We start from the raw sequence: 55,585 nt of genomic DNA, 5'->3' as shown, positions 1-55,585 counted from the left end.
ATACCGACGAGGACGTCGCCGATTTCATCGAACGCGGCCGGCGCTTCTTCGACCGCGACAAGGATCTCGACATCGCCTTCACGGCCGAACCGAAGATCGACGGCCTGTCGGCCTCGCTACGTTACGAGAACGGCGTGTTCGTGCAGGGCGCAACGCGCGGCGATGGCGCTGTCGGCGAAGACATCACCGCCAATCTGAGGACCATCGCCGATATTCCCGGCAGGCTGAAAGGCTCGGGCTGGCCCGAAATCATCGAGATACGCGGCGAGGTCTACATGACCTATGCCGAATTCGAGGCGCTGAAGCAGCGCTCAGCGGCCGCCGGCGGCCAGGACTATGTCAATCCGCGCAATACGGCGGCTGGGTCGCTGCGCCAGAAGGATCCATCGGTCACCGCCAGCCGGAACCTCAAATTCTTTGCCTATGCCTGGGGCTACACGACAGCCGACCCCGCTCCGACACAATACGATTCGGTGCAGAAATTCGCGGAATGGGGCTTCAAAGTCAGCCCGCTGATGGTGCGGGCGAGGTCGGTCGGCGAACTGATCGCGCATTATCACCGCATCGAGGAACAGCGTTCTTCCTTGGGCTACGACATCGACGGCGTCGTCTACAAGGTCGACCAGCTGGAGTTGCAGCGCCGGTGGGGCTTTGTCACCGGCGAACCGCGCTGGGCCATCGCGCACAAATTTCCGGCCGAACAGGCGATGACGACCGTGCAGAAGATCGATATCCAGGTCGGGCGCACCGGCACGCTGGCGCCGGTGGCGAGGCTTGCGCCCGTGACAGTCGGGGGCGTCGTGGTCGAGAACGTCACGCTGCACAACGAAGACTATATCAAGGGTTTCGACAGCAACGGCCAGCCGATCCGCGACGGCATCGACGTGCGCATCGGCGACACCGTGGTGATCCAGCGGGCAGGGGACGTCATCCCGCAGATCGTCAGTGTCGTCGTCGACAAGCGTCCGCCGGATGCCGTGCCTTACGAATTCCCACATACTTGCCCGATCTGCGGCTCGCCGGCGACGCGCGAAATCAACGAGAAGACCGGCAAGGAGGATTCCCGCAGGCGTTGCACGGGCGAACTGATCTGCCCCGCGCAAGCCGTGGAAGGGCTGCGCCACTTCGTGTCGCGCGGGGCCATGGATATCGAGGGACTAGGCGCGGAAAACATCGACCTGTTCTTCAATGCGGGCCTGGTCAAGACGGCCGCCGACATCTTCACGCTCAGGGATCGGCGTCCCGCCGTCACCAAGGCGCTGGCCGAGCGGCGCGAGGAGCAGGCGAGGCAGCGCGAGGCGGCGTCGGGCAAGACGCGCAAGAACGTGCGCAGCGTCGAGGACCGCAACTATGAAGGGTTGGACAAGCTCTTTGCGGCGATCGATTCGCGCCGCGAACCCGAGCTCGACCGCTTCATCTTTGCGCTTGGGATCCGCCATATCGGCGAAACGACGGCGGCCGTGCTTGCCCGGACGTTTTCGACAATCGAGGAACTGATCCGCGTCGGCAAGGAGACCGCGGCGGCTGACGATCCGCATAGTGTCTTCCCGTCGATCAACGGCATCGGCGATACGGTGATCAACGCGCTGGCCGATTTCTTCGGCAATGAGCGCAATGACGACGTGCTTGAGGCGCTGCTTAAGCAGGTCAGGCCGAAGCCGTATGTCGTCACCGTCTCGGCCGACAGCGTGGTCGCCGGCAAGACCATCGTGTTCACGGGCTCGCTGGAAAAGATGACGCGCTCCGAAGCCAAGGCGATGGCCGAACGGCTGGGCGCGAAGGTGGCGGGCTCGGTTTCGGCCAAGACCGATCTGGTGGTGGCGGGGCCCGGCGCCGGCTCGAAACTCAAGCTTGCCAGTGAACTCGGCATCGAGGTCATAGACGAGGACGCGTGGCTGCAGCGGATCGGCAAGGCATGATGTCAGGCGAATTCAAGGGGTTCGGCCAGAAGGCTATTCCGTTCCTGAAGGCACTTGATTTCCACCAGAGCCGCGAGTGGTTCGTAGAGAATCGCGACCTGTTCGAACAGGAATTGCGCGATCCGCTGGGCGATCTGGTGGAGACGCTCACACGCCGTTTCGGCGAGGCCGGGCTCGGCCTCAAGGGCGACCGCAAGAAATCACTGTTCCGGATCAACCGGGACGTGCGCTTCGCCAAGGACAAGCGGCCTTACAACCGGCATCTGTCGGCGATCCTGTCGCCCGACGGCACCAAGATGGAGCAGGGCGTGTTCTATGTCCATGTCGGGCTGGAACGCTGCTTCGCCGACATTGCCTGGTGGCAGCCCGCCCCGGAACTGTTGCTCGCCATGCGCAAGGCCATCGCGGCAAGGCCGGACAGGTTCCGCGCCCTGGTGGGCGCCTTGAAGAAGAACGGTCTGGAATTCGAGACGGAAGGCCGCATGAAGCGCACGCCGCGAGGCTTCGAGCATGTCGGCGATTCCGATTTGGCCGAGGCCATCCGCAACCGTCATTTCTACGTCCAGCATGTCATCGATCCGACGGGGATCCACACGGCGGCGCTGGTCGACGAGCTGGTCGATTTCACCATGCGCGCCAAGCCGCTGCTCGATTGGGGGAGGGCGATCGAGGGCAAGGTGGCGCAGGGCTAGGATTGGTCCTGGCAATCATTTCCGCTGATTGTTGGGCTCAACCGAATTCGTGTGACAAGGCGGGCCACGCTATCTAGATCAGGCCATTCTCCTGGGAGTTATCCATGGTGTCGGATGCAATTTCCGAGAACGGCGCAAAGAGCGATTTCTGGCAAGGCGTGCGGCTTTCCATGCCGGTCGTTGTGGCGTCGGCGCCGTTCGGGGTGCTGTTCGGGGCGCTGGCCGTCGACAATGGCTTCTCGGTGTTCGAAGCCTTCCTGATGAGTGCGATGATCTTCGGCGGCGCCAGCCAGATGGTCGGCATCGAGCTGTTCGGCCAGCATGTCGCGCCGTGGCTGATCGTGCTGTCAATCTTCGCCGTCAATTTTCGCCACGTGCTCTATTCGGCCGGTATCGGCCGGCGCATAGCGCACTGGCCCGTGGTCAGCCAAGCGCTCGGCTTCTTCATCCTCACCGATCCGCAGTTCGCCGTCGCCGAGGCGAGGGCGCAGTCCGGCGAGACGGTCGGCTTCGCCTGGTATCTCGGGCTCGGCCTGCCGGTCTATGTATTCTGGGTGATCGAAAGCGCGCTCGGCGCGGTGTTCGGCAAGCTCATCCCCGACACGCATGCGCTGGGCATCGATTTCCTGCTGCCGATCTATTTCCTTGGCCTGGTGATGGGCTTCCGCAAGCGGCCGTTGTGGCTGCCGGTGGTCGTCGCCAGTGCTTGCGCCTCGATCGTCGCCTACAAGATGGTAGGTTCACCCTGGCACGTTTCGATCGGCGCCATCGCCGGCGTGCTGCTGGCCGTCATCCTGCCGCCCCACCACTCAGGCGTGAAGGCACGGCCATGAGCACGACGTTCTGGATCATCATCGCCGGCGCGATCGCCACTTATCTTACGCGGATCGGCGGGCATCTGGTCATCTCGCGCTTCGACAATATCCATCCGCGCGTCGAGGCCGGCCTCAACGCGGTGCCGGCGGCGGTGCTGACGACATTGGTGGCGCCGGAACTGTTGAATGCCGGACCGGCGGAATGGGCGGCATTGGTTGTCACCGCCATGGTTTCGCTGCGCGGCGGGCTGATGGCGATGTTTTTGGCTGGTGCGGCGATGCTGATCCTGGCGCGGCAGTTTGTGGGGTAGAGTTCCGGGCGCGATCGTTCGAACGCTGGCGCCGCCTTAGACGCACTCAAATCTTAGCGCCATGCGGTAACGGCGCCGTTGCCTTTTCCAGCCAGGCCAGCGTCTCGCCGTCGAGCATCGGGCCGATCTCGGCCAGCACGCGGGCGTGGTAGGTGTCGAGCCAATGCAGCTCGTCGCGGGTCAACAAATCCGAGCGCACCAGCCTGACATCGATCGGCGCCAGGGTCAGCGTCTCGAAACCGTGCATGGCGATGTCGCCGCCGTCGATCTGCTCGGCCGGCGTCACCAGGATGAGGTTCTCGATGCGGATGCCGTAAGAACCTTCCTTGTAATAGCCCGGCTCGTTGGACAGCATCATGCCTTCGAGCAGCTTTTCGGTGCCCGTGCGGGCGATGCGTTGCGGGCCTTCGTGCACCGCCAGATAAGAGCCGACGCCATGGCCGGTGCCGTGGGCGAAGTCGCAGCCGTGCTTCCACAGCGCCATGCGGGCGACGGCGTCGATTTCCGAGCCGCGCGTGCCGGCGGGGAAACGCAGCGTGGAAATGCCGATCATGCCTTTCAGCACGAGCGTGAAGCGTTCGCGCATTTCCTCGGTCGGCTGGCCGATCGGCACGGTGCGGGTGATGTCGGTGGTGCCGTCCTGATATTGGGCGCCGGAATCGAGCAGGAACAGCTCGCCGGCCTGGAGCTTGCGGCTGGTGGCGCGTGAGACGCGGTAGTGCATGATGGCGCCATTCGGGCCGGCGCCCGAAATGGTGTCGAAGGAGACGTCGCGCAGCGGCATTTGCGTTTCCTCGCCGGTCTGCCGGCGCGTCTCTTCCAGCCGGGTGACGACCGCGATCTCGTCGAGCGAGCCGGGCTTCTGGCGGTCGAGCCAGCACAAAAGCTTCGCCACCGCCGCGCCATCGCGCCGATGCGCGGCGCGCGAGCCGTTGATCTCGGCCTGGTTCTTGGTGGCGCGCGGGATGCGGGCCGGGTCGGGAGCGGCAATCACCTCGCCGCCATTGTCCTCGACCAGCATGCGCAGCCTGTAGGCGGCCAAAACGGGGTCTAGCGCGATTTTCGCGCCGCTCTTGGCCAGCGCCACGACCGCGGCCTCGAATTCACCGGGCTCATGGGGCTCGGCAAGCTGGGTGAGATACGCCGCAACCTGGCGCGAGAATTTTCGGCTGTCCATGAATAGCCGGTGCCGTCCGTCGGCAGCGAGGACAGCGAAGCCGAGCGCCAGCGGCGTGTGCGGTACGTCGCCGCCACGGATGTTGAAGGCCCAGGCAATCGAGGAGGGATCCGTCAGCACCGCATGGGTGGCGCCCTCCTGGCCGATCGCCGCCGCCAGCCGCGCCAGCTTGTCCTTGGCGAGCTCGCCGGCAAAACCGATGGGATGGAGTTCGACAGGAGCGACCGGTGCATCCGGCTGATCCTTCCAGATTATGTCGATCGGGTTCGCCTCGAGCGGCACCAGCACGGCGCCGGTCTTTTCGGCCGAGGCCCGCAGCGCCTTGACCTCGCCGATCGTGTGCAGCCAGGGGTCGAAGCCGAGCCGCGCGCCCTTGCCGAGGTTATCCTTGAGCCAATTTGCAGGCGGATTGTCGACCAGGCTCTCGATCGAGAAGATACTGAGATCAACCTCGCCGCGCACCTGCAGCGTGTAGCGTCCGTCGACGAAGATGAAGGCGCGGTCGCGCAGGATGATGGCAACGCCGGCGGAGCCGCTGAAGCCGGTCAGCCATTTTAGCCGCGCCGAGCGGTCGGCGACATATTCGCCCTGATGCTCGTCGGCGCGGGGAACGACAAATCCATCCAGGCCGTTTTCCGCCAGCCATTGGCGCAGCAGCGCCACGCGCGGTCTGCCGACGGCCGGATTGCCAGCGGAATCAAAGGTCTGGAACATGGTGGCGTCTCCCTCGGATAGTGCCCGACCGTAGCGCATGGAGCTGGAAACCGGAATCGATTTCAGCAGGGCCAGACGGGGCTGCGTCACCGTTTGAGATGGATCGTCACCCAGCCTTCGCGGTGCAGCGTTCTGACATGGCGAAAGCTCTGGCCGACATAGGCGGAGATCACCGCGTCGCGCTGCCGGTCGAGGATGCCTGACAGCACCAGCGAGCCGCCGAGGCTGATGTGTCGCGCCATTTCCGGCGCAAGCCGCATCAGCGGCCGCGCCAATATGTTGGCGACGATCAGGTCGAAAGGCGCACGCCTGGCAAAGATCGGATGGTGGAATCCGGGTGCGGTCACTGTTTCCACCAGCGCCTTGACGTGGTTGAGCCGCGCATTGGCGGCGGCAACGCTTACCGCCACCGGATCGATGTCGGTCGCCAGCACGGGAATATGGAAGAGCTTGGCCACAGCGATGGCCAGCACCGCGCTGCCGGTGCCGAGATCGAGCGCGTTGCGCGGCCGCTCGCGCCGCGTCACCTTTTCCAGCATTTCCAGGCATCCGGCGGTGGTGCCGTGGTGGCCGGTGCCGAAGGCCAGCCCCGCTTCGATCTCGATGGCAAGCTCGCCACTGTGGCGTTTGCGGCGATCATGCGCGCCATGCACGAAGAAACGGCCGGCACGCACCGGTTTCAGCCCTTCCAGCGAGCGCGCCACCCAGTCGATATCGGGCAAGGTCTCGCGCTCGACCGGCCTGGACAGGGCTAGCCCTGCCAGAATGTCCTTCACCCGCGCCTCGACCGCATCCACATCGCCGTCGGCATAGAGAGAGACTTCATGAATGTCCGCGTCCTCATCGACCTCCAGCACGGCTATCGGCAAGCCTTCGTCCTCAAAGGCGGCATCGAGGGCGGCGAAAATTCTGGTGGATTCGATCTTGCCGGCGGTGAAATGGAGCCGCGTCTGGGTCATGGATTCGCATCAGCCCTTGGCCGCGAGGCGTTTGAGCTTTTCCACCGCGGTGTCGGCGCTTTCGCCATAGGCGATCGTGCCGGCGAAATCGCCCTTGCCGTTGAGCAGCAGCACCGAGGCGGTATGGTCCATCGTGTAGTCGCCGTCGCCGGTGTCGACCTTCTTCCAGTAGATGCCGAAGGACTTCGCCATGGCGTGGACCTTGTCCGGGTCGCCCGATATGCCGGTGATGCGGTCAGAGAAATTGCTGACATAGGCGTTCATGACCGCGGGGGTGTCGCGCTCCGGATCGACCGAGACGAAATAGGCATGCAGGTTCTTGCCATCGTCACCAAGCGTCTTCAGCCAGCCGGACAGTTCGAATAGCGTGGTCGGGCAGACCTCTGGGCAATGGGTGAAGCCGAAGAAGACGACGCTGGGGTGGCCCCGGAAGGCGGCCTCGGTGATCGGCGCGCCTTTCTGGTCGACCAGCGTAAAGGCGGCACCGAAAGGCTCGCCGCCATAGTGGCCGCGATACCAGTCGAAGGTCAGCCAGCCTATGCCGGCCGCCATCAGGACGAGAATGCCGACCAGTATTGAGCGCATCATCCGCAGGATTCCGTCTTGTAATTTCATCGGCATGCCGGCCATGGCCAGGCAGCCCTTGGTTCGGCGAACAGTCTTAGCGGTTCGACCGGGTACACGCAAAGGTGCCGCGTTGACGCAACCGGCCGTGACCTATGCCGGCGTTTTGATCGGGGCCGCCGGCTTGCAATGCAACGTCCTTCGCCCCACCTGAGACCGGCAAACTTGAACCTCGGAGGCTATCTTGCAACGACTGATTGGGCGAAATCTGATCGGCGGCGCCCTGGCCGCGTGCCTTGTCCTTGGCGCCGGTGCCGCAGTCGCCGATGAAGTCGGCAAGGTCGGCGTCGACTGGCTCGGCAACGACATCATCGTCGAAGCGATCAAGGACCCGAAGGTGGACGGCGTCACCTGCCACGTGTCCTATTTCGACCGCGGCATCATCGACCGCCTGCACAAGGGCAACTGGTTCGAGGATCCTTCCGATTCCTCGATTTCGTGCCGCCAGACCGGTCCGATCACCATCGGCGACATCGACATGAGCGAAGGCGGCGAGGAGGTGTTCAAGCAAGGCATCAGCCTGATCTGGAAGAAGCAGGTGGTGAACCGCATCTACGACAAGGCCAACGAGACGCTGATCTACCTCTCGCATTCGCGCCAGGTGCAGAACGGCTCGGCCAAGATGTCGGTCACCACCGTGCCGCTCTACGGCCAGAACGTGGTGTGGACGAAGGGCAAGCCGAAATAGATGTTCTTTCGTGCAATTGACCTGACCGACAATTGCTCCCGGCTTGCGGGAGCTATTGCCCTGACGTAAAGCCGCCCGCATGGACCGTTCCGAAAATCTCGTGCTGAAAGATCCTGAGCCGCGTATCCATCCGACGGCGGAGCTGAAAGCATGCAAGCTCGGTCGCTACGCCTCGATCGGCGAGCGGGTGGTGCTGCGCGAAGTGAGCGTCGGCGATTTTTCCTATTTCGAGCGGCACGCCGAGGCGATCTACACGAACATCGGCAAATTCTGCTCGATTGCCGCCAACAGCCGCATCAATGCGCTGGATCATCCGATCGAGCGACTGACCCAGCACAAGGTCAGCTACCGGCCCAACGAATATTTCCGCTGGCTGGGCGTCGATGCCGTCTTCCGCGAACGGCGCCAGGCGAAGGCGGTGAGCATCGGCCATGACGTGTGGATCGGCCACGGGGCCGTGATCATGCCCGGCCTCACCATCGGCAATGGCGCCGTCGTCGGCGCCAATGCCGTCGTCACGCATGACGTGCCGCCCTATACGATCGTCGCCGGTGTGCCGGCCAAGCCGCTTCGGCCGCGCTTCGCAGCCGATATCGCGGCGCGGATCGAGGCTCTCGCCTGGTGGGACTGGCCGGTCGAAAAGCTCGCCAGCGCCGTTCCCGACATGCAGGCCATGACCATCGAGACCTTCCTGGACCGCTGGGAAAATCACGCCGCGTGAGTGACGCCGGCGCGGCTGAAGAGCACGCGCATTTGCGCCAAAGGCGCGCTTCAGGGAACCACTATGCGAGCGCTCCGGACTGAACCCCTTCCGTCATGCGGGGGTGGCGCAACGGAAGGGGCTGGAGGTAAACCGCTGTGAAGCGGAAGGAACAGGCCTGTTTTGCCTGCACCGTTACTGTGACACCAAACCGATAAAGTGTGTTGTCCTTCCGATTCCCTTGATGCGTGCATTCGATTGCGGCGGTTGTATTTCTTTCCGATGGGAACCCGATATGGCCGCCGGTTGTTCCTTCCGGCGTACCGCACGGCGCGGCGCTGTTTGAGGGACCCCATGATCGAGAAGCTCTTCACCAAAATCGCCAACCGGGTAGCCCACCTTGCGGGGCTGTCGCCGACATTCGCACTCTGCTGCCTGATCGTCATCATCTGGGCAGTAAGCGGCCCACTCTTCGCCTTCTCGGACACTTGGCAACTGGTGATCAACACCGGGACGACGATCATCACCTTCCTGATGGTGTTTCTCATCCAAAACACCCAGAATCGAGACGGCGCGGCAATCCAGGCCAAACTGGACGAGTTGATCCGGGTCAGCGAAGCCAAGAACACCTTCATCGGTATCGAGCATCTGACCGAAGCCGAGGTCCAGGAGATCCGTGCCAAATGCGAGCGGGCAGCGAAGCGGCATGACGAGAAAATCGCGGCCGTAGCTGCCAAGAAAGCCGTGGCGTCAAAGAGCAAACCGAAAAAGCAGGTGGCTCGAAGCACCGGCTGAAACCGGTTAACCCCCAAGGGTTCCGTCGTTGCTCGAATGCGACCCGATCCGAACACCGGCTCTCATTTTTCGGACATGCTCATTGCTTCATGAATGCCGCGAAGGCATCCTTGTGGTCGGGGTGCCAGCGCGACAGAGCAGGGCGGTTTTCGATGATGTCGCCGATCGCCCAGGCCATGCGTTTCTCATCCAGCGGACGCGTCACCTCGTTGTCAGGGCACAGGATGTAGAAGTCGCGCTTTGTCAGGGATTCCAGCATGAAATCAATGACCTGTTCGCCGGTCCAGGCGCCGGCCGGCTTCTCGGTCGCACCCTCGGTCAGGCCGGTATAGGTGAAGCCCGGGATCAGCAGATGCGCCGACAGATGGGCACCCGGTTCGTTGCGCAGGGCATGCGCCAGTCCCTCGGTAAAGGTCTTCACGCCGGCCTTGGAGACGTTGTAGGCAAGGTTTCCAGGCGGCGTGGTGATGCCTTGCTTGGAGCCGGTGTTGACGATCAGACCCGGCTGGCGGGCTCCCAGCATGCGGGGCACGAAGGCTTCGACGCCATGCACGACACCCCAGAAATTGATGTCCAGCAGCTGCTTCCAAGTGTCGCGGTTCTCCCACGGCTTGCCCGGGTTGTTGCCGACACCAGCATTGTTCATCAGCAGCGACACATTGCCGAAGGCGCCAAAGGCTCTTTCGGCGAGACGATCCACGTCTTGTGCCTTCGAAACGTCGGCGGCGACGGCCAGCACGGCATCGTCGCCGGCGATCGCGGAAACAACACGGGCCGCATCCTCAAGACGCGGGCCGGCGATATCGGCGAGCACGATCTTCATGCCCATGAGAGCCAGCCGCTTCGCGGCCGCAAGACCAATGCCGCTGGCAGCACCGGTAATGACGGCGGCATTGCCCGAACCAAGCGCGGGCAAAGCGGTCTGGAGTTCTGCGTCGGTCAGCATGGGCGGCGGATTCCTTCTTGCGATGGCGCCGAACTTAGCGCCGGAGCGGGCTGGCGCAAGCCTCCACGCGCCTGGCTGCGCTTCAGCAGCCTGCTGGGCCGGGTTGACCGGTCCAGCCGAGACTGCGCATGGTGCCTCGCAAAAAGGAGATTTCCCGATTGACGGACTGGATCGAAATCCTGAAGCAGCAGACCACCATTGGCGATCAGATGAGCCGCGAAGTGCCGCAGATGCTGGCAAACCCCGAGATCAACGAAGCACAGGTGAAGACGCTGTTTTCCGCCTTGGAAAAACAGGCGGATTTCGTCGAGAAGCTGCGCATGGCGCTGGAAAAGTTCGGCCATGACTTTGCGGTCATCAAGGCGGCGGAACGGCTGGAAGAGCGCTACGCCGATCTTGCCGCGTCGGTGGCCGAGAAGCTGAAAGCGATGCGCCAATAGATCCCTATTTTTCGATCACGCGTGCGAAACGCCGGTCCGGCACAAGCCAGACCAGGGCAACCAGTACATAGATCGCGACGCCGATCCACTGGCTGATGAAGGTCAGCGGGATGGCGCAGAGATAGGCGACAAGCGAGATCTTGCCCTTGCGGTCGTTGCCGATCGCCCTGGCAAAGGCCGTATCGTTGCCGTGCAATCGGTGAAGCGTCACGACGAGAATGAAGTAGGCGATGGCGCACAGCGCAAGATCGGCGCCGTAGACGGCGACCGGCACCGGCGCGAAATGGTTTTCGCCCATGAAGGCCGTCGTCACCGGCATCAGCGACAGCCAGAACAGGAGATTGAGGTTCGCCCACAACACGCGGCCGTCGACCCGCTGCACGGTGTGGAACATATTGTGCAAATTGTTCCAGTAAAGGCCGACGTTGATGAAGGACAGCACGTAGCTGAAGAAGATCGGCCATAGCGGCAGCAAGGCCGAGAGATCCTCGCCGTGCGGCACCTTCAGTTCAAGCACCATGATGGTGATGATGATGGCCACGACGCCGTCGGTGAATGCCTCGACCCTGCCTTTGCCCATGATTTGCGCCCTATGTCCGGTGTCGATCGTTGAAGATGCTAAATCGTTAGCTGATGTTGTCAGGCCGATAAACGCCATCCGGGAAATTTCTCAACTATATCAGGGGAAACTCTCCCGCCAGGCCGGCTCGCGGCAATGGTTTGCTGTGGCAAATTGTTGACTTTTCTTGCCACAGTCCTCCATCGAAGACAGGCTCGGCTGAATCACATAAGGCCGAGCGATCGAATGGGGTGACGGATGAGATTTCGATTTCTGCTCTGCCTCGCGACCATTCTGGCCGCCATCCTCGGCACGTCGGCCGCCGCGTTCGCCTACAGCGCCCACACCACCACCAACCTCAACGTGCGCTCCGGGCCCGGGTCGGGATATGCCAAGGTGGGGACGCTGCCAGCCGGCTACAGGGTGAACGTCACCGGCTGCCAACCGGGTTGGTGCAGAATCCATGGCGGCGGCTTCAGCGGCTGGGCCAGTTCCGGCTATCTCTCGCGGGCCCATGTCGTTCGCCCGCCGGTGATCATCGTGCGCCCGCCGCATGGTCCGCCGCACTGGCAGCATCGGCCGCACCGTCCTCCGCACCATCGCCCACCGCACAAACCGCGTCCCGGGAAGTGCAAGATCGCACCAGGTTTCTCCTGCAAATAACGGATTGCAGCGGGGTCACACGACAGGATGTCGTGACGGATCGGAACCATCGGCTCCGACACGAGCCTGTTCAGCCAACGGGTTTCCCGGTCCAGACAACGTCCGTCATGCTGTCAGGAGCCCGCCGGCCGGCCGGAACGTCGGGAGTAAGGGCGCGTTAAGGTCGCGATCCCTGAAACTGATGAAGAGGTTTGGCCATGGCCATTCGTGACTTGGCGCATACGCGCAACGAAGCAGGCGGCGAGGCTCTCGCAATCCCGGTGGTCGCCACAATGATCGCCGTTCTGTTTGCCGGCAGCACGGTGCTGACGCCGCTGTACATCATCTACAAGCAGCAATTCGGCTTTTCACAGATCACGCTAACGCTGGTCTACGCGGTCTATGTCGTCGGCAATCTCGGCGCCCTGCTGATGTTGGGCGGCGCGTCGGATGTCGTTGGGCGCCGGCCTGCCGCTCTCGCGGCCATGATCGTCGCCATCGCCAGCGCGCTTGTCTTTCTGTTCGCCAACAATGTCGTTCTGCTCGATGTGGCGCGCGTCCTGAGCGGGCTTGGCATCGGTGTCGGCGCGGGGACCGGAACGGCATGGATCGCCGAGCTTCTCCCCGGCGCTGACAAGGCGCGCGCCAGCGTCATTGCCACCAGCACCAATTTCCTGGGCCTCGGTTTCGGCGCACTCGTCTCGGGATTGTTGGCGCAGTATGAACCGTGGCCCTTGCGCCTGGTCTTCATCGTCTATCTGGCGGCGCTTGTATTCGTCTCCATCCTGGTCTGGCGTACACGCGAAACGGTGGCGGAGCCTGGCGGCCCCGGGCAGATTTCCATGCGGCCGCACTTTGCCGTGCCGGATGAAATCCGCGCGCGCTTCGTCGCGCCGGCGGTGACCGGTTTCGGCGCCATGGCGCTGGTCGGCTTCTATGCCGCGGTGGCGCCAAGCATCCTGGCGCAGCAACTGCACGAGACGAACCATGCTGTCGCCGGTGCGCTGTTCTTCGAATTGGCGATCATCACCGCGCTCAGCATAGTTGCGCTGAAGCAAATGCAGAGCGGCAAGGCCATGCTGGCCGCGCTGACGTTGATGATTCCCAGCATCCTCATGGTGGTGGCGGCGCAGATGCTGGCGTCGATGGCGCTGATGATCGCCGCCACCGCCTGCTGCGGCGTGACGGCCGCACTCGGCTATCGTGGCAGCCTGCAGGTGGTGAACGAGATCGCACCGGAGGATCGCCGCGCGGAAGTGGTATCCAGCTTCTTCATCTGCTGCTTTATCGGCAATGCCTTGCCCGTCATCGGCATTGGCATCATCTCGACCTATGCCAGCCCCATCGCGGCCAGCCTGGCGTTCGCCGCGATGATCATCGTGTTTGCGCTGGTCGCGCTGGGCTTTGGGTTGAAAAACAGGCCTTGAGAGCGGCCAGCTTCAGCCGTTCGGCGTCTCTGGGGAAAAATGCGCGCGTTGGCGCGGCACGCCGAGCCCGGTGTCGGGCGGCTCGCCGGCGGCCGGCCTGTTCTCGATCATGTGCAGGGTGCGCCAGCCGCCGAGACGGTAATAGGCCGCGGCCAGCAGCAGGGAGGTGATCGAGCCGGCGGGGAAACTCCACCACAGCGCCTCCTCGCCGATCACATCTCGCATGAAATAGGCAAAGCCGGTGCGCACGACCAGTACCGAGATCACCAGGATGACCAGCGGCGGCATCACGGCGCCCGTGGCGCGCACGGTGGCGAACAGCACGATGGTGACGCCGAACAGGATGAACGACCAGGACGCGACGTTGTTGATGTGAGCGGCGATGTCTATCGCCGCGCTGTCGCGGCTCAGGAACAGGCTGAGGATCGAGCGATCGAAGACCCATAGAAGTGCCACGAGAGCACCGGTCAGCACCAGGTTGAAGCCGACGCCTGACGCTGCGATGCGGCTGATGCGGTCCCAGCGGCCGGCGCCGACGTTCTGCGCCGCCATCGAGGACACGGCCGCGCCGATGGCGAGCGCGGGCATCTGGATGTAGGTCCATAACTGCGCGGCGATGCCGTAGGCGGCGGCCACCTGCGAACCGTAGGAATTGACGATGCCCATCACCGTCAGGGCCGCGGCCGAAATCACGATCATCTGCAAACCCATCGGCACCCCCTTGAAAACGACGACGCGCAGCAAGGCGGGATCCGGCCGCAGCAGCGCCAGATTGGCGCCGGCCAGACGCAGCGGGTGCTTACGGACATAGAGCACGATCAGGATGGCAATGACGCTCACCGTCTGGCCGACAAGCGTCGAGGTTGCCGAGCCGGCGATGCCGAGCTCTGGAAACGGCCCGATGCCGCGGATGAGCAGTGGGTTCAAGATGATGTCGAGCACGACGGCGAGCGCCATGAAAAAGAACGGCGTTCGCGAATCGCCGGCGCCGCGCAGCACCGTCATCACAAAGGACAGAAGGTTCATCATCGGCACGGCCACGAAGATGATGCGCAAATAGGAGCGCGCCAGCGGCAAGGCGTCGGGCGGTGTGCCGAGCGCGCCCAGAATGGCGTCTACCCAGATCCAGCCGCAGACGGCGAACAGCACCGAGACGAAGAAGAAGAAGGTGGCGCTGGTGCCGACGATGCGGCGCGCCTCGGGTAGGTCGCGGGCGCCGACCGATTGCGCCACCAGTATGGTGGCCGCCATGCCGATGCCGAACACCGTGCCGAGGATGAGGAACAGCACCAGATTGGCATTGGAGGTGGCGGTGAGCGCGGATTCGCCGAGGAAGCGGCCGACCCAGACGGCGTTGACCGAGCCGTTGAGCGATTGCAGCACGTTGGAGCCGAGCACCGGCAGGGCGAACAGCAGGAGCGTGCGCGGAATGGGGCCGCTGGTCAGGTCACCGGTGCGCCGGCGCGCGGGCATCTTTTCATCCATGGCGGCAATCCGGCAAAGCTGGTTCTTTTGAGTCCGGCACGCAGGATACCGCAGGCCCGACCGGGATGCACCCTGGAGAAAGGAGCGATGGCGGGTAAGGCACGCCGTCGTGCATCCGATCATGCTTGTCGGGCCGGAGGCCCGCCTGGCGCCTCCGGCAAGATGCTTACTTCCTGGCGAGGCCGGGAAGCGTGACCTGAAAGACAAGGAACATGGTGTCGACATCGGCGCCGTCCTCGGCCTTGTAGGGCGCGCCGACCTGGAAACCGTCCTGGGCGAGGAAATCGTTGTCGTTGGCGACGAACAGGAAATAGTCGTCGGGCAGCTTCGGATCGAGCACGCTCGCCAGCGACATCGCTTCCCACTTTTCCGAGAGGTTGTCCTTGTCATTGGGCGCGCCATTGTGCAGGCCGAAGCGGGCAAGCTCGGCCTTGTCGTTGATGTCGATGAACGGCGTCAGCCTTGCCGGCGTCCCCGACGGATCGAGCACGCCCTTGGGCGCCACCGGCTTGTCGGCGGCATCGAAGGGACCGCCGGCGATGTCGGTCGCGCCGGAAAGGTCGACAATGTCGATCTTGCGATACAGCGACTCTTCGCCCTTCAGGCCCTGGCCATTGCCGCTGTCGCGCGCCAGCATCAGGAAAGCCGTGTCCGACAGCGCCACGATCTCGCTTTGCGCAGCCACCTTGGTCTTGCCCTTGGCGTCCTTGAACACCGGCAGCGGCACGACATATTCATGTGCCAGCTTGAGATGGGCAAGATCGGAGGCGTCATAGACCAGCGCCCTGGTGTTCTGGCGCGTCGAGGCCGAATCGCCGCCGTCCTGCCGGGTCGCCGACTGCAAAACCGCGATCACGAACTTGCCGTCCGGCGTCATTGCCATGCCTTCGAGGCCCTGATTGTTCTGGCGGCCGGTTTCGGGATCCTTTGGGTCGGGTTCGGCAGCACCTGGGCCCGGATTGTCGGAAGCAAAGTTGGCCGTGCCGTGGCGCATCGGCACGAGCGCGGCCGGAGGCTGGGTCGCCGACATCAGACGGCCGTCGGCGGAGAAGCGGTAGATGTCGGGACCGTATTCGTCGGAGACGAGCATGGTGCCGTCGGGCAGCCGCACGATCGCCTCGTTGTCGAGCGCGAGCTTGCCATTGTCGGCCTGCGGCAGGACAGGCATGTCGCCGGCGGCGGGACGCACGCCGTTCAGCGGGTCGAGACCGCTGGCGTCGGCGCCCTTGTCGTCGGTCAGGAGCATGGTGTCGGCGAGCGTCGCCTTGACGCCGGTCTGCTCCTGGCCGGCCGCGGGCGCGGCACCTGGCGCCACCGGGGCGAACTCGATGTTGATCGTGTTGAGGCGCGGCCGGTAGTCGGTGGTACCGACGACGTTATAACCGCGGTCGGGCAGCAGCCACAGCGAGCCTCTGTAGGTGCCGGCATCATGCGTCCAGCCCGCGGTGTCGATCGACATGCCGGAGCCGGAGCCGAAGGTCTCGCCGAACCTGTCGCGCTGGCCGGCCGGGATGCGGCCAACCCCCACCAGCCCCTTGTTGACGAAACTGGCGCCGCCGACGCTGGCCGAGCTGTCGGCGAAGGCGGGCAGCGAAACGGCCGAGGCCGCCAGCGCGGCGACCAGCAGCCGCAACGAGAATGAGCGTAGATGCGTCATGGATATCCCCTTGATGACAAAGCGCCGGGACGGCGGAATTCTGAGGTTGCCTGGCGGCGGCGAGGCTGCCGCCCTGGAGGGCCGCTTGTGCCCTCGGCAAGCGGTCTAAGGCGCGAACATGATGCTTGCATGACAGTTGGTGACGCATTCGCGTCGGCCCGCCGCGACGCTGCTGGGGAAGTGCGGCCGCGCCAAAAAATCGATCGTTCCGACACAGGTTCGACAGCGTCCAGGAGCTGTTCGTAGTACTAGACACTCATGTACAGTACGTATATGGTTCCGGTTTCGAACAGTCCGTGGAGGAGGGAAGCCTTGAAGTCTCACTACCGCGCAGTCGTCATCGGGGGAGGAGTGGTGGGCGCTTCGGTGCTCTATCACCTGGCGCGGTTCGGCTGGTCGGATGTGGCGCTGATCGAGCGCGCCGAACTGACGGCGGGGTCGACTTGGCATGCGGCGGCGGGGTTCCACGCGCTCAATGCCGACCCCAATGTCGCCGCGCTGCAGGATTACACCATCAACCTTTACCGCGAGATCGAGGCCGAATCCGGCCAGGACGTCGGGCTGCACATGACTGGCGGCGTCAACATAGCCAGCGATCCGGCGCGCTGGGAGTGGCTGAAATCGGCCTGGGCGGTATTCCAGTCGGTCGACATCGAGACCGCCCGGCTGGTGACGCCTGACGAGATCAAGGCAATCTGCCCGATCGTCGACGTCACCGGCGTGCTTGGCGGCCTCTACGATTCCAACGAGGGCCATCTCGACCCTTACGGCACGACGCATGCGTATGTCGGTGCCGCCAAGAAGCGCGGCGCCGACGTGATCCTGCGCAACCGCGTGGTCGAGCTGAAGGCGCGCGCCGACGGCCATTGGGATGTCGTCACAGAGCAACGCACCATCACCGCCGAGCATGTCGTGAATGCCGGCGGGTTGTGGGCCAAGCAACTCGGCCGCATGGCCGGGGTTGAACTGCCGGTGACGCCGATGGAGCACCATTATTTCGTCACCGAGGACATTCCGGAAGTCGCTGCCCTCGACAAGGAGATCGGCCTGGCCGTCGATCTCGACGGCTTTTCCTATCTGCGGCAGGAGCGCAAGGGCGTGCTGCTCGGCGTCTACGAGCAGAACCCGAAGCACTGGAACATGGACGGCGCGCCGTGGGATTACGGCATCGAGCTCATCCCCGAAGACACCGACCGCATCGGCCCGGAACTTGCCAAGGCGCATGAGCGCTTCCCTTGCCTGGCGACGGCAGGCATCCGCAAATGGGTCAACGGCGCCTTCACCTTCACCCCGGACGGCAATCCGATCGTCGGGCCGGTGCGCGGCCTGAAGAATTACTGGGTTGCCTGCGGCGTCATGGCCGGCTTCAGCCAGGGCGGCGGCGTCGGCAAGTCGCTGGCCGAGTGGATGATTTACGGCGAGCCGCAGGCCGACATTTTCGGCATGGACATCGCCCGCTACGGCGCCTTCGCCGCAAACCGGGAATATCTCAGGCAGACGACGCGACAGTTTTATTCTCGTCGTTTCGTCATGACCTTTCCCAACGAACGGCTGCCTGCGGGCCGGCCGCTGAAACGCCCCGGCGCCTATGACGGCATGAGTGCGGCGGGCTGCGAATGGACGGCTTCCTGGGGGCTGGAAATCCCCGCCTATTTCGCGCCGATGGGATTCCGCGAGGAGACGACGCTCAGGCGCTCCAACGCCTTCGACATCGTCGGTGACGAGGCGCTGCAAGTCCGGCGCGCCGCCGGCCTCATCGATATCTCGGCCTATGCGCGCTACGCGATCACGGGACCGGGCGCGGAGGCTTGGCTCGACAGGCTGCTGGCCTGCAGGCTGCCGAAGGCGGGACAGGCGAGGCTGGCGCCGATGCTCGGGCCGGACGGGCGGCTGAAGGGCGATCTCACCGTCTTCAACTGGGGCAATGGCGACTACTGGCTGATGGGCTCCTACTATCTGCGCGAATTCCACATGCGCTGGTTCGAAGCGCATATGGCTGAAGGCGTTTGCGTCACCGATATTTCAGATGCGATGTCGGGCTTTCTGGTCACCGGCCCCAATGCCAGAAAGATCGTCGAGCGCACGACGCAGCAGGACATCTCCCCCAAAGCATTGCCATTCATGGCATGCGGCGAATTCGACATCGGCATGGTGCGGGCAAGGATGGCTCGCCTCTCCATCGCCGGCGAACTCGGCTTCGAGATCAACTGCCCGGCCACCATGCATGCCACATTGCGCGAAACGCTGCTTGCCGCCGGCGAGGATCTCGGCCTCGCCGAGATTGGCTATTACGCACTCAACGCGCTTCGGCTGGAAAAGAGCTTCGGCATCTGGTCGCGTGAATTCACGCAAGGCTACACGCCCGGCCAGACAGGGCTCGACCGCTTCATTGCTTTCGACAAGGGCGATTTCATTGGCCGCGAGGCGGCGCTGAAGGAACGCAAGGCCGGTGTTGCACGACGGATCGTGACGCTGGAAGTCGATGCCATCGACGCGGACGCCAGCGGCTTCGAGCCGGTCTGGCACGGCGCTCGGCGCGTCGGCTTCGTCACCTCCGGCGGCTTTGGCTACACGATCGGCAAGAGCATCGCGCTAGCGTTGGTGGATGGCGATTTTGCCGAGGAAGGAACGGCGCTTTGCGTGCACATTGTCGGCACCGAGCGGCCGGCGCGTGTCATTCCGGCTTCGCCCTACGATCCCTTGGGCAAGGCGATGCGGCAATGAGGAGGTTTCGGGATGATCGATGACGCGGCACGCGAAGGCAGGCGCGAGCGCCGGCGAGGACGCATCGGCGAGGCCGGCAGCGAGAGCAGCCGCCGGCCCAATTACCGCTCTCTGAAGAACCCATTCCTGCCGCAGCCAATCTTTTCGGACGACCACGTCGCCTCGATCCACGACACGGCGCTGCGCGTGCTGGAAGAGCTGGGCATCAAGGTTCTGCTGCCGCAGGCGCGCGACCTGCTCGCTCGCGCCGGCGCCCTGATCGACCCCGAAACCGACATGGTGCGGATCGGCCGCGACATGGTGGCGGCCGCACTGGCCTCGGCGCCAAAATCGATCCAGACCCATGCCGGTGACCGCTCCCGCGATCTGACGCTGGAACTCGGGTCGATGACCTTCCTGGCCGGGTGCGGCGCGCCGAACGTCACTGACCTCGAACGCGGCCGCCGACCAGGCACACTGGCGGCCTTCGAGGAGTTCATCAAGCTGGTGCAGCATTTCGACGTGCTGCACATGCTGGGACCTTGCGTCGAGCCGCAGGACATCGACAACCGTTTTCGCCACTACGCCGTCAACCGGGCGCAACTGACCCTGTCGGACAAGCTTCCCTTCATCTTCGCGCGCGGCACCCCGCAGGTCGACGATAGTTTCGACATGATCAGGTTGGCGCGCGGGCTGTCCGAAGACGAGTTCCGCTCGGGCGCCCATTGCTACACCGTCATCAACACCAATTCGCCGCGCCAGCTCGACATCCCGATGGCGCAAGGCATCATCGACTTCGCCAGGGCGGGCCAGGTCCTGATCATCACGCCCTTCTGCCTGGCGGGTGCGATGGCCCCGATCACGGTGGCCGGCGCGCTGACGCTGCAGCATGCCGAGGCGCTGGCCGGGTTGACGCTGGCGCAGATCGTGCGGCCGGGCGCCCCTGTCGTCTACGGCTCCTTCTCCTCCAATGTCGACATGAAATCGGGCGCGCCGGCCTTCGGCACGCCGGAACATATCAAGGCGACGCTGGGGGCCGGCCAACTGGCGCGCTTCACCGGCCTGCCGTGGCGTTCGGGCGGCGGCAGCGCGGCCAACATCTCCGATGCGCAGGCGGCGCATGAGACGCAGTTTGCGCTGTGGGGCTCGGTGCTGGCGGGCGCCACCGTGTGCATCCATGCCGCCGGCTGGCTGGAGGGGGGGCTGAGCGTTTCCTTCGAAAAGCTGGTGACCGACATCGAGGCGTTGCAGACGGTGGCTGAACTGTGCGCCGCCACGCCCGGCGACGACGATGCCATCGGCTTCGAGGCAATCGCCGAAGTGCAGCCGGGCGGCCATTTCTTCTCGGCCGGCCACACCATGGCGCGCTACCGCACCGCTTTCTACGAGCCGCTGGTGGCCGACTGGTCGAATTTCGGCAACTGGACGCAGGCCGGTTCCAAGACCGCAACCGAACGCGCCACCGGTATCTGGAAGCGCATCCTCGCCGATTTCGAGCCGCCGGCGACGGCCATTGCCACGTCGGCTGTGCTCGATGATTTCATCGCGCGCCGCACCGAACAGGGCGGGGCGGCGCCGGTGTCGTGAGATAGCTTATTCCTCTCATCGTCCTGAATTGTGGGTGCGATCCGGAACCCGCTGCACCTCTCATGCATTCATGGCACGGCCGGTGCCTGCTCGCATTGCGAGCCATTGAGGGAGGACGACCACATGGGTTTCGATCAGTACCACGAACCGCCCGAAGAATTGTCGCAGGAGGTGCGAACCTTCGCCCGCATGATCACCTCGCTGATCGAGGAAGCGGAAGCGATCTCCTGGTATGAACAGCGCATGTCGGTGGAGAAGGACCCGCAGGCCCGCGCCATCATGAAGAACGCGCAAGGCGAGGAGTTCAAGCATTTCGGCATGGACCTCGAATTCCTGCTGCGTCGGAAGCAGGACTGGCGCGCGGAACTGAAGGAAATCCTGTTCACCACCGGCGATATCGTCAAGGCCGGCGAGGCGGGCGAGAAGAAGGTGGATTGAGCGGTCCGGCCCGGGTGGTTACCGAAAGTTCCTTTCACTCCGGACGTCCACGCTATTGGAATTGATTCCAATCAATTTTAGCTGTGAAATCGCAAATATAATTAGCATCAAAATCTACTTCGATTTTCACAAGAAAACCTCAGGATTTTTCGGCCAGCTCCTTACCCGAGCCAGTGTCCATTTTTCTCACACCGCCGCGACAAATCCGTCCAGCACGCGTTTCTGGCCGGCTTTGTCGAAGTCGATGGTCAGCTTGTTGCCCTCGATGGCCGCGATGTTGCCGTTGCCGAATTTCTGGTGGAAGACGCGGTCGCCGACGTTGAACGGAGACGGTGTGTCGGCGACGGATTTGGCGACCAACTCGCCGTCGATGGTGCGGCCCTTGATCGAGGTGCGGCCGGCGCCGTAGCCGCTGTCGGTCTCGCCATAGCCGATGCGCTCGACCTGGTGGCCGGAGCGCGAGCCCCAGTTGCGATCGGTCGCCTCGGTGCGGTTCTGCTGCGCCCGCTGCCAGCCCGGCGTGGCGTAGCTGTTGGAGAAGGCGCCGGATTTTTCGGCGCCGACATTGTCGAAGCGCGAGGCGCCATAGGGGTTCTGTCTTCCTGCCCCCTGGCCGCCTCGGCCGGAAGCGAACGAGCCGCCGCCATAGGAATTGCCGTAGCCGCCATAGGAGTTGCCGCTTTCGGCGACTTCGACATGGGTTTCAGGCAGTTCATCGAGGAAGCGGGAGGGAATCGTCGATTGCCACAGGCCGTGGATGCGGCGGTTGGAGACGAACCAGATGTGCAGGTTCTTCTTGGCACGGGTGACGCCGACATAGGCCAGCCGGCGCTCCTCCTCCAGGCCGGAACGGCCGCCTTCGTCCAGCGCGCGCTGGTGCGGGAACAGGCCTTCCTCCCAGCCCGGGAGAAAAACGGTCTCGAATTCGAGGCCTTTGGCCGAATGCAGCGTCATGATGTTGACGGCGTCGAGTTCGACGTTCTGCTCGGCATCCATGACCAGAGCGACATGTTCGAGGAAGGAGCGCAGCGATTCATACTCCTCCATGGAGCGGATCAGCTCCTTGAGGTTCTCCAGCCGGCCGGGCGCCTCGACCGAACGATCGTTCTTCCACATGTCGGTGTAGCCGCTCTCTTCCAGGATGGTCTCGGCCAGTTCGGTGTGCGGCGTGGTTTCCAGCGCCTTCTGCCAGCGTTCGAAATTGGCCGCGACCTCGCGCAATGCGGCGCGCGGTTTGGGCTTCAATTCATCGCTCTGGGCGAGCTTGGCGGCGGCTTCCAACATCGGTACGCGCAGCGCGCGGGCCGTGTCGTGGATCTGGCGGATGGTGGTTTCGCCGAGGCCGCGCTTGGGCACATTGACGATGCGCTCGAAGGCGAGATCGTCGGCGCCTTGCGCGACGACGCGGAAGAAGGCAAGCGCGTCGCGGATCTCCATGCGCTCATAGAAGCGCGGGCCGCCAATGACGCGGTAGTTGAGACCGAGCGTGACGAAGCGGTCCTCGAACTCGCGCATCTGGAAGGACGCCCGCACCAGGATCGCCATGTCGTTGAGATTGTGCTTCTGGCGCTGATAAGCCTCGATGGTCTCGCCGACAGCGCGCGCTTCCTCCTCGGAATCCCAGGCGGCGTGGACGTTGACCTTGCCGTCCTCGGGATCGTCGCGATCGGTGAACAGCGTCTTGCCGAAGCGGCCTTCATTGTGGGCGATGAGGTGCGAAGCGGCGCCGAGGATATGCGCGGTGGAACGATAATTGCGCTCCAGCCGGATGATGGTGGCGCCGGGAAAATCCTTGTCGAAGCGCAGGATGTTGTCGACCTCCGCGCCGCGCCAGCCATAGATCGACTGGTCGTCGTCGCCGACGCAGCAGATGTTTACTTTGTTTTCGCTCACGGGCTGTTCCGCGCCTGCCGGCGCGGGCCCGACCCCTCTTTTCTGCGCGCCTTCGGCGTCGCGGGAGGGGCTTCGCAAAGGCTCGGACGCCCGGTCAGGCTTGCGGCCTTCGGCCGAATGCAAATCCGTAGACGTCGCGCTACGCCCGCTATTTGGCCGCTGCGCCAGGAGCCGCAGCCACATGTATTGCGCGGTGTTGGTGTCCTGGTACTCGTCGACCAGGATGTATCTGAACCGCTTGTGATACTCCTTCAGCACGTCCGGATTGGCGCGGAAGATGCGGATAGGGTGGCAGAGCAGATCGCCGAAATCGCAGGCGTTCAGCGTCTGCAGGCGCTCCTGATAGGCCTTGTAGAGCTCGCGGCCCTTGCCGTTGGCGAAACTGCGCGCATCGCCCTCGGCGATATCGGCCGGGCCTTGCCCCTTGTTCTTCCAGCCGTCGATCATCTGCGCGAACTGCTTGGCCGGCCAGCGCTTGTCGTCAAGGCCCTCGGCCTGGATCAATTGCTTGATCAGCCGCACGACGTCGTCGGTGTCGAGGATGGTGAAGTCGGATTTCAGCCCGGCAAGCTCGGCGTGCCTGCGCAAGAGCTTGACGCCGATCGAGTGGAAGGTGCCGAGCCAGGGCATGCCCTCGACATTGCCTTCGCCGATCAGGATGCCTATGCGCTGCTTCATCTCGCGCGCGGCCTTGTTGGTGAAGGTCACGGCCAGGATCTGCGAGGGAAAGGCTTTTCCGGTCGCCAGGATGTGGGCGATGCGGGTGGTCAAGACGCGCGTCTTGCCGGTGCCGGCGCCGGCCAGCACCAGAACCGGGCCTTCGGTGGTCTCCACCGCCAGCCGCTGTTCGGGGTTCAGCCCCTTCAGATAGTCGGGCGCGTTGTTGTGGCCGCTGCGGGCAGCCATGGCGCGCGCGGCGATGCCCGACGGGGCGGTGGGCCGCGGATCGGGTTCATCGAAAAAGGGCATGTCTTCGGAAAAGCCGGACATCGCCCCCGAATGTAGTGATTCGGTGGAGAAAGACCAGAACTGTCTACGTTTTGTTCCACTCCTGATTGTTTCCCGCCTGCTTGACAGGCAGGGCGGGTGAGGGAAAGCTGCGCAAAGGGCAGGGAGGGGATCCTGTTGCCCACCGCCGCCTCGAGGCGCGCAACAGTCGAAGGAGTATCATCTTGGCTGTCACCATCACCTCCCTCATCCTCTTCCTCATCGGCCTCGCGCTTGGCGCCGGCGGCATCTGGTTGGCTTCACTGGGAGGTAGCTGGTACTACATCATATCAGGCATCGCCTTCCTCATCGCAGCATGGCTGCTCTACCGGCGCAGATCCACCGCGCTCTGGCTCTACGCCGCGATCGTGCTGGGCACGCTTGCCTGGGCGGTCTGGGAAATCGGCTTCGACTGGTGGGAACTCGGGCCGCGCGGCGGCATCATCGTGCTCGTCGCGTTGTGGCTGCTGACGCCGTGGGCGAGGCGGGGCCTTGTTGGTCCCGATGGCCGCGCGCCGCTCATTCTCGCCGTTTTGGCGTCGCTGGCGGTCGCCGGCTATTCAATGACGACCGATCCCAAGGATATTGCCGGCAATCTCGACACCGACAAGGTGACCCCGGCGGCCGATCTAGGCGGCGACATACCTGCCGGCGAATGGCACTTCTACGGCCGTACACCCTATGGCCAGCGCTATTCGCCGCTCGACCAGATCACGCCGGAGAACGTCGCCAACCTGCAGCCGGCCTGGACTTATCGCACCGGCGACGTGAAAGGTCCCGACGATGTCGGCGAGACCACCTATCAGGTGACGCCGCTGAAGATCGCCGATACGCTCTACATCTGCACGCCGCACAATTTCGCCATCGCCATCGACGCCGCCACGGGCAAGGAGAAGTGGCGCTACGATCCCCAGGTCAAGCTCGACAAGGACCGCCAGCACCAGACCTGCCGCGGCGTCTCCTACTACGCCGACGCCAAGATCGGTGCCGGGCAGCCTTGCGCCGCGCGTGTCTACCTGCCGACTTCGGACGCGCGGCTGATCGCGCTCGACGCCGCCAACGGTCAGGTCTGTCCGTCCTTTGCCGAAGGCGGCACGCTGAACCTTCTGACCGGCATGCCTTATCCCAAGTCCGGCTATTACTATTCGACCTCGGCGCCGCTGATATCGGGCGGCAAGATCATCGTCGGCGGCGCGGTCAACGACAATTATTCGACGCAGGAGCCGTCCGGCGTCATCCGCGCCTTCGATGCCTCCACCGGGGCGCTGATCTGGAACTGGGATTCCGGCAATCCCGACCAGACCACGCCGCTGGCGGCAGGCCAGACCTACACCGCCAATTCGCCCAACATGTGGTCGACGCCGAGTGCCGACGAAAAGCTCGGTCTGCTCTACATACCGCTCGGCAACCAGACGCCGGACCAGCTCGGCGCCGGCCGCAGCGCCAATGTCGAGAAATTCTCCTCCTCGATCACCGCGCTCGACCTCAATACGGGGCAATTGAAATGGGTGCGCCAGACCGTGCATCATGACCTTTGGGACATGGATGTGCCGGCGCAGCCGAGCCTTGTCGACATCACCAAGACCGACGGAACGGTCGTGCCGGCGCTGGTCGGGCCGACCAAGCAGGGCGACCTCTACGTGCTCGACCGGCGCACCGGCGAGCCGGTCATCCCGGTCAAGGAAGTGCCGGCGCCCGGCGGCGCCATCGAAGGCGACTACACATCGCCCACGCAGCCGGTGTCGGACCTTTCCTTCAATCCGCCGCCGCTGACCGATGCCGACATGTGGGGCATCACCATGTTCGACCAGCTGGCGTGCCGGATTGCGTTGCACAGGCTGCGCTATGAGGGCCGCTACACGCCGCCATCGCTGCAGGGCACGCTGGTCTATCCCGGCAATTTCGGCGTCTTCAACTGGGGCGGCGTGGCGGTCGATCCGGTCCGGCAGGTGCTGTTCGGCATGCCGACCTATCTCGCCTTCACCTCCAGGCTTGTGCCCCGCGCGGACGTGCCGCCGCCAGGCGACGCCAAGGGCAGCGAGCAGGGGCTGAACCGAAATGACGGCGCTCCTTATGCGGTGGTGATGGGACCGTTCCTGTCGCCGCTCGGCATTCCGTGCCAGGCGCCGCCATGGGGCTATGTCGCCGGCGCCGACCTCAGGACCGGACAGATCGTTTACAAGCACAGGAACGGCACGGTCTACGACATGACGCCGCTGCCTTTGCCGCTGAAGGTCGGCGTGCCCGGCATTGGCGGGCCGATGATCACCGCCGGCGGGGTGGCTTTCCTCGGCGCCGCGGTCGACGACTACCTGCGCGCCTACGACCTGACCTCAGGCAGGCAGCTCTGGCAGGCGCGCCTGCCAGCCGGCGGGCAATCGACGCCGATGACCTATACGGTGGCTGACGGGCGCCAGTTCGTGGTCATCGTCGCCGGCGGCCATGGCTCGGTCGGCACCAAGCCCGGCGATTACGTGATGGCGTATGCGCTGCCGAAGTAGGAACGGGTGCGGTCTCGCAGGATCGCGCCCTAGCTGATTCCGAGATGGCTCTTCAGGCTTGGCACCGAGCCGAGCACTTCGTTGGTGAGGTCAGGCCCGGCGGCGGCTTCGGCCTGTTGGATCAGCGTGGCGCCAGCCTGCCTGATCTGCGCCATGTCGAGGCCGGAGGCCTTGAGCGCGGCGACGCCGTTGATCAGTGCGCCGGCCTTTTCGCCGAGAACACCGCCCAGCGCGCCTTGCAACGAGGACAGCAGGCCGCCACCGCCGGCCGCGCCGGCGGCCATGACGTCGTATTGGCGGGCGAGATCGTCGGCGCCGGGAATCTTGGCGAAGAAACCCGAGACGTTGGTGCCTTCCGCCTCGTGCTCCAGCACCGAGAAGATGGTGCCGACGACTTTCTCGGTCGTTGCCTGGTCGAGGCCCGCCTTTTGCGAGACGGTGTTGACAATATCCTGGACGTTCATGGTCTCACCTCAAATTTGGAAATTTCGATCATCGACCGCCTGCCTGCGTCCACAAGCCGGAAGCGTAATGCCTGAGCGGCAGCCAGGGCAAGGACGAACGCGCTGGTGAGGATAGGCATGATCATCGGCGGGTGTCCTTCTGGTCGGGACGGGATGGGACGGGCATCGGTAGCACGCAGCTTCCCTTACCATTGGGCAGTGCCGCCAGGATTTATCGGCGATGACCAAAAAGTGATGGGGCGGGCGCCGGCGTTGCCGGCTTCACTGGCTGCGGCCGATGCTTGCCGCTGCGCTCATCCAGGCTGGACCGGGCCAGCCGCGCCCCTATGTAGCTCCGGTGTTGAAGCCTGAAGCCGAGGAATGCGCCATGACCAAAGCAGCCGCCAGACCAGCAAAGCTTGGGATCACCCAGGCGATGATCGACGCCTATGACGAATACACGCATCTGACACTCGATCGCCGCCGCTTCATGGAGCAACTGACCCGGCTTGCGGGATCCGGGGCGGCGGCCGCGGCGATCGCGCCGATGCTGGCTGCCAACTCCGCCCAGGCGGCCATCGTCGCCGAGAACGATCCCCGCGTGAAAGGCCAGGACATCGCCTATCCCGGCGCCGGCGGCGAGATGAAGGGCTATCTGGTCAAGCCGGCGGACCAGGCGGGCAAGCTCGGCACCGTCATCGTCATCCACGAAAACAGGGGGCTCAACCCGCATATACGCGACGTCGCCCGGCGCGTGGCGCTGGAGGGGTTCGTGGCGCTCGCTCCGGATTTCCTATCGCCACTCGGCGGCACGCCCGCCGACGAGGACAAGGCGCGCGACATGTTTACCAAGCTGGATCCGGCGCAGACCGTCGCGAATGGCGTCGCGACGGTGGCTTTCCTCAAGGCCGACAAGGAAGGCAACGGCAAGGTCGGTGTCGTCGGTTTCTGCTGGGGCGGCGGCACGGCCAACATGCTCGCCGTCAACGCGCCTGATCTGGCGGCAAGCGTCGCCTACTACGGCATGCAGCCGAAGGCCGCGGACGTTTCCAAGATAAAGGCGGCGCTGCTGCTGCACTATGCCGGATTGGACAAACGCACCAATGCCGGCATCGCCGCCTTCAAGAAGGAACTCGATGCCGCGCATGTCGAATACACGGTCTATGTCTATGAAGGCGCCAATCACGCCTTCAACAATGACACTTCGGCAGCGCGCTATGACAAGAAGGCGGCTGATCTCGCCTGGGGCCGGACCGTCGCCTTCCTGAAGGAGAAACTGGCTTAGAACAGGATCTACTGCGTGCTCGCCGGCCTGTGCAAGGCGACGCCGGCCACCACCAGCGCAATACCGATGCAGTCGCTGATGCCGGGGATCTGGCGCAGCACGAGAATGCCGATCAGCGTCGCGGTGACTGGCAGCAGCGACAGCATCAGCGCGAAGCTCGACCGCGGCAGCCGCGCCATGGCGAGCTGGTCGCAGATATAGGGGATGACCGAGGAGCAGATGCCGACGCCGATGGCCGCCAGCAGCAGCGGCGCGGAGAAAAAGGCGGGCAACGCGTCGGTGAGGCCGATCGGCAGCACGACCAGGAAGGCCACGGCCATGGCGGCGCCGAGCCCGGCAATGCCGCCGCCGGCGCCTGAAGCGGCGACGCGGTGGCCAAGCACGATATAGCCCACAAACAGCGCGCCGTTGAGGAAGGCCCAGAACAGGCCGAGGGGATCGCTGGACCATTTGACGTCGATCAGCAGCAAGGTGCCGGCCACGGCGACGGCAAGGGCAGCGAGATTGCGCGCGCTTCGGAGACCGACCAGCGCGACGCCGATGGTGCCGACGAATTCGATCGCGGCCACCAGCGAAATCGGCAGGCGGTCGAGCGCCAGATAGAAGGAGCAGTTCATTACTGCGAGACAGGCGCCGAAGGCGAGCAGCAGCAGCCGTGTCGACCGATCGGCCTGGGCGAAGGTCCGCCACGGACGCGTCAGCGGCGCGAAGATCAAGGCGGCGGTGGCGATGCGCAGCCAGGCCATGCCAAGCACGCCGATCTGCGCAAACAAAAGCACGGCGAAGGCAGGGCCGAGATAGTGGAACACGGCGCTGACACAGAACCAGACATGCGGCGGCAGCGACGTCGGCAGGCTGGTAAAGGCCGCACCTGTGGGCGTGGTTTGGACTTGCGTCCGATCGTTCATCGGATCAGTATCGCAGGTATTTTTTCCGTCTGATATGGGTCGTGGTCGTTCAGGGACCTCGGTCGCTTTCCGGATGCAAGGAGTTTTTGATGAAGCGCCTTCGAAACGAAAATCTCGACCTCGACGCGGTCGATCTGAAGATACTGCGCCTGCTGGAAAAAGATGCGCGCGCCAGCACGGCCGAGCTGGCGCGCGCCGTCGGCCTGTCGGCGCCGAGCGTGTCCGAGCGTGTCAAGCAGCTTCAGGAGAGCGGCGTCATCGAAGCCTATTGCGTGCGGATCAATCCGGCGGCGCTTGGCCTGAACCTGTCGGCATGGCTGCGCATCAGGCCGGTGCCGGGGCAGCTCGCCGTCGTGGCCGAGATCATCCGCGACCTACCCGAGATCGCGCAATGCGACCGGGTAACCGGCGAGGACTGTTTCATCGCGCTGGCGCATGTCGGCTCGGTGGCCGAACTCGAACGGGTGATCGACCGTATCATTCCCTACGCGATGACCAACACGGCGATCATCCAGTCTTCGCCGGTGGCGGCGCGCTCGCCGCTGGCGGCGATCAGGCGGCAGGGTTGAGGTCAAACGCCCGGAATGTCGTCAATGGAAGTGGCCGCTCTACCCGCAGCGTCAGGCGTGGCCGCGCTTCATGCGGGCCTGCTTAAGGATGACGCGCCAGCGGATCATGTCGAAGGGGATCGGCTCATTGTTGTTGGCGATGTGGAAGATCTCGTTGTTGACGTTCTTCAGCGAGCGCCAGAAATCATAGTCGGTAATGCGCGGATCGGCGGCGAGCCTGTCCACCTCGACTTTGATATCGGTTTTCATGCACGTCCCCCGAATCGGCTATGCCCCGCCGCCCGTGTCGCTACTTCGATGCGGATCGTTTTCGAACGGCCCGCTGAGTCGCGCAACGGTCCAATCGGCTTGTTCCCGTTAAAACCTCGGTAAGGTTAACGCGGGCCCTGGGCGGGTTCAAGCCGTCTTGCGTTTGATGCCGATCGAGCGGCCTGCGCGTTCGGGCATCGGCAAGGCTGCGTGAGCGGCGCGCATCGCTTCGATCTTGGCCAGCACGTCGGCGGGGAAGGGGGCTACCTTGGGCCCGGACATGTCGACATGCAGTGCAAGCTGCTCGGACGTGGCGGCGAGCCAGCCGTCGGCATGGCGGATTTCCTGGTAGAACCGCAGCCGCTTCTCGTCATGGTCGATGAGCTGGAAGGAGACCGTGACCTTGTGGTCGAGATGCAGTTCCTGCACGTAGCAGACATGGACTTCGGCGGTGTAGATGGTGAGGCGACGGTTCTTGACATAGTCCAGCCCCATGCCCATCGCCTCGAAGGCTTCATCCGAACAGCGGTCGAACAGGACATTGTAGTAGGCCATGTTGAGATGGCCGTTATAATCGATCCAGTCCTTCTCGATAGCCATTGGCTGAGAAACAAAAGGGGCGGGGATCGGCATGGCAACTTCCTTGTTCTGGTGCTGGACAGAGCGTGGTTGTAAGAGCGGTTCATCGTTCCACGGAAACGTCGGACCGCCTCTTTGATACAATTCCCCAGGGAAAGCGCTAGGCGCTTTTCCGGGGAAAACCGCTTCACACTTTTCCTGGAATTGCGTTAGGCATCATCCATAAATGCATGACAAGCATGGACACTGGTCCATTCGCGGAGGAATTCATGGCCCTGAGCGACCTCAATCCGGTCGAGCGCAACGAAGAAGGCATCGCCGCCGTGCTCGGCATCCTCAAGCAGCGGTTTGGCGAGCGCTTTCAGACCGGCCAGGCGGTTCGCTTCCAGCATGCGCATACGACAACCTACATCCCGACGCAGGCACCGGACGGCGTCGTCTTCCCGGAAACGACCGCCGAGGTACAGGAGATCGTGCGCGCCTGCGCCGCGCACCGCGTGCCGGTGATCGCCTTCGGCGTCGGCTCCTCGCTCGAAGGCCACACCAACGCGCCGGGCGGCGGCATCTCGGTCGACACTTCGCGGATGAACCGGATCCTATCGGTCAATCCTCAGGATCTCGACTGCACGGTCGAGCCCGGGGTGACTCGCGAGGATCTCAACCGGCATCTGCGCGACACCGGCCTGTTTTTTCCAATCGATCCCGGCGCCAATGCCTCGCTGGGCGGCATGGCTGCGACACGGGCCTCAGGCACTAACGCGGTGCGCTACGGTACGATGCGCGAGAACGTGCTGTCGCTGACGGCCGTCATGGCCGATGGCGAGGCGGTGACCACTGGCAAGCGGGCAAAAAAAAGCTCGGCCGGCTACGACCTGACACGGCTGCTGGTCGGCTCGGAAGGCACGCTCGGCATCATCACCTCGCTGACCTTGAGGCTGCAAGGGATTCCGCAGGCGATTTCCGGCGGTGTCTGCCCGTTTCCGAGCGTCGAAGCGGCCTGCAACGCCGTCATCGCGACGATCCAGATGGGCATTCCGGTGGCGCGCATCGAACTGGTCAACGCGCTGCAGATGCGGGCGATGAAAGCTTATTCCAAGCTCGACTATCCCGAAAGCCCGTGCCTGTTCGTCGAATTCCATGGCAGCGATGCCGGCGTTGCCGAGCAGGCCGAGACCTTCGGCATGATCGCCGAGGAGAATGGCGGCGGACCGTTCCTGTGGACCAGTGTCGCCGAGGAGCGCACCAAACTTTGGAAGGCCAGACATGACGCCTATTGGTCGTCGCTGACGCTGCGGCCAGGCGCCAAGGGCCTGTCGACCGACGTCTGCGTTCCGATCTCGCGTTTTGCCGAATGCGTCACCGAAACCGAGGCCGACATCGCCGAAATGGGGCTTGTCGCGCCGATCGTCGGCCATGCCGGCGACGGCAATTTCCACGTGCTGGTGCTGATGGACGTGGACGACCCGAAGGAAATCGCGCTGTCGGAGAAATTCGTGGCGCGGCTCAACATGCGGGCCATCGCCATGGAGGGCACCTGCACCGGCGAGCACGGCATCGGCCAGGGCAAGATCGGCTTCCTGCGCCATGAGCTCGGCCACGGCGTCGACATCATGCGCACGATCAAGCAGGCGCTCGATCCGCTCGATATCATGAACCCGGGCAAGATCCTGCCGGCTGCCGAGCAGGCACCGTCATAGGCTCGTCTTGACCCCACCTCCAATCGGGCCGAGACTCCGCGTGCTGAAGGCCCAGAAGATGGGCGACCCAAGCGGAGGAGTGGTGTCATGGCGATTTCACGCAAGGAAGAAGCGCGCGCGCTGAGTGCCGACGAACACGAGCTGGTGGAGAAATCGCACCATCCGGCGGTCCAGGACCTTTCTGACGCCGATCTGTCCGGCCTCGTCAAACGCCTGCGGGAGCGGCGCGACAAGGCGCAGACCGAGGCGCATCGACGCCGGCGCGAAATCCGGGGCAAGGGCACACCGAAAGGGGCTGTCGCTTCAAAGGCCGATGGCGGCTCTCAGTTGAAGCTTGCGGTGCTGGCGACGGCCATGCGGCGGTTGAATGGCGAGGCCGAACGGCGCCGCCAGTTGACGGCGCGCGTCTCATTGGTCGACAGCGCGCGCAAGGCGCTGGCCCTGAAGCAGAAAGCGCCGACGGATGGTCCAGCGTTCAACGCGCGCACTGCGCACAAGGGCATGCGAGCGGTGGCAAACCAGAGGACGCCGAATCTGGTTCGGCCGGCCGAGCTCGGCCGACAACGCAAAGCGGCCAAGGTGGCGCAGGCAAAGCGCGACGCGCGTTGAATTCGCACTGATGACGCCGATGATCGCGTGCTGATCTCCGCAGCACGCCGAAGCACGACAAACGCTTCTCCGCCGGCACGTGGTCGACAGGCCGCTTTGCTGTGTGCGTCGTTTACCGAGTGGCCAACTTCTCTGGCGCTGCTTCGGCAAGCACCTGCAGCATCGGCCGTGTCGGTGCGAAGAATGTCGTGCCGGTGTGAGGGGTGGAGAAATCAAGCAGCCGGTCGTAGGCGCCGGGCGGATCGCCGACATACATGCGCTGCAGCATCTTCTCGATCACCCAGAGATATCTCGAATAGCCGATGAAGTAGGTGCCGAATTCCCGTTGCCCCGGCCGGCCGAACGGCATGTTGTCGCGCAATATGTCATGTTCGGTGCCGTCGGCATCCTCGATGGTGGCGAGCGACTTGTGCGATTTGCGCGGCGCTTCGTCATCATCGATTTCGATGTTGTCGATCTTGGTTCGGCCGATGATCGCCTCCTGCACGGGCGTGGGGATTCGCGCCCACGCCTGGAGATCGTGCAGGTATTTTTGAACGACGACATAGCTGCCGCCGGCAAAATCGGGATCTTCGTCGCCAACGAGCGCCGAGGCGGGCAGATCGAGGCCGGTGGGGTTGGCTGTGCCGTCGACGAAACCGAGCAGGTCGCGGGCATCGAAATAACGGAAGCCCGAGACTTCGTCGACGACGGTCACGCCGGGACCAAGCCTGTCCAGCAGGATACGCTCGAACTCGAAGCACATGTCGGGCCGCTCGGAGCGGATATGGAAGAGAAGGTCGCCCGGCGTCGTGGGCGCGGCGTGAACCGCACCCTTGATCGGCGCGAACCGCTTCAACTCCGCCGGCCGCCGGCCGGGGTTGAGCCGGTTCCATAGATCGTGGCCGATGCCGGCGATGCAGGACAGGCGGCCGCCGAGGTCGCGGAACCCGACAGTCTTGACCAGGTCGTCAAGGTCGCCGAGTACGGAACAAACCTTTCCGAGAACCGCCTGTTCATCGGCTATGGTGACGACAAGGAAAATCGCTGATTGCGAAAGCGGCGCATCGACGCTCTGCGCATCGATCGGCACACGGTCCCAGTTCTTCCCCGACATCCCCAATTCTCCGCTTTTCCAGGATTGTTTCAGACGATCCCGGATCGGAAAACGCCGCGACCGGAACAGGGCGAGGACGCCCAAAGCAAGGTATCGCGATCAAGAGCGACCGCGCAACATCGAACGCCGTCCATGGTTGTCGCCGACGACGATCGAATTGCCTCTTTATCGACACGCGGATGCAGGTAGAGTGCGGCTGATTTCAACCAAACCGTTCGGAACTGATGCTCGCACGCCTGTTCGTGATCTTTGGTGGCCTGTTCGTGCTGGTGCTGTGCGCGGCGCTGGTGGGGCCGTATTTTGTCGACTGGTCCGGCTATCGGGCGCAGTTCGAGCGCGAAGCGAGCGCCATTCTCGGCCGCAAGGTGACCGTGCAGGGCGACGCCACGGCGCGCTTGTTGCCGTTTCCGTCGGTAACCTTCTCCAATGTCGCCGTTGCCGGCGGCCCCGCCGGCCAGCCGGCGATGACCGTCGAGACGTTTTCGATGGATGCGGAACTGGCGCCGTTCCTGCGTGGCGAGGTGCTGATTTTCGACATGCGGCTGGTGCGGCCGAAAGCGACGATCGACATCGCCGCCAATGGTACCGTCGACTGGGCGATGCGGCCGTCCTCGCCCTTCAACCTCAACCAGATCTCGATCGAGAAGCTGACGGTGACGGAAGGGCAGATCGAGCTGCGTCATGCCGCCGGCGGACGCAGCCACACCATGTCCGAGATCAATTCGACCATTTCGGCCAAATCGCTGGCGGGCCCGTGGCGCATGGATGGCACGTTGAGGTTCGACGGCCTGCGCACGACGGTTGCCGCCACTACCGGCAAGGCCGAAGCCAACGGCCAGATGCGGTTTCGGCTCAAGGCCGATCCCGACGCGTATCCGCTGGTCATCGAAACCGACGGCAATGCCGGCATCGTCAACGGCGCCGCCATCTACTCCGGACAGTTCAAGATTTCCGGCGCCGATAAGAACTCAGCCCAGTTGCGGGGCACCGATGGCGAGACGGTGAAGGTCGGCACCGGCAAGTCCAATCCCGGCTTTCGGGTTAACGGCAAGTTCGCGCTCGATCACCAGAAGCTCGGCATCGATGAATTCCGCTTCGAGACCGGACCCCTCGACAATCCCTATACCGCCGACGGCAAGGCCTCGATCGATCTCGGCCAGAAGCCGAGCTTCGCCATCGAGGCCAATGGCGCGCAGGTGCAGTTCGACGAGGCCGTGGGTGCGGCGGCAGGCGCCGGCCTGACACTGGATCAGCGCATTGCCGGACTGGAACAGGCCTTGCTCGACCTGCCTAAGCCGACCATTCCCGGAACGGTCGAGGTCAGGTTGCCGGCCGTGGTGGCCGGTGACACCACGGTTCGCGACGTTCATCTTTCCGCCGAGCCGGTCGATGGCGGCTGGTCGGTGAAATCGCTCGCCGCGACACTGCCCGGCCGCGCCACGCTGGAGGCCGACGGCCTGCTCAGCGTCGAGAACCATTTCGGCTTCACCGGTTCGCTGCTGCTGGCGGTGGCGCAGCCTTCCGGCTTCGCTGCCTGGTTGTCGAAGGACGTCGACGAGGCGATCCGGCGTCTGCCCGCCGCCGGCTTCCGGGCTAAAGTCGATCTCTCCGAAAAGCGCCAGGCCTTCAGCGATCTCGAACTGGTCCTGGGCAAAGCGACGTTTTCCGGCCGCATCGATTCCAGCCAGCCCGACGACGCCAGGCCCTCGGTGCTGATGCGGCTGGAAGGCGGCGATCTCGATGTCGACGGGCTAGCGGCCTTCGCTTCGATCTTCATCAGCGACAAGGGCGCCAACCGATTTGCCGATCGCGACCTCGATTTCCAGATCAAGGCGGGACCGGTCAGTGCCGGAGGCTTGACCGCCGACACGGTCGACACCGCGCTCAGGCTGCGCGACGGGCTGCTTGAGATCGACCGACTGTCGGTGGGCGGGCTGGCCGGCGCGTCGATCAGCGCCACAGGCCGGATCAAGGATTTTCCGGCGAGCCCGACCGGCAAGCTTGACGCCTCCGTGGTCGCCGTCGACCTGAAGCCGCTGATAGACGTGGCGGCGCAGCATTATGCCGACAATGCCGTGCTCAAGGGACTGGCAAGCCGCGCCGCTGCTTATCCCGACCTGTTCCAGGATTCGCGCGTCGATCTTGTGGTGAGTGCCGCCGACAATGGCGACGGCACAACAGGGCTTGCTGTGAGCGGGCAAGGCAAGGCCGGCGGATCGTCCTTTTCCGCCTCGCTGTCGGGGAAGGGAGCGGTCGACAAGTTTCTTGAAGCGCCTGTGGCGCTGACCTTCAATGCCAGGAACCCCGACGCCACAGCGCTGCTGGCACTTTACGGCTTGCCGGCGCTGCCGCTCGGCATGCTCGGCGAGGCAAGCACCGACATCCAGGCCAAGGGCACGCTGGGCGGCGGCCTTGCGACGAGCTTCAGCCTTGCCGGCAACGACTTCAACGCCGGTTTCGACGGCACCGTAGCCGACACGCCCCAAGGTCCGGTCGCGAAGGGCAAGGTCAGCCTCGATGCGGCCGACATCGAGCCCTGGCTGATGACATCGGGCATAGGCCTGCCGGGCATGGGGACAGGCACGTCGACGTCGCTCACCGCGCAGGCCGATTACGGCAACGGCCTACTGGTGCTCTCCGGCCTCAACGCCGCCATCAACGAAGCTGCGGTGTCGGGTGACGTGAACATCGACGTCAAGGAGGGGATTGACGGCAAGGATGGCGTGCCGCATCTGGCCGGCTCACTGGCGCTCGACGAACTTGATCTGGACCCGATGGCGGTGGCGCTGTTCGGCGATTCCGCGTTCACGGACAAGAGCGGAGACAATAAAGGCGGTGTGTGGCCGTCGGCCCCGTTCAGCCAGAAATCCAGCCTTCCATTCACGGCCGATCTCGACTTGACCACGGCTTCCCTTGCCGCAGGGCCATTCGCGACCGCCTATGACGCGGCCTTGTCGCTGAAGCTCGACCAGGAAGGCATCCGCGTGTCCGATCTCAAGGCGAAATTCCTTGGCGGTGCGCTGACCGGCCTGTTCGAATTGAAAAACAATGACGGCACTGGGCTTTTCACCGGCCAGATGAAGCTCGCGGACGCCGATCTGCCAGCCGTGCTGCCGGATGCCGGCATCGGCGGCAAGGGGGATGTCTCCGCGGCGTTTTCGACAAGCGGCAAATCGGTCGACGCGATGATCGCCGCTCTGTCGGGTTCGGGCACGGCGGCGCTGAAGGGCGTCACGGTCGCCGGCGTCAATCCCAATGCGTTCAGCACCTTCCTCGCCAAGGCCGACGCGATCGGCCGCGATATCGATGCAGCCAAGACCGCCGGCTTCGCGCCCGCTATCGCGGCAGATGGCAGTTTCGCGGCAAAGGATACCGACATCGCCTTCACCATTGCAGGTGGCACGCTGCGAGCGCCGCCGATCAGCCTCGAAAATCCTTCGGCGACCTTGTCCGCCGACATCACGGCGGACCTCAATGCCGATACGGTCTCCGCCAAGGGCGCGGTCACCTACCGGCCCGGCGACGAAGCGCTCGTCGGTTCCGAACCGGCGATGAATTTCAGCGTCGAGGGGCCGTTCGGCGCCGTCAAACGGCAGTTCGACAGCGAACCGCTGGCGCAGTTCCTGACGCAGCGCGCGCTGGAGAAGGAGCAGCAGCGGGTCGAGGCGATGCAGGCCGCGTTGCTGGAGAAGCAGCGGCTGCGGCGCGAAGTGCGCTACTACGCTGCGTTGCAGGACCAGCGCGACAAGGCGGCCGAGGAGCAGCGACAGCGGGAGGAGGCGGCGCGGCTGAAGGCCGAGGCCGACGCCAAGGCGAAAGCCGAGGCGGAAGCTCAGGCGCAGGCCGAAGCAGAGGCCAGGGCCAAGGCGGATGCCGAGGCAAAAGTCAAAGCCGAGGCGGATGCCAAGGCAAAGGCCGAGGAGGCGATGCGGACCTCCTCGCAGGAGAAGGCAAGGCTGGAAGCAGAGCGCAAGGGCGCCGAGCAGGCGCCGAACCCGGAACGGGCGCCGCCGCCGGTGGCCAACGACAATCCGCCTCCGGCCAAACCGCAGTTCAATCCGTCTACGATCGACAATTTGCTGAAGTCTTTGCAGTAGGGCAGTAGGGCAGTAGGGCAGTAGGGCAGTAGGGCAGTAGGGTAGTAGGGTAGTAGGGTAGTAGGGTAGTAGGGTAGTAGGGTAGTAGGCAGGGATTTCCCTCGATCGTTCAAAGAACGAGCAGTTCGGCGCTGTCGGCGACGTAGCGGGCGTGACGAAAATCGCGGATGGCGGCAAGCTTGCCCTCCTGCCAGACCAGCAGGATGAAATAGGCTGGTCGCGCAGCCGGGTCGTTGCCGTCGTGAACGAGGACTACCGGCCTGTCCTCGACGAATCCCGGCACGAAACGCCAATCGCGGAGGCGGGAATAGTTGTGGAAATAGGTAGCCACTTCCTTGGGTCCGGTAAACCGCGTCCTGGCCACCAGCTCCAGGCGAACTTCATCGGCGAGCATGTCGCGCACGGCGTCGAAATCACGGGCGTTGAAGCGATCGATATAGGCTTCGAGCAACAGGCGTTCGGAGACGCCTAGCCTGGGAACCGGCCGATCCTCGGGCTCGGCGGCGAGCTGGCGCAAGCGGCCGCGGCCACGATGCAGCGCCGCCTTGACGGCCGGGACGCTGGTGTCCAGCGCGGCGCTGATCTCTTGCAGCGAATAACCCAGAACGTCCATCATGATGACGCTGCTGCGCTGCGCGACGGGCAGGCGCATGAAGGTGTGCAGGCCGGCGGCAGCGGCCTGACGGTCGAAGGTGGCGTTGGCCGGGTCGACGATCATGTCCGGATCCTCATCGGAAAAGGCCTTTTCGCGGGCTCGCCGGCGCAGAAAATCGAGTGCCGTGTTGTGCGCGATGCGGAACAGCCAGCCCTCCGGATTTGCGATCTGGCCGGCGTTCGGCAAAGCCTCGAACGCCTTGGCCAGCGCTTCCTGCAACACGTCCTCGCCGTCGAAGACGGAACCCGTCATGCGCGCGCAATAGCGGTGCAGCTTTGGGCGCAAGTCCCCAAGCAGGCGTTCGATGAGCGCGCGGTGCCCGCCAGGAATGAGGATGTTCATACGCCCGCCGTTCTCCACATCGCTTGACCGCGCCTAGTGGTCCAGCATCCGGTAACTGCCCACTACCCTCATCGCCTCGCGATGCGGAGGCTCGATGCAGCGATCCCTGATGCCGTTCTGAAAAGTCGCGAATGCCGCTAGCCCCGGAAGGGTGCCGGCCTGCTCCTCGGTTGCCGCCTCGACCAGATGGAAGAAGGTACCGTCGCCGGACCGCCATGTCATGTAGCGAAACCCTTCGGGCGATTTATCCCGCAATTCCTGGAACACGGCCTTGACCAGCCGCTCGTTCTCGTCGACCAGCTCCGGTTTGGTCCTGTAACGTATCAAATGGTGTTTCATCTTGTCTGTTCCTTTGCCGGCCCTGCACCTTGCAGGTCGCTCATGTCCGAGACGAAGCGGCGGAGCCAAAGGATTCGGGGTTTCCGGAATTTTTTTATGCGGCCCCTTATGTCCCATCTTCCCGATGGTAGCCGGGCTTCGCAAAAGTTGAATGGACGACGGCGCGTTGCTGACGGCTGTCGCGATCTCATCGTGCGCTCACCGTCGATCGAGGACGGTATGTCGGGCCTGTGGTTGGGCCAACAACGCCCAGGACATGCGCGGCAGTTATTCGACCAGAATGCGCGCTTCCCTCGCGGCTTCGACAAAAGCATCCCTGGCGGTATCGGCCGATACGCCGCCGTTCATGGCCTGTCGGCACGCCCGCAGCGCAGCCTTATGCTTGATGCTTCCCGCATCGCGCCAGTGATTGGTAAGAAGGTCGAGAGCTTGTTCGGCATTGGACAGATTTCGAACGTCGCCAGTAACGCCTGTGGAAACCGGGACTGCCTTGGAAAACCAGATGTTGTACATGGCATAGCCTCCATTCAGCTAGGTTGCGAAACTTGTCTCTGGAGCGTGTCGCGGTCCTTTCGGGCGAGCACGCTCCTCAGCATGGGTTCGATGCGCGAAAGCTCGTCGAGATGCACGGCCGACAAGTCGGCGAGGCAGGCATCGGCCCGCTCGGTCAGTTGCAGCAGCACCTTGCGCTGGTCGTCCTTGTCCTGATCCCTGACGATCAGCCCGGCCTCGCACAGGCGGTTGACCAGTTCGACGGCGCTATGATGACGGATGCGCAAGCGTTCGGCGAGGTCGCCGATGGCTACCGGGCCTCCGCCCGGAAAACCCTTGATGGCGAGCAGTGCCTGATGCTGGCGCGATGTCAGACCGGCGTCTTCGGCCTGTAGCTGGCTGAATTCCAGGAAGCGGCGGATCAGATAGCGGAACTCCGACAGCCGCTGGTAGTCGGCCTGGCTGATGGCGGGGCGGGGTTTTTGCGGATGCGACATATCAGACATGTGTTGTCATTCCAGCCAAAGCTCAAACGATTTCGGGCCAAGTCCGCTTGAATATTTATATCGTATTACGATACATAGCCGCCGGCAAAGCCGTTTTGACGGTTTGCCGATCCTCCAACAGCGACACGCCACGGAAAGCAGGCAGGCAATGAAGACCGAACAGGGCAGTCCCGGACATCTGCGCGATTTCACCACCGACGCCAGGGTGTTGCTGATCGCTGGCATCGCGGTGGTGGTGGCGACGGCCGCGCTGTTTGCCGGCATCATCCTGCTGAAATTGATCCGGCTCGCCACCAACGTCGCCTATTTCGGTCAATTCACGCTCGCCGATCTGAGGCTGGAGGACACGCCGCTTGGCTATGCCGCCGTCGCCGTGCCGGTGATCGGCGCACTCATTATCGGCCTGATGGCGCGCTACGGCAGCGAGAAAATCCGTGGCCACGGCATTCCAGAAGCGATCGAAGCGATCCTGCTCGGGCGCTCGCGGCTGGACGCCAAGGTCGCAGTGCTGAAGCCGCTGTCGTCGGCGATCTCGATCGGCTCCGGTGGACCGTTCGGCGCCGAGGGCCCAATTATCATGACCGGCGGCGCCATCGGCTCGCTGATCGCGCAGATGCTGCCGGTCAGCGACAATGAGCGCAAGACGCTGCTGGTGGCGGGCGCCGCCGCGGGCATGACCACCGTGTTCGGAACGCCGATCGCCGCCATCATGCTGGCGGTGGAACTGCTTCTGTTCGAGTGGACGCCGCGCAGCTTCATTCCGGTGGCGGTGGCTGCCATCGTGGCGGAGGTCGAGCGCACCATGCTGCACATGCCGGGACCGATCTTTCCGTTTCAGGGCGGCATGGCGATTTCCTTTGCCGGTCTTGGCGGCTGGGTCCTGATCGGCGTTGCCGCCGGCCTCCTGTCTGCCTTGCTGACGCAGATGGTCTATGCCTGCGAGGACGGTTTCCAGAAGCTGCCGATCCACTGGATGTGGTGGCCGATGCTCGGCGGCCTCGTCGTCGGCATTGGCGGCCTGATCGAGCCGCAGGCGCTCGGCGTCGGCTACGACAACATATCCAGCATGCTGGACGGCCGTACGATCGCGACGGCGGCACTCCTGTTGTTGGTGGTGAAAGCCGTCATCTGGTCCGTGGCGTTGGGCTCGGGAACGTCGGGCGGCGTGCTGGCGCCACTGCTGATCATGGGCGGCGCGATGGGCGCGGTGCTCGCCGGCTTCCTGCCGGCGGCCGATCCCGGCTTCTGGGCGCTGCTGGCGATGGCGGCGACCATGGGTGGCACGATGCGCGCGCCGCTGACGGCGACCTTCTTCGCGGTCGAATTGACCGGCAACACGCATGTGCTGGTGCCGCTGATCGCGGCCTGCGCCGCCGCCCATGCGGTGACGGTGCTTTTGATGAAACGTTCCATCCTGACCGAGAAGATCGCCAGGCGAGGGCATCATCTGGTGCGCGAATACCGGGTCGATCCGTTCGCGCTGACCAGGGTGCATGAAGTGATGACCACGCAGGTCCAGAGCGTGCCGGCGACGATGACGCTGCATGGCGCAGCGGCATTCCTGACCGCGCCGGAGACGCGTCATCCGAGCTTCCCGGTCATTGACGGCAACAGGCAGGTGCTCGGCCTCATCGATCCACCGGCGATCCTGCGCTGGCGGCGTGCCGGCAAGCACCGGACGACGACGCTCGGCGAATTACTGGCCGGCAGCAAGGTGACGCTTGCCTATCCCGATGAATATCTGGAAGGCCTGTCGGACAAGCTCCTGATGGCCAACGTGTCGCATCTGCCGGTCGTGGCACGCGACGATGGAACGCTGGTCGGTTACGTCGGCTGGAAGGACCTGATGCGCGTCAGATCCAGGAAACAGGCGGAAGAGCGCGATCGCACGGCCCTGCTGGGGTTCGGCACCCGCCGCGGGAAACAGGAAGGCGCTGCCTGACGGCGTCCGGCATCAGGCGCGGCCGCGCTTCGCCCAGGCCAGTACATGGATCCGGAGCGCCGAGGACAGATTGGTGTCGCGCGGCCGGTTTTCGTCGACTTCCGCGACCAGCGCGGCAAGGGGCAGATTGCGCGCGACGGCGATGGCGACAAGGTCGTCAAAAAACGGCTTTTCGAGCGAATAGCTGGTGCGGTGGCCACGGATCGTCACCGAGCGTTTTTCGACCGGGCTCACCTGGAGCTCATTTGGGGTCCGGATCGGGCGACGGTTGACGCCGATGGCCCGCGACGAAGAACTCGGCCTTTTCGGCAACCAGGCGGTCGCGTTCCTTCTCTGCCCCGGAGCGGCCGTACAGGGCGCGGTTCTGGCTGGCAGTGCGTTCCTTCTCCAGCCTTGCCTTCTGCTTGCGAGCCTGGCGCAGATTGACGATGTCGGCCATGACGCGCGACCCGAAGGCTTATTTCTTGCGGAAGGCGTCGAGCGAGACGACTTCGGCGCCCTTGGCGGCATCGGCATCGGCCGCCTTCTTCTCGGGTTCGGCGGCCTTCTTCTCCGCCTTCGGCTTTTTCTCGGAGACGATGGCGAGCGGTTCGGACGCCGGCTGGGAAGCTGGTTCGTCATCTGACTGGCCTTCGGTCTTGACGTCGAATTCGAGTTCGAAGTTAACCGACGGATCGTAGAAGCCGCGCACCGCCGAGAACGGGATTTCGAGTTTTTCCGGCACGTCCGAGAAGGAGAGCCCGACCTCGAAACCGGTCTCGGTGACCTTCAGGTCCCAATACTGGAACTGGATGACGATGGTCATCTGCTCCGGATAGCGCTCGCGCAGCCGCGAAGACACGCGCACGCCCGGCGCGCCGGTCAGGAAGGTGATGAAGAAATGATGGTTGCCGGGGAGGCCGGTGCGCGCGACCTCGGCCAGGACCTTGCGCATGACGCCGCGCAACGCCTCCTGGGCCAGAATGTCATAGCGGATGTGGTCGTCGGCCATGTGGCGGTCGGGTTCCGTTGAATCGTCCGCATAGCTGTAATCAAGCTTGAGCGCGGCGTAAACCGCATATAGACCGCCGCCGCGAGGAAGCGAGGACGATTGCCGAGATTTGATCGCGGAAGCCGGCTTGCGTCACCCGCAAATGTCACGCATTGGCAAGCGCGGCGTGTTTCTTGACGCTGGTCGGGGAGGGGCGCTTGCCGAAAGCGCGCAGGAAGGTGCGCACGCCATTTGTCGCCGATTGCACGACCTCGTCCTCGGCCGGGGTGCCGCCGAGCATGAAGGTCGTCTGCAATTCAGCATTGACGAGGCCGAGGAACTGCCGCGCCGCGACGTCGGGGTCGTCGATCGCGAGGTAACCGCCATAGGCAAGGCGGGCGAAGCGGGCGGCGATTGCCGGCCAGGTCCGCCCCGGGCCCTGTTCGCGCCATTCGGCGAACAGTTCGGGGTAGCGCTCGCCTTCGGTCTGGATCAGCTTGCGCAGGAATTTTCCGTCGCGGTTGCAGATGCAGTTCTGGTTCAGGCGCACGGCAAAGCCGATCAGATCCGCTTCCAGATCTCTCGGCTGGTCCGGGAACGTGGCGATGGTGGCGAAGATGCCGGCATTGCAGCGCTCGGTGAGATCGCGGACTACGGCGATGAAGAGCTTTTCCTTGTCGCCATGGTGGTTGTAGACGGTCTGGCGCGAGACACCCGCCTCGGCGGCGATCAGGTCGATATTGGCGCCGGCAAAGCCCTCGCGGCAGAACACGGAAGCGGCTGCGTCGACCACCGAGATGCGCTTGGCCTCGTGGCTGCGTGGCGGGAAACTGTCAGGAGAAACATCCGGTCTCATGAAAATCTATATAGAGGTGATTGACGATTTAGACAAGACTGTCTAAATTTGTGGACACGCTATAAGGGGTTCACCTCTGGACAGGCGAACAATTCGCTCTCGGAGAGTCGGAATCCCACGGGATCGAACGTCCTGGGGTCAGACGTCGCCTTGCGGCGGCAACCAGATTCGAAAGAAGCCAACATCATGAGTCCCAAATTCCTCCGCATCGCGGTCGTGCTCGGCCTGTTGTCCGCCATCGGGCCCTTCGCCATCGATATGTATCTGCCCGCATTGCCCTCGATCGGCGCGGATCTCAACGCCGGCACCGCAGCCGTGCAGATGAGCCTTTTGATCTTCTTCCTGTCGATGGGCTTCGGCCAGATCGTCGTCGGGCCGATCTCCGATATGGTCGGACGCAAGCTGCCGCTCTATGGCGGTCTTGCGCTGTTCATGGTCGGCGGCGTCGGTTCGGCATTGGCGCCGACCATCGAATGGCTGATCGCCTTCCGTTTCCTGCAGGGCCTTGGCGCCAGCGCCGGCATGGCCATTCCGCGCGCGATCGTGCGCGACCTGCACACTGGCAACGAAGCCGCCAAGCTGATGTCGTTGCTGATGCTGGTGTTCTCGGTATCGCCGATCCTGGCGCCGCTGACCGGCAGCCAGATCATCGAGAGTTTCGGCTGGCGCGCCGTGTTCTGGACCGTCACGGCCGCAGCGGTGCTGGCAACCATCCTGCTCGCGACCTCGCTCAAGGAGACGCGGCCGGCTGAAGAACGCGCCGGTTCTTCCTTTGGCACCGCCCTTTCAGGCTACCGTTTCCTGATGGGGGACCGCAATTTCCTCGGCCTGGTGGCGATCGCGGGCTTCGGCATTGCGAGCTTCTTCGTCTATCTGTCGAGCTCGTCCTTCATCCTGATCGACCATTACGGCCTGTCGCCTTCGGTCTATAGCGTGTTCTTCTCGATCAATGCCGTCGCCTTCATCGGCATGTCGCAGCTCACCGGCCTGCTTTCCGAGCGTTTCGGGCTCAAGCGGGTGGTGTGGGTGGCGGTGACCGGCTACGCCACGACGATGGTGGCACTGTTCGCTGTCATGGCTTCCGGTGTGGACCGGCTGGATGTGATGGCGGCGCTGCTGTTCGTCGGCTATGGCTTTCTCGGCCTGGTCATTCCGACCACCTCGGTATTGGCCATGGAGGAGCATGGCGAGATCGCGGGCACGGCTTCGGCGCTGATGGGCACGCTGCACTTCGCCATCGGTGCGCTCGCCATGGGTGTCGCGGGCATCTTTTTCGACGGCACGCCGTTGCCGATGGTCGCCGGCATCACGCTCTGCGCGGTGATCTCCTTCACCCTGGCCAAGATCACGCTCGGCCGTTCGCGCGAGGCCGTCGAAGCGCCGGCGGAGTAGGCAATCGCCAATAAATTGAAAGAGGCCGGGAAATTGAAAGAGGCCGGGGCGATCCCGGCCTTTTTCATGCCAATCCCGTTTCGTCCAGCATGAAGCGCAGCCGTGTCTCGACAGGCGCCAGGGGCAGCCGTACCAGTTCATAACCGAGTTCGGCATAGACGCCGACCAGCGCGTGACAGGTACGCTCGGCTTCGTCGAGCGTTTGCTTGCGTTCTTCATCCTGCGTGAAGATTTCGGGCCAAGGCGGGGCAACGAAGACACGAGGGTTGTAGCGGCAACGCTTCGCTGCGATGCCGACGTGATCGGGCACCGGCAGACCGCTGAGGCGGAGATAGCCCAGCGTGTCGGGCACGCCACGATCGAGGAAGACCGGTCCTTCCTGTTCGATCGCGGCTTGGTACGAGCGCATCTCCCAGGACAGCATCAATTCGGCAAACAATGCGCGATCGCTCCACGGCAAAGCGGAGCCGCCAATGGCGGACTGGTCGCGAATGATGCCGCGTCCGGCCTCGACCGAGGTGGCGAACCCTGCACGGCGCAAGGCTTCGATCAGTGTGGTCTTGCCGGAGCCCGGACCGCCGGTCAGCACGAAGAATCGGTCGGAATTGTTTTGCATTTTTTACCCATGTCGAAGGAGGCACGCGGCTCCACTGCGTCGCCTCCCATGGGCCGAACGAAGTCTGGCCGGCGCGAGCGTGCCGTTGCGCGTGATGCCGATGAAAAAGGGGAGAAGTGGAGGTTTCTGTTGCCAGGTACCTCCGAACCCCGCCTAGAAGTGCGAACCCCTAGGGCTTGATTTGAAGCTATCGCACTGCATTAAGCAGCGAGACGTGCTTCCGCATAGTTGTCGTTGGCAACTATAAGTTTAGCCCGATGACGGTGGTACAATGCCGGGCAAAAGTACGATCTTTACACCTTCGTCGATCCTATTTCGCCCCCAGCAAAAGCCGCTCCGTCTTCCAGAGCGGTTTTTGGTGGAGGCGCCGGGTACCGCCCCCGGGTCCGAACGGCTTATTTCATCGCCAGTTTATCGCCATAGTCGGTCAAGCCGACGAAGCGAATATAGGGGTCCATCGCCAGAAATGAAAGACCGCAATGTGCTTTGTCCCTGTGTCAAAATGCGACGCGGCAGGGTTGACTTGGGAACGGTCTCAACCGAAGCTTTGCCGCGGTGAGGAGTTACCGACCGAGCGCACGAGTTGCGGAGCGCGCCACAGCCCTCATCGACCGGATCCGTGGCGCCGACGAGGGGAATTTTGATGGCCGACTATCTTGCAGACGTGAAGAAATACGACGCCGCGGCGAGTGCGGAAATTGTTGAGAAGATCGTCAAGCATCTGGGCATCGCGCTCAGGAACCGCGACTCCTCGCTGGTGTCCTGCACCGATCCCAAAGAACTCGAGCGCGTCCGGGAAAACTGGGTCGGCAAGAAGCTCGGCGTCGCCGATGCGGCGAAGGCAGATGCTGCGATCGAGAAGACCTGCAAGGCGATGGCCGCAGACAACACCAAGAATCGAGTGACTTTTTACTACCTCGTTGCCAAGGACCTGGGAAAGCTCGGTTCGCTCTGAGAATTCCGTGCTCGCGCGGCTGCTGAAGCGCGCCGCTGGTTTGTAACGGGCACGGCTTGTGCTGCCCCTCATCTGGCTGCCGCCATCTTCTCCCCGTATAGAGACGGGGAGAGGAATGCTGTCACCGATGGTTTCGCCAATTGCCGGGGTTGCAAGACGGACACCGAGGCTGCGGCCAGTTTGCTTGGATGTCGGCGCAGACGCCGAAACGGTGATGAGGCAAGCGTCGCCTGCGCCGTTTTGATGTGTTCGGCCGCCTGTCTAGCAGCTATAATGCTCGCACAATCGAATCGAGCCGAACCGATGCGCCAGTATCTCGACCTTCTGCAGCACGTGCTGGATCATGGCGCCGACCGCGGCGACCGCACGGGCACGGGCACGCGCTCCGTGTTCGGCTACCAGATGCGCTTCGATCTGGCGCGCGGCTTTCCCGCCACCACCACCAAGAAGCTGCACCTGAAATCGATCATTCACGAGCTTTTGTGGTTCCTGGCCGGCGAAACCAATATCAAATATCTGACCGACCATGGCGTTTCCATCTGGGACGAATGGGCTGACGAGAATGGCGACCTTGGTCCCGTCTACGGCAAGCAGTGGCGTTCCTGGCCGGACGGCCATGGCGGGTCGATCGATCAGATAAACAATCTTGTGAAAGAGATACGCCGCAATCCTCAATCGCGGCGGCTGATCGTTTCGGCCTGGAATCCGGCCGAGGTGGAGGCGATGGCGTTGCCGCCATGCCATTGCCTGTTCCAGTTCTACGTCTCGGAAGGCCGGCTTTCCTGCCAGCTTTACCAGCGTTCCGGCGACATCTTCCTCGGCGTTCCGTTCAACATCGCCTCCTACGCCCTGCTGACGCTGATGGTGGCGCAGGTGACCGGCCTGAAGCCCGGTGATTTCGTCCATACGCTTGGCGACGCACATCTTTATTCGAACCATTTCGAGCAGGCGCGCGAGCAGCTGCGGCGCACGCCAAGAACGCTGCCGACCATGTGGATCAACCCTGAAGTGAAGGATCTCTTCGCCTTCCGCTTTGAGGATTTCCGGCTGGAAAACTATGTCGCCGACGCGACGATCAAGGCGCCGATCGCGGTCTGAACCGCCGGCGCAGTCGTTGCCGACCTAATGTCTCGAGGCCGTGGCGATGGTGGTGCCTCGCCGGTACGTCGTTTTGATATCTTTTCGACGAGATCGGTCGACCTTACCCTCAGCCCAGGAGATTTCCGGGGAGGCGTCCATGCGACTGTCAGCAGCGGTATTTGCGCTCGTCTTTGTCCTCGCTTTCAATGGCCGCGCATTTGCCGAGTGCGGGTGTGAATGCATCAACAACAGCATGAAGCCGTTCTGCGACGATCCAGCTGCGAAGCTGCCAAACTGTCCCCGCGCGACTTGCAAGCCCGCTGACGCAGAGGGGAATGACCTTCCCGCAAGCGCCATATCAAGCGAGACGCGGTATGTCTGCAAAGTGCGGATGGTGAAAACGCCGGAAGGCTCGTTTCGACACGCACTTATCTGCATTTAGACATTGCCTCGCCTCTCCCAACAGATCGCGGCGGCGACAGCTTTGAAGGCGCAGTCTACACGCCGATCAGCCGTGCCAATGCATGTCGCCCAAAAGTGACCGCGGTTTTGGGGGAAGGACGCGCTTTAGAGGATTTCAGCGTTGGTTCCGTCGAGGGCAACGGGCGCCGATTTTCTTGTGACGTCTTCGTCTGCCTTTCGCTGTATCCGTGCTGGTCTATCGCAGGTCGCGAGGACGCCGCGCATTCAATGGCGACGCTGTGCGAAAAACCTTTCCTTGTTATATTCATCCGGATATATCGGATGGCAGGCTTCGAGCAGGCCGGATGCCAACTCAGGGAGAGCTTCATGACGCGCAACGGTTTTGCAGTGGCGGCGGTCGCCATTGGTGGCTTCGCGGCGGCGTGGACGGCAGCAGTGCCGGCGGCGCGCGCGCAAGACGAGGTCGTGGTGTTTGCGGCCGCCAGCCTCAAGGACGCGCTCGACGCGGTCAACAAGGCCTGCGCGGCTGATGTCGGCGAAGCGGCGACCATCTCCTACGCGGCGAGTTCGGCGCTCGCCAAGCAGATCGAAAGCGGCGCGCCGGCGGACGTCTTCATCTCGGCCGATCTCGACTGGATGAAGTATCTTTCCGACAGGAAGCTGACCAAGCCCGATACCGAAGTGAAGCTGCTCGGCAACCAGATCGTGCTGGTGGCGCCGAAGGATTCGGGCGTTGAAGCCAAGATCGAAAAGGGTTTTGATCTGGCCAAGCTGGTCGGCGACGGCAAGCTCGCCATGGGCGACCTCAAGGCTGTGCCGGCTGGCAAATACGGCAAGGCCGCGCTTGAATCGCTCGGCGTCTGGTCCTCGGTCGAGGGCAAGGTGGCGCAGGCCGAGAATGTGCGTGCGGCACTCAAGCTGGTCTCGACGGGCGAAGCGGCTCTCGGCATCGTCTATGCCACGGACGCGCATGCCGAAAAGGGCGTCAAGGTGGTTGGTGTTTTCCCCGAGGATTCACATCCGCCGATCATCTATCCGGTTGCCCAAACGGCTGATTCGAAGGACAAGGACACGCCTGCCTTCCTGAAGTGCCTGCGGACGGCAAAGGCCTCGGATCTATTCAAGGAGCAGGGTTTCACGGTCCTTGCGCCTGTCAACTAGGATAGCCACCTGCGCATGAACTGGCTGCTGGACCTCACTCCCGACGAATGGAATGCGGTCCGGCTGTCCATCAAGGTGGCGACAGTGGCGATGATCGCCAGCCTGCCGCCGGGCATAGCGATAGCGCTGCTCCTGGCGCGCGGCCGCTTCTGGGGCAAGACGCTGCTCAACGGGCTGGTGCACCTGCCGCTGATCCTGCCGCCCGTGGTGACCGGCTATCTCCTGCTTCTGACCTTCGGCAAGCGCGGGCCGGCCGGCGCATTCCTGGCCGAGCATTTCGGCATCGTCTTTTCCTTTCGCTGGACGGGTGCGGCTCTTGCCTGCGGCGTCATGGGTTTTCCGCTGATGGTGCGGGCGATCCGATTGTCGATCGAGGCCGTCGACCGCAAGATGGAGGCGGCGGCCGGAACGCTCGGCGCCAGCCCGCCATGGGTGTTCGGCACCATCACCTTGCCGCTGATCCTGCCCGGGCTGATCGCCGGCGCCATCCTCTCCTTCGCCAAGGCGATGGGCGAGTTCGGAGCGACGATCACCTTCGTCTCCAACATCCCGAACGAGACGCAGACGCTGCCGTCGGCAATCTACACGTTCACCCAGGTGCCGGGCGGCGATGCGGGAGCGCTTCGGCTGACGCTGATCTCGATCGTCATCTCGATGGCCGCCCTGGTGGCCTCGGAAGTGTTGGCGCGGCGCGTCGGCCGGCGGATGGACATCGAATGACGGTCCTTGTTGACATCCGCCATCGGCTCGGCGATTTCCCCCTCGACATCCGCTTCGAGAGCGCCGGGCGGCTGACGGCGCTGTTCGGGCCCTCCGGCTCGGGCAAGACGACGCTGATCAATATGATTGCCGGGCTGATCCGGCCCGACCAGGGACGCATCGAGGTCGATGGCCGTGTGCTGGTCGACACGGCCAAGGGCATTTTCGTGCCGAAGCACAGGCGCCGGATCGGCATGGTGTTCCAGGACGCGCGTCTGTTTCCGCATATGAGCGTGGCGAGCAATTTGCGCTATGGCCGCTGGTTCACGCCGGCGGCGGAGCGTTATGCCGAGATCGACGCCGTCGTCGAATTGCTCGGCATCGAGCCGCTGCTGGCGCGGCGGCCGGCAAAGCTCTCGGGCGGCGAGAGGCAGCGCGTCGCGATCGGCCGGGCGCTGCTCGCCAGCCCCCGGCTGTTGCTGATGGACGAGCCGCTGGCCTCGCTCGACGAGGCGCGCAAGGCCGAAATCCTGCCCTATGTCGAGCGCCTGCGCGACGAGACCAAGATCCCGATCGTCTATGTCAGCCATTCGATCGCCGAGGTGGCGCGGCTGGCGAGCGACGTGGTGATGCTGGCGCGAGGCAAGCTTGCCGCCAGCGGCCCGACCACGGCTGTCATGCAAAGGCCGGACCTTCTGCCGGCGGAGGAGCGCGGCGAGGGCGGCGCGGTGCTGGACACCAGCGTACTGCAGCATGACGAGGTTTTCGGCATGACGGTGCTTGGCTCGAACGCCGGCGAGATACGCGTGCCCAAGCTGGCGGCGATGGTGGGCGCGCCGGTGCGTATCCGCGTCCGCGCGCGCGACGTCATGATCGCCACCGAACGGCCGTCGGGTCTCAGCGCGCTCAACATCCTGGCCGGCACGATCGTCGCGATCAGGCCGGGCGAGGGGCCGACGGTCGAGATCGGTATCGACTGCAACGGCGCGACCGTGCTGGCACGGGTCACCGAACAGTCGCGGCAGGTTCTGAAGCTGCGGCTCGGCGGACAGGTCTTCGCCGTGATCAAGACGGTGAGTTTCGACCAGGCAAACACCGGGGGCGGGCTGCCCGCGGAGGCGGACGGCTGAGACGACGAGCGGGTCTCTGCGCTATATCGATTTGGAATAGCGAGGCCGCCAGGGACGCTCTAACATGGCGGCGTGATCGCGGAGGAAGACAATGCCGTCGCTGAGCTTGCGGATAAACCTCGACCCCGACGGGCGCATCGGGCCGGGCAAGATCGAATTGCTGGAGCAGATCGCCGCCTTCGGTTCGATCTCGGCCGCCGCGCGCGGCATGGAGATGTCCTACAAGCATGCGTGGGACTTGGTCGAGGACATGAACCGGGTGTTCGGCAAGCCGCTGGTGGCCGCGCAGACCGGCGGCCGCAAGGGCGGCGGCGCGCAACTGACGGCGGTGGGCCTGGCCGTAGTCAGCCGTTTCCGCGCCATCGAACGCGCGGCGGCTTCGGCGGCCGCGACGCATATGGAGGCGTTGCAGGCGGAGATTGAGGAGGGGTAGGGCAGTAGGGCAGTAGGGCAGACCAACTCGGGCGCGTCGAATTTTTCGTGTGCTTTCTTGTGTTCCGGCTCCCGATGTCTCGTTCACTTACTGCCTTACTGCCCTACTCCCCTACCTTCCTCAGCACGTACGTATCCATGATCCAGCCCTTTTCCCCGCGGGCCTGCTCGCGGATTTTCTCGATTTCGGCGCCGACGTCGCGGAGGCGGCCGGAGACGATGATTTCGTCCGGCGTGCCGAGATAGGCGCCCCATTGGATGAAAAGATCCTGGTCGGCGAGCGTGTTGAAGGCGCATTTGCCGTCAAGCATGACGACGGCGCTGCCGGCATTTTGCGGCATACCTTCTTCCGTCAACCGGCGGCCGGTGGTGATCAGGATGGAATCGCCGATGCGGTTCAGCGCTGTCGCGTGGCTGGCGGCGAGCGCCTGGATGGCGGTGATGCCGGGAATAACCTCCAGTTCGAAGGCGACGTTGCCCCTGAGGCGTACGCGCTCCAGGATGCGCAGCGCGCTGTCGTAGAGCGAGGGGTCGCCCCAGATCAGGAAGGCGCCGCAACCATCCTCGGCGATCTCTTCGCGGATCAGGTCTTCATAGATGGCGGCGATTGCCTCGTGCCAGTCATCGACAGTCGAGCGATAGGAAGGCGCCGGTTCGGCCCGCACGGGCACGTCGAATTCCACGCGGCGTGAATTCGGGTTGGTGACGAAGCGGTCGCAGATGTGACGGCGCAGTTCGGCAAGATCGTTCTTCTTCGCACCCTTGTCGGGGATGAACAGCACGTCGGCCCGATTGAGGCCGTCTATGGCCTGCACGGTCATATGGTCGGGATTGCCGGCGCCGATGCCGATGACGAGAAGCTTGCGCATGAAGCGAACTCCTGCCCGATCGCAACCCTTTAGTCCAGACTGGCGTGGCGCGGATGCGGAAGGGCTTTGAAACGCCACGTTGAAACCGCTAGGGTCATCGCGACATTCTCGCCGAGGGGCTTTCATGTTGCGATATGTTCTGACGGCGGTGCTGGCCTTGTCGGCCGCACCCGCGTTCGCCAATGATTCCGTTGCCGAACTCGGCACCGGCGGCCTGGTGCTGTCGCGCAGCGATGCCGTGGCGATGCAGAGCGAGGACCTCTTCATCTCGCCGGAAAAGGTGACCGTGGATTACGTCTTCCACAACAACACCGATAAGGACGTCGACGCGATCGTCGCCTTCCCAATGCCCGACATCTCCGGCGATCCCGAGGAGATGCCGGCGATCCCCGAAAACCAGAGCGACAATTTCCTTGGCTTCGAGGTGACGATCGACGGCGTGGCGGCAAAGCCTGAGCTCGAGCAGAAGGCGTTCGCGCTCGGCATCGACATCGGTGCCGACCTGAAGGCGCAGAACGTGCCTTTCAACCCATTCGGCGAAGCGGCAAAGGCGGCGCTCGGGAAGCTGCCGCAAACGGTGGCGGACGACTGGGTCACCCGCGGCATCATCATCGAGGACACTGTCGATGACAGCCCTGGCGCGAAACCCAATTATGCACCGTTCTGGCAATTGCGCTCGACCTATTGGTGGCGCTCGACCTTTCCGGCCAACAAGGACGTCCACGTTTCCCACCGCTACAAACCGAGCGTCGGCGGCACCTCGTCGGTCAGCTTCTTCTACGACGGCAAGTTCCAGGGACAGTACGCCGCCTACAAGTCCCGCTACTGCATGGACGACACCTTCGAGAACGCAGTGCGCAAGGCTGCCAAGAACGATCCCGACGGCTATCCAAAATATTACGAGAGCCGCATCGCCTACATCCTGACCACCGGCGGCAACTGGGCGGCCGGCAGCATCGGCAAGTTCAAGCTGACCGTCGACAAGGGCAATCCCAAAGCCCTGGTCTCGTTCTGCGGCGACAATGTCAGGAAGGTCGGGCCGACGAGTTTCGAGATGACGGCTGAGGACTTCTATCCAGAGCGCGACATCGACATCCTTATCCTCGATCCATCCGACAATGGGAACGGCAACTGATGCACGTGGCAATCTATGTCGCCATCGCCGAGAACGGCGTCATCGGGCGGGACGGGGGGCTGCCCTGGCGGCTTTCCACCGATCTCAAGCGCTTCAAGGCAGACACGATGGGCAAGCCTATCATCATGGGCCGCAGGACCTATGAAGGCATCGGCCGGCCGCTGCCGGGCAGGCTGAACATCGTTGTTACCCGTGACAAGACCTGGCGCGCCGACGGCGTCGAGGTGGCGCATACGCTTGAGAACGCGATCCAGCTGGCTGATGTGCGGGGGCGCTGCATGAGCGGGGTGGACGAGGTCTGCGTGATCGGCGGCGGCGAAATCTATGCGCAGGCGCTACCGCTCGCTGACCGGCTGCATGTCACCCATGTGCTGGCCGCTGTCGACGGCGACGCGCATTTCCCGCCGATCGATCCGAAACGCTGGCGCGAAGTCAGTTCGCAGGAGATCCCGGTCGGCGAAAAGGACAGCCACGCGACGCGCTATACGGTTTACGAGCGACGCCGCGAGAGCCATTGAAAGAAAAAAGGCGTTTAAAGACGACAAAGGGTCGCGACCGGCCCAAAACCGATGATGCCGGCAGAGCATCGCGTTGAAAGCATGCCGTGGCGTCCCTATAGAAGAACAAGACTGGATTTGCGCCGAAATTCCGGCGCTTGAGGGAATTCCAAGCGAAAGGACATTCATGCCCTGGAACGACAAAGGTGGCGGTGGCGGCGGCCCATGGGGCGGCGGCGGCAACAATCAGGGACCCTGGGGGCAGGGACCGAAGGGGCCAAGCGGACCGCAAGGCTCGCCTCCCGACCTCGAGGACATCATCCGCCGTGGCCAGGACAGGCTGCGGCGTGCGTTGCCCGGCGGTGGCGGCGCCAGTCCGGCCATATTCGGGCTGATCGGCGCGGCGCTGGTCGTGCTATGGGCGTTCCAGGCAGTCTACACCGTGCAGCCCGATGAGGTCGCGGTCGAGCTGCGCTTCGGCAAGCCGAAGGCCGAGCTGTCGCAGCCCGGCCTGCATTTCCACTGGTGGCCGCTCGAAACCGTCGAAACGGCCAAGATTTCCGAGCAGCTCGTCGACATTGGCGGTGGCGCGTCCAGCGGCAACACGTCGGGGCTGATGCTTTCGGGCGACCAGAACATCGTCAACGTGCAGTTCTCGGTCGCCTATCAGGTCTCCGATCCCCGCGCCTATCTGTTCGACGTCTCCGACCCGGATGGCATGCTGCGGCAGGTCGCCGAGAGCGCGATGCGCGAGGCCGTCGGCCGCAGGCCGGCGCAGGACATCTTCCGTGACGACCGCCAGGGCATAGCGGCTTCGGTGCGTGAGATCATCCAGACCACGCTCGACGGCTACAAGGCCGGGCTTCAGGTCAACGCCATCTCGATCGAGGACGCGGCGCCGCC

The 55,585-nt window shown here is 63.9% G+C and carries 53 protein-coding genes and 1 other RNA gene (2 of these 54 only partly in view); 30 read left to right on the top strand and 24 right to left on the bottom strand.

Annotated elements, in window-relative coordinates:
* The 4 genes from ligA to FJ946_RS18485 all read left to right on the top strand — a co-directional run.
* Positions 1 to 1,919, top strand: the 3' portion of a protein-coding gene (ligA, locus tag FJ946_RS18500; RefSeq protein WP_140567357.1) for an NAD-dependent DNA ligase LigA. It extends 286 nt beyond the left edge of the window; 1,919 of the gene's 2,205 nt are visible here — the last part of the coding sequence; the start codon falls outside the window, past its left edge; its stop codon occupies positions 1,917 to 1,919.
* The gene (locus FJ946_RS18495; RefSeq protein WP_140567447.1) at positions 1,919 to 2,611 is read left to right on the top strand and encodes a TIGR02453 family protein; all 693 of its coding nucleotides are present in this window, start codon (positions 1,919 to 1,921) and stop codon (positions 2,609 to 2,611) included. Before ligA ends, FJ946_RS18495 begins: the two co-directional genes overlap by 1 nt.
* A gap of 104 nt (positions 2,612 to 2,715) precedes the next feature.
* Positions 2,716 to 3,444 carry an AzlC family ABC transporter permease gene (locus tag FJ946_RS18490; RefSeq protein ID WP_140521205.1) on the top strand — a complete coding sequence of 243 codons (729 nt, stop codon included), beginning with the start codon at positions 2,716 to 2,718 and terminating at the stop codon, positions 3,442 to 3,444.
* Positions 3,441 to 3,737, top strand: coding sequence for an AzlD family protein (locus tag FJ946_RS18485; protein WP_140521204.1), 297 nt, complete (start codon positions 3,441 to 3,443; stop codon positions 3,735 to 3,737). Before FJ946_RS18490 ends, FJ946_RS18485 begins: the two co-directional genes overlap by 4 nt.
* Before the next feature lie 46 nt (positions 3,738 to 3,783).
* Here FJ946_RS18485 and FJ946_RS18480 read toward each other — a convergent pair whose 3' ends face one another.
* The 3 genes from FJ946_RS18480 to FJ946_RS18470 all read right to left on the bottom strand — a co-directional run bounded on the left by FJ946_RS18480 (position 3,784) and on the right by FJ946_RS18470 (position 7,175).
* Positions 3,784 to 5,628, bottom strand: coding sequence for an aminopeptidase P family protein (locus FJ946_RS18480; protein WP_140567354.1), 1,845 nt, complete (start codon positions 5,626 to 5,628; stop codon positions 3,784 to 3,786).
* 86 nt (positions 5,629 to 5,714) lie between these two features.
* On the bottom strand, positions 5,715 to 6,587 hold the full coding sequence (locus FJ946_RS18475) for a 50S ribosomal protein L11 methyltransferase (RefSeq protein ID WP_140521202.1): 873 nt from the start codon (positions 6,585 to 6,587) through the stop codon (positions 5,715 to 5,717).
* Between the two features lie 9 nt (positions 6,588 to 6,596).
* Positions 6,597 to 7,175 (bottom strand): SCO family protein, encoded by a 579-nt coding sequence (locus tag FJ946_RS18470; RefSeq protein ID WP_140495247.1) that lies wholly within the window; start codon positions 7,173 to 7,175, stop codon positions 6,597 to 6,599.
* 220 nt (positions 7,176 to 7,395) lie between these two features.
* Between FJ946_RS18470 and FJ946_RS18465 the strand changes: the two genes are divergently transcribed.
* The 3 genes from FJ946_RS18465 to FJ946_RS18455 all read left to right on the top strand — a co-directional run bounded on the left by FJ946_RS18465 (position 7,396) and on the right by FJ946_RS18455 (position 9,394).
* Positions 7,396 to 7,899, top strand: coding sequence for a CreA family protein (locus FJ946_RS18465; protein ID WP_140630936.1), 504 nt, complete (start codon positions 7,396 to 7,398; stop codon positions 7,897 to 7,899).
* Between the two features lie 79 nt (positions 7,900 to 7,978).
* On the top strand, positions 7,979 to 8,620 hold the full coding sequence (locus FJ946_RS18460) for a DapH/DapD/GlmU-related protein (RefSeq protein ID WP_140567351.1): 642 nt from the start codon (positions 7,979 to 7,981) through the stop codon (positions 8,618 to 8,620).
* 333 nt (positions 8,621 to 8,953) lie between these two features.
* A complete protein-coding gene (locus tag FJ946_RS18455) occupies positions 8,954 to 9,394 on the top strand; it encodes a low affinity iron permease family protein (RefSeq protein WP_181165307.1) in 441 nt (146 codons plus the stop codon).
* Positions 9,395 to 9,473: 79 nt separating this feature from the next.
* Here the strand turns inward: FJ946_RS18455 and FJ946_RS18450 are convergent, their stop codons facing one another.
* Positions 9,474 to 10,340 carry an SDR family NAD(P)-dependent oxidoreductase gene (locus FJ946_RS18450; RefSeq protein ID WP_140567349.1) on the bottom strand — a complete coding sequence of 289 codons (867 nt, stop codon included), beginning with the start codon at positions 10,338 to 10,340 and terminating at the stop codon, positions 9,474 to 9,476.
* A gap of 158 nt (positions 10,341 to 10,498) precedes the next feature.
* On the opposite strand from FJ946_RS18450, the gene FJ946_RS18445 reads away from it, so the two are divergent.
* Entirely contained in the window at positions 10,499 to 10,780 is a 282-nt protein-coding gene (locus FJ946_RS18445) for a hypothetical protein (protein ID WP_140567346.1), read from the top strand.
* Positions 10,781 to 10,784: 4 nt separating this feature from the next.
* Here the strand turns inward: FJ946_RS18445 and FJ946_RS18440 are convergent, their stop codons facing one another.
* The gene (locus FJ946_RS18440) at positions 10,785 to 11,360 is read right to left on the bottom strand and encodes a TMEM175 family protein (RefSeq protein WP_140495258.1); all 576 of its coding nucleotides are present in this window, start codon (positions 11,358 to 11,360) and stop codon (positions 10,785 to 10,787) included.
* A gap of 237 nt (positions 11,361 to 11,597) precedes the next feature.
* On the opposite strand from FJ946_RS18440, the gene FJ946_RS18435 reads away from it, so the two are divergent.
* Positions 11,598 to 12,002, top strand: a complete 405-nt coding sequence (locus FJ946_RS18435) for an SH3 domain-containing protein (protein WP_140495260.1) — start codon at positions 11,598 to 11,600, stop codon at positions 12,000 to 12,002.
* Between the two features lie 197 nt (positions 12,003 to 12,199).
* Positions 12,200 to 13,408: an MFS transporter gene (locus tag FJ946_RS18430; protein WP_140567344.1), complete on the top strand. Its 1,209-nt coding sequence runs from the start codon at positions 12,200 to 12,202 to the stop codon at positions 13,406 to 13,408.
* A gap of 12 nt (positions 13,409 to 13,420) precedes the next feature.
* Here the strand turns inward: FJ946_RS18430 and FJ946_RS18425 are convergent, their stop codons facing one another.
* Together FJ946_RS18425 and FJ946_RS18420 are read right to left on the bottom strand one after the other, a co-directional pair.
* The gene (locus FJ946_RS18425) at positions 13,421 to 14,893 is read right to left on the bottom strand and encodes an MATE family efflux transporter (RefSeq protein WP_140495264.1); all 1,473 of its coding nucleotides are present in this window, start codon (positions 14,891 to 14,893) and stop codon (positions 13,421 to 13,423) included.
* Between the two features lie 166 nt (positions 14,894 to 15,059).
* Positions 15,060 to 16,550, bottom strand: a complete 1,491-nt coding sequence (locus tag FJ946_RS18420; protein WP_140495266.1) for an esterase-like activity of phytase family protein — start codon at positions 16,548 to 16,550, stop codon at positions 15,060 to 15,062.
* A 312-nt stretch (positions 16,551 to 16,862) separates the two neighbouring features.
* On the opposite strand from FJ946_RS18420, the gene FJ946_RS18415 reads away from it, so the two are divergent.
* From FJ946_RS18415 to FJ946_RS18405, 3 genes are all read left to right on the top strand, one after another.
* Positions 16,863 to 19,274: an FAD-dependent oxidoreductase gene (locus tag FJ946_RS18415; RefSeq protein ID WP_140567341.1), complete on the top strand. Its 2,412-nt coding sequence runs from the start codon at positions 16,863 to 16,865 to the stop codon at positions 19,272 to 19,274.
* Positions 19,275 to 19,286: 12 nt separating this feature from the next.
* Positions 19,287 to 20,840, top strand: coding sequence for a trimethylamine methyltransferase family protein (locus FJ946_RS18410; RefSeq protein WP_140567339.1), 1,554 nt, complete (start codon positions 19,287 to 19,289; stop codon positions 20,838 to 20,840).
* Between the two features lie 123 nt (positions 20,841 to 20,963).
* Positions 20,964 to 21,278 carry a hypothetical protein gene (locus FJ946_RS18405; protein WP_140567336.1) on the top strand — a complete coding sequence of 105 codons (315 nt, stop codon included), beginning with the start codon at positions 20,964 to 20,966 and terminating at the stop codon, positions 21,276 to 21,278.
* Positions 21,279 to 21,464: 186 nt separating this feature from the next.
* Here the strand turns inward: FJ946_RS18405 and FJ946_RS18400 are convergent, their stop codons facing one another.
* On the bottom strand, positions 21,465 to 24,161 hold the full coding sequence (locus tag FJ946_RS18400) for a UvrD-helicase domain-containing protein (protein ID WP_140567334.1): 2,697 nt from the start codon (positions 24,159 to 24,161) through the stop codon (positions 21,465 to 21,467).
* A 182-nt stretch (positions 24,162 to 24,343) separates the two neighbouring features.
* Here FJ946_RS18400 and FJ946_RS18395 point away from each other — a divergent pair, with 182 nt between their 5' ends.
* Positions 24,344 to 26,659 carry a glucose/quinate/shikimate family membrane-bound PQQ-dependent dehydrogenase gene (locus FJ946_RS18395; protein ID WP_140567331.1) on the top strand — a complete coding sequence of 772 codons (2,316 nt, stop codon included), beginning with the start codon at positions 24,344 to 24,346 and terminating at the stop codon, positions 26,657 to 26,659.
* A gap of 29 nt (positions 26,660 to 26,688) precedes the next feature.
* Here the strand turns inward: FJ946_RS18395 and FJ946_RS18390 are convergent, their stop codons facing one another.
* Positions 26,689 to 27,123, bottom strand: coding sequence for a hypothetical protein (locus tag FJ946_RS18390; protein ID WP_140495278.1), 435 nt, complete (start codon positions 27,121 to 27,123; stop codon positions 26,689 to 26,691).
* 367 nt (positions 27,124 to 27,490) lie between these two features.
* Here FJ946_RS18390 and FJ946_RS18385 point away from each other — a divergent pair, with 367 nt between their 5' ends.
* Positions 27,491 to 28,387, top strand: a complete 897-nt coding sequence (locus tag FJ946_RS18385) for a dienelactone hydrolase family protein (RefSeq protein ID WP_140567329.1) — start codon at positions 27,491 to 27,493, stop codon at positions 28,385 to 28,387.
* A gap of 8 nt (positions 28,388 to 28,395) precedes the next feature.
* Here the strand turns inward: FJ946_RS18385 and FJ946_RS18380 are convergent, their stop codons facing one another.
* On the bottom strand, positions 28,396 to 29,295 hold the full coding sequence (locus FJ946_RS18380; protein WP_140521187.1) for an EamA family transporter: 900 nt from the start codon (positions 29,293 to 29,295) through the stop codon (positions 28,396 to 28,398).
* An 89-nt stretch (positions 29,296 to 29,384) separates the two neighbouring features.
* Between FJ946_RS18380 and FJ946_RS18375 the strand changes: the two genes are divergently transcribed.
* Positions 29,385 to 29,864, top strand: a complete 480-nt coding sequence (locus FJ946_RS18375; protein WP_140521186.1) for an Lrp/AsnC family transcriptional regulator — start codon at positions 29,385 to 29,387, stop codon at positions 29,862 to 29,864.
* 51 nt (positions 29,865 to 29,915) lie between these two features.
* Here the strand turns inward: FJ946_RS18375 and FJ946_RS18370 are convergent, their stop codons facing one another.
* Both FJ946_RS18370 and FJ946_RS18365 read right to left on the bottom strand, forming a co-directional pair.
* Positions 29,916 to 30,113 carry a hypothetical protein gene (locus tag FJ946_RS18370; RefSeq protein WP_140495286.1) on the bottom strand — a complete coding sequence of 66 codons (198 nt, stop codon included), beginning with the start codon at positions 30,111 to 30,113 and terminating at the stop codon, positions 29,916 to 29,918.
* 147 nt (positions 30,114 to 30,260) lie between these two features.
* A complete protein-coding gene (locus FJ946_RS18365) occupies positions 30,261 to 30,746 on the bottom strand; it encodes a thioesterase family protein (protein WP_140495288.1) in 486 nt (161 codons plus the stop codon).
* 215 nt (positions 30,747 to 30,961) lie between these two features.
* On the opposite strand from FJ946_RS18365, the gene FJ946_RS18360 reads away from it, so the two are divergent.
* Positions 30,962 to 32,389, top strand: a complete 1,428-nt coding sequence (locus FJ946_RS18360; protein ID WP_140567326.1) for an FAD-linked oxidase C-terminal domain-containing protein — start codon at positions 30,962 to 30,964, stop codon at positions 32,387 to 32,389.
* Positions 32,390 to 32,476: 87 nt separating this feature from the next.
* Positions 32,477 to 32,998: a hypothetical protein gene (locus tag FJ946_RS18355; RefSeq protein ID WP_140516543.1), complete on the top strand. Its 522-nt coding sequence runs from the start codon at positions 32,477 to 32,479 to the stop codon at positions 32,996 to 32,998.
* A 112-nt stretch (positions 32,999 to 33,110) separates the two neighbouring features.
* On the opposite strand, the gene FJ946_RS18350 is transcribed toward FJ946_RS18355, so the two are convergent.
* A complete protein-coding gene (locus tag FJ946_RS18350; protein ID WP_140516541.1) occupies positions 33,111 to 34,094 on the bottom strand; it encodes a Dyp-type peroxidase in 984 nt (327 codons plus the stop codon).
* Positions 34,095 to 34,318: 224 nt separating this feature from the next.
* On the opposite strand from FJ946_RS18350, the gene FJ946_RS18345 reads away from it, so the two are divergent.
* Entirely contained in the window at positions 34,319 to 38,191 is a 3,873-nt protein-coding gene (locus FJ946_RS18345) for an AsmA family protein (RefSeq protein WP_140516539.1), read from the top strand.
* Positions 38,192 to 38,300: 109 nt separating this feature from the next.
* On the opposite strand, the gene FJ946_RS18340 is transcribed toward FJ946_RS18345, so the two are convergent.
* The 4 genes from FJ946_RS18340 to FJ946_RS18325 form a co-directional block, all read right to left on the bottom strand.
* Positions 38,301 to 39,188, bottom strand: coding sequence for a sigma-70 family RNA polymerase sigma factor (locus FJ946_RS18340; RefSeq protein WP_140516537.1), 888 nt, complete (start codon positions 39,186 to 39,188; stop codon positions 38,301 to 38,303).
* 33 nt (positions 39,189 to 39,221) lie between these two features.
* Positions 39,222 to 39,527 (bottom strand): hypothetical protein, encoded by a 306-nt coding sequence (locus FJ946_RS18335; RefSeq protein WP_140564210.1) that lies wholly within the window; start codon positions 39,525 to 39,527, stop codon positions 39,222 to 39,224.
* A gap of 267 nt (positions 39,528 to 39,794) precedes the next feature.
* Positions 39,795 to 40,040 (bottom strand): DUF982 domain-containing protein, encoded by a 246-nt coding sequence (locus tag FJ946_RS18330; RefSeq protein ID WP_140495302.1) that lies wholly within the window; start codon positions 40,038 to 40,040, stop codon positions 39,795 to 39,797.
* Positions 40,041 to 40,054: 14 nt separating this feature from the next.
* Positions 40,055 to 40,525 carry a MarR family winged helix-turn-helix transcriptional regulator gene (locus FJ946_RS18325; RefSeq protein ID WP_140516535.1) on the bottom strand — a complete coding sequence of 157 codons (471 nt, stop codon included), beginning with the start codon at positions 40,523 to 40,525 and terminating at the stop codon, positions 40,055 to 40,057.
* 148 nt (positions 40,526 to 40,673) lie between these two features.
* On the opposite strand from FJ946_RS18325, the gene FJ946_RS18320 reads away from it, so the two are divergent.
* Positions 40,674 to 42,467, top strand: coding sequence for a chloride channel protein (locus tag FJ946_RS18320; RefSeq protein WP_140516533.1), 1,794 nt, complete (start codon positions 40,674 to 40,676; stop codon positions 42,465 to 42,467).
* A gap of 12 nt (positions 42,468 to 42,479) precedes the next feature.
* Here the strand turns inward: FJ946_RS18320 and FJ946_RS18315 are convergent, their stop codons facing one another.
* The 4 genes from FJ946_RS18315 to FJ946_RS18300 form a co-directional block, all read right to left on the bottom strand.
* A complete protein-coding gene (locus FJ946_RS18315) occupies positions 42,480 to 42,701 on the bottom strand; it encodes a ribbon-helix-helix domain-containing protein (protein WP_140516531.1) in 222 nt (73 codons plus the stop codon).
* Positions 42,702 to 42,708: 7 nt separating this feature from the next.
* Positions 42,709 to 42,906, bottom strand: a complete 198-nt coding sequence (locus tag FJ946_RS18310) for a DUF4169 family protein (protein ID WP_140495310.1) — start codon at positions 42,904 to 42,906, stop codon at positions 42,709 to 42,711.
* Between the two features lie 18 nt (positions 42,907 to 42,924).
* Positions 42,925 to 43,458, bottom strand: coding sequence for an SspB family protein (locus FJ946_RS18305; RefSeq protein ID WP_140495312.1), 534 nt, complete (start codon positions 43,456 to 43,458; stop codon positions 42,925 to 42,927).
* A 145-nt stretch (positions 43,459 to 43,603) separates the two neighbouring features.
* Positions 43,604 to 44,293, bottom strand: a complete 690-nt coding sequence (locus tag FJ946_RS18300) for a TetR/AcrR family transcriptional regulator (RefSeq protein WP_140516529.1) — start codon at positions 44,291 to 44,293, stop codon at positions 43,604 to 43,606.
* A 186-nt stretch (positions 44,294 to 44,479) separates the two neighbouring features.
* On the opposite strand from FJ946_RS18300, the gene FJ946_RS18295 reads away from it, so the two are divergent.
* Positions 44,480 to 45,685 carry a multidrug effflux MFS transporter gene (locus tag FJ946_RS18295; RefSeq protein WP_140516527.1) on the top strand — a complete coding sequence of 402 codons (1,206 nt, stop codon included), beginning with the start codon at positions 44,480 to 44,482 and terminating at the stop codon, positions 45,683 to 45,685.
* A gap of 64 nt (positions 45,686 to 45,749) precedes the next feature.
* On the opposite strand, the gene FJ946_RS18290 is transcribed toward FJ946_RS18295, so the two are convergent.
* Both FJ946_RS18290 and ssrA read right to left on the bottom strand, forming a co-directional pair.
* Positions 45,750 to 46,301 carry an AAA family ATPase gene (locus FJ946_RS18290; protein WP_140516525.1) on the bottom strand — a complete coding sequence of 184 codons (552 nt, stop codon included), beginning with the start codon at positions 46,299 to 46,301 and terminating at the stop codon, positions 45,750 to 45,752.
* 115 nt (positions 46,302 to 46,416) lie between these two features.
* Positions 46,417 to 46,777: a transfer-messenger RNA gene (gene ssrA, locus FJ946_RS18285) on the bottom strand.
* A gap of 167 nt (positions 46,778 to 46,944) precedes the next feature.
* Between ssrA and FJ946_RS18280 the strand changes: the two genes are divergently transcribed.
* The 6 genes from FJ946_RS18280 to FJ946_RS18255 all read left to right on the top strand — a co-directional run bounded on the left by FJ946_RS18280 (position 46,945) and on the right by FJ946_RS18255 (position 52,182).
* Entirely contained in the window at positions 46,945 to 47,256 is a 312-nt protein-coding gene (locus tag FJ946_RS18280) for a DUF2853 family protein (protein WP_140495320.1), read from the top strand.
* 303 nt (positions 47,257 to 47,559) lie between these two features.
* Positions 47,560 to 48,354 carry a thymidylate synthase gene (locus FJ946_RS18275; protein ID WP_140516710.1) on the top strand — a complete coding sequence of 265 codons (795 nt, stop codon included), beginning with the start codon at positions 47,560 to 47,562 and terminating at the stop codon, positions 48,352 to 48,354.
* A gap of 771 nt (positions 48,355 to 49,125) precedes the next feature.
* A complete protein-coding gene (gene modA, locus FJ946_RS18270; protein WP_140564223.1) occupies positions 49,126 to 49,920 on the top strand; it encodes a molybdate ABC transporter substrate-binding protein in 795 nt (264 codons plus the stop codon).
* 15 nt (positions 49,921 to 49,935) lie between these two features.
* Positions 49,936 to 50,640, top strand: coding sequence for a molybdate ABC transporter permease subunit (gene modB / locus FJ946_RS18265; protein WP_140495324.1), 705 nt, complete (start codon positions 49,936 to 49,938; stop codon positions 50,638 to 50,640).
* On the top strand, positions 50,637 to 51,749 hold the full coding sequence (modC, locus tag FJ946_RS18260) for a molybdenum ABC transporter ATP-binding protein (protein ID WP_140521175.1): 1,113 nt from the start codon (positions 50,637 to 50,639) through the stop codon (positions 51,747 to 51,749). Before modB ends, modC begins: the two co-directional genes overlap by 4 nt.
* A 91-nt stretch (positions 51,750 to 51,840) precedes the next feature.
* Positions 51,841 to 52,182 carry a winged helix-turn-helix domain-containing protein gene (locus FJ946_RS18255; protein WP_140495328.1) on the top strand — a complete coding sequence of 114 codons (342 nt, stop codon included), beginning with the start codon at positions 51,841 to 51,843 and terminating at the stop codon, positions 52,180 to 52,182.
* Positions 52,183 to 52,285: 103 nt separating this feature from the next.
* Here the strand turns inward: FJ946_RS18255 and cobF are convergent, their stop codons facing one another.
* Positions 52,286 to 53,050: a precorrin-6A synthase (deacetylating) gene (gene cobF / locus FJ946_RS18250; protein WP_140495330.1), complete on the bottom strand. Its 765-nt coding sequence runs from the start codon at positions 53,048 to 53,050 to the stop codon at positions 52,286 to 52,288.
* Between the two features lie 124 nt (positions 53,051 to 53,174).
* On the opposite strand from cobF, the gene FJ946_RS18245 reads away from it, so the two are divergent.
* The 3 genes from FJ946_RS18245 to hflK all read left to right on the top strand — a co-directional run.
* Positions 53,175 to 54,185, top strand: coding sequence for a DUF4424 domain-containing protein (locus FJ946_RS18245; protein WP_140495332.1), 1,011 nt, complete (start codon positions 53,175 to 53,177; stop codon positions 54,183 to 54,185).
* Positions 54,185 to 54,703: a dihydrofolate reductase gene (locus FJ946_RS18240; RefSeq protein ID WP_140495334.1), complete on the top strand. Its 519-nt coding sequence runs from the start codon at positions 54,185 to 54,187 to the stop codon at positions 54,701 to 54,703. Before FJ946_RS18245 ends, FJ946_RS18240 begins: the two co-directional genes overlap by 1 nt.
* 166 nt (positions 54,704 to 54,869) lie before the next feature.
* On the top strand, positions 54,870 to 55,585 hold the 5' portion of the coding sequence (gene hflK / locus FJ946_RS18235; RefSeq protein WP_140495337.1) for an FtsH protease activity modulator HflK. It continues 406 nt past the right edge of the window; 716 of the gene's 1,122 nt are visible here — the first part of the coding sequence; the start codon lies at positions 54,870 to 54,872; its stop codon lies beyond the right edge, outside the window.

This window comes from Mesorhizobium sp. B2-4-7, from assembly GCF_006442685.1.
In the GTDB taxonomy this organism is placed as follows: Bacteria; Pseudomonadota; Alphaproteobacteria; order Rhizobiales; family Rhizobiaceae; genus Mesorhizobium.
This window is presented reverse-complemented; position numbering and strand designations above follow the sequence as displayed.

Excerpts from the sequence above, each read along its gene's own strand:
- FJ946_RS18495 (WP_140567447.1), top strand. The coding sequence starts at position 1,919 with ATGTCAGGCGAATTCAAGGGGTTCGGCCAGAAGGCTATTCCGTTCCTG.
- FJ946_RS18490 (WP_140521205.1), top strand. The coding sequence starts at position 2,716 with ATGGTGTCGGATGCAATTTCCGAGAACGGCGCAAAGAGCGATTTCTGG.
- FJ946_RS18485 (WP_140521204.1), top strand. The coding sequence starts at position 3,441 with ATGAGCACGACGTTCTGGATCATCATCGCCGGCGCGATCGCCACTTAT.
- FJ946_RS18480 (WP_140567354.1), bottom strand. The coding sequence starts at position 5,628 with ATGTTCCAGACCTTTGATTCCGCTGGCAATCCGGCCGTCGGCAGACCG.
- FJ946_RS18475 (WP_140521202.1), bottom strand. The coding sequence starts at position 6,587 with ATGACCCAGACGCGGCTCCATTTCACCGCCGGCAAGATCGAATCCACC.
- FJ946_RS18470 (WP_140495247.1), bottom strand. The coding sequence starts at position 7,175 with ATGATGCGCTCAATACTGGTCGGCATTCTCGTCCTGATGGCGGCCGGC.
- FJ946_RS18460 (WP_140567351.1), top strand. The coding sequence starts at position 7,979 with ATGGACCGTTCCGAAAATCTCGTGCTGAAAGATCCTGAGCCGCGTATC.
- FJ946_RS18455 (WP_181165307.1), top strand. The coding sequence starts at position 8,954 with ATGATCGAGAAGCTCTTCACCAAAATCGCCAACCGGGTAGCCCACCTT.
- FJ946_RS18450 (WP_140567349.1), bottom strand. The coding sequence starts at position 10,340 with ATGCTGACCGACGCAGAACTCCAGACCGCTTTGCCCGCGCTTGGTTCG.
- FJ946_RS18440 (WP_140495258.1), bottom strand. The coding sequence starts at position 11,360 with ATGGGCAAAGGCAGGGTCGAGGCATTCACCGACGGCGTCGTGGCCATC.
- FJ946_RS18435 (WP_140495260.1), top strand. The coding sequence starts at position 11,598 with ATGAGATTTCGATTTCTGCTCTGCCTCGCGACCATTCTGGCCGCCATC.
- FJ946_RS18430 (WP_140567344.1), top strand. The coding sequence starts at position 12,200 with ATGGCCATTCGTGACTTGGCGCATACGCGCAACGAAGCAGGCGGCGAG.
- FJ946_RS18425 (WP_140495264.1), bottom strand. The coding sequence starts at position 14,893 with ATGGATGAAAAGATGCCCGCGCGCCGGCGCACCGGTGACCTGACCAGC.
- FJ946_RS18420 (WP_140495266.1), bottom strand. The coding sequence starts at position 16,550 with ATGACGCATCTACGCTCATTCTCGTTGCGGCTGCTGGTCGCCGCGCTG.
- FJ946_RS18410 (WP_140567339.1), top strand. The coding sequence starts at position 19,287 with ATGATCGATGACGCGGCACGCGAAGGCAGGCGCGAGCGCCGGCGAGGA.
- FJ946_RS18405 (WP_140567336.1), top strand. The coding sequence starts at position 20,964 with ATGGGTTTCGATCAGTACCACGAACCGCCCGAAGAATTGTCGCAGGAG.
- FJ946_RS18400 (WP_140567334.1), bottom strand. The coding sequence starts at position 24,161 with ATGTCCGGCTTTTCCGAAGACATGCCCTTTTTCGATGAACCCGATCCG.
- FJ946_RS18390 (WP_140495278.1), bottom strand. The coding sequence starts at position 27,123 with ATGAACGTCCAGGATATTGTCAACACCGTCTCGCAAAAGGCGGGCCTC.
- FJ946_RS18385 (WP_140567329.1), top strand. The coding sequence starts at position 27,491 with ATGACCAAAGCAGCCGCCAGACCAGCAAAGCTTGGGATCACCCAGGCG.
- FJ946_RS18380 (WP_140521187.1), bottom strand. The coding sequence starts at position 29,295 with ATGAACGATCGGACGCAAGTCCAAACCACGCCCACAGGTGCGGCCTTT.
- FJ946_RS18375 (WP_140521186.1), top strand. The coding sequence starts at position 29,385 with ATGAAGCGCCTTCGAAACGAAAATCTCGACCTCGACGCGGTCGATCTG.
- FJ946_RS18370 (WP_140495286.1), bottom strand. The coding sequence starts at position 30,113 with ATGAAAACCGATATCAAAGTCGAGGTGGACAGGCTCGCCGCCGATCCG.
- FJ946_RS18365 (WP_140495288.1), bottom strand. The coding sequence starts at position 30,746 with ATGCCGATCCCCGCCCCTTTTGTTTCTCAGCCAATGGCTATCGAGAAG.
- FJ946_RS18360 (WP_140567326.1), top strand. The coding sequence starts at position 30,962 with ATGGCCCTGAGCGACCTCAATCCGGTCGAGCGCAACGAAGAAGGCATC.
- FJ946_RS18355 (WP_140516543.1), top strand. The coding sequence starts at position 32,477 with ATGGCGATTTCACGCAAGGAAGAAGCGCGCGCGCTGAGTGCCGACGAA.
- FJ946_RS18350 (WP_140516541.1), bottom strand. The coding sequence starts at position 34,094 with ATGTCGGGGAAGAACTGGGACCGTGTGCCGATCGATGCGCAGAGCGTC.
- FJ946_RS18345 (WP_140516539.1), top strand. The coding sequence starts at position 34,319 with ATGCTCGCACGCCTGTTCGTGATCTTTGGTGGCCTGTTCGTGCTGGTG.
- FJ946_RS18340 (WP_140516537.1), bottom strand. The coding sequence starts at position 39,188 with ATGAACATCCTCATTCCTGGCGGGCACCGCGCGCTCATCGAACGCCTG.
- FJ946_RS18335 (WP_140564210.1), bottom strand. The coding sequence starts at position 39,527 with ATGAAACACCATTTGATACGTTACAGGACCAAACCGGAGCTGGTCGAC.
- FJ946_RS18330 (WP_140495302.1), bottom strand. The coding sequence starts at position 40,040 with ATGTACAACATCTGGTTTTCCAAGGCAGTCCCGGTTTCCACAGGCGTT.
- FJ946_RS18325 (WP_140516535.1), bottom strand. The coding sequence starts at position 40,525 with ATGTCTGATATGTCGCATCCGCAAAAACCCCGCCCCGCCATCAGCCAG.
- FJ946_RS18320 (WP_140516533.1), top strand. The coding sequence starts at position 40,674 with ATGAAGACCGAACAGGGCAGTCCCGGACATCTGCGCGATTTCACCACC.
- FJ946_RS18310 (WP_140495310.1), bottom strand. The coding sequence starts at position 42,906 with ATGGCCGACATCGTCAATCTGCGCCAGGCTCGCAAGCAGAAGGCAAGG.
- FJ946_RS18305 (WP_140495312.1), bottom strand. The coding sequence starts at position 43,458 with ATGGCCGACGACCACATCCGCTATGACATTCTGGCCCAGGAGGCGTTG.
- FJ946_RS18300 (WP_140516529.1), bottom strand. The coding sequence starts at position 44,293 with ATGAGACCGGATGTTTCTCCTGACAGTTTCCCGCCACGCAGCCACGAG.
- FJ946_RS18295 (WP_140516527.1), top strand. The coding sequence starts at position 44,480 with ATGAGTCCCAAATTCCTCCGCATCGCGGTCGTGCTCGGCCTGTTGTCC.
- FJ946_RS18290 (WP_140516525.1), bottom strand. The coding sequence starts at position 46,301 with ATGCAAAACAATTCCGACCGATTCTTCGTGCTGACCGGCGGTCCGGGC.
- FJ946_RS18280 (WP_140495320.1), top strand. The coding sequence starts at position 46,945 with ATGGCCGACTATCTTGCAGACGTGAAGAAATACGACGCCGCGGCGAGT.
- FJ946_RS18275 (WP_140516710.1), top strand. The coding sequence starts at position 47,560 with ATGCGCCAGTATCTCGACCTTCTGCAGCACGTGCTGGATCATGGCGCC.
- modA (WP_140564223.1), top strand. The coding sequence starts at position 49,126 with ATGACGCGCAACGGTTTTGCAGTGGCGGCGGTCGCCATTGGTGGCTTC.
- modB (WP_140495324.1), top strand. The coding sequence starts at position 49,936 with ATGAACTGGCTGCTGGACCTCACTCCCGACGAATGGAATGCGGTCCGG.
- modC (WP_140521175.1), top strand. The coding sequence starts at position 50,637 with ATGACGGTCCTTGTTGACATCCGCCATCGGCTCGGCGATTTCCCCCTC.
- FJ946_RS18255 (WP_140495328.1), top strand. The coding sequence starts at position 51,841 with ATGCCGTCGCTGAGCTTGCGGATAAACCTCGACCCCGACGGGCGCATC.
- cobF (WP_140495330.1), bottom strand. The coding sequence starts at position 53,050 with ATGCGCAAGCTTCTCGTCATCGGCATCGGCGCCGGCAATCCCGACCAT.
- FJ946_RS18245 (WP_140495332.1), top strand. The coding sequence starts at position 53,175 with ATGTTGCGATATGTTCTGACGGCGGTGCTGGCCTTGTCGGCCGCACCC.
- FJ946_RS18240 (WP_140495334.1), top strand. The coding sequence starts at position 54,185 with ATGCACGTGGCAATCTATGTCGCCATCGCCGAGAACGGCGTCATCGGG.